Annotated in this window: 62 protein-coding genes (2 of these 62 only partly in view); 3 read left to right on the forward strand and 59 right to left on the reverse strand. The window is 34.7% G+C overall.

Annotated features, from left to right (window positions below; genetic code table 11):
• Both recU and C794_RS09355 read left to right on the forward strand, forming a co-directional pair.
• Positions 1-306, forward strand: partial view of a Holliday junction resolvase RecU gene (gene recU, locus C794_RS09350; protein ID WP_017796873.1) — the 3' portion only. It extends 285 nt beyond the left edge of the window; only the last 306 of its 591 coding nucleotides appear in the window; its start codon lies beyond the left edge, outside the window; its stop codon occupies positions 304-306.
• Positions 307-324: 18 nt separating this feature from the next.
• A complete protein-coding gene (locus tag C794_RS09355) occupies positions 325-3,099 on the forward strand; it encodes a transglycosylase domain-containing protein (RefSeq protein WP_017796874.1) in 2,775 nt (924 codons plus the stop codon).
• A gap of 60 nt (positions 3,100-3,159) precedes the next feature.
• Here C794_RS09355 and nth read toward each other — a convergent pair whose 3' ends face one another.
• The 13 genes from nth to C794_RS09420 all read right to left on the reverse strand — a co-directional run bounded on the left by nth (position 3,160) and on the right by C794_RS09420 (position 16,222).
• A complete protein-coding gene (gene nth / locus C794_RS09360; protein ID WP_017796875.1) occupies positions 3,160-3,810 on the reverse strand; it encodes an endonuclease III in 651 nt (216 codons plus the stop codon).
• 3 nt (positions 3,811-3,813) lie between these two features.
• Positions 3,814-4,491, reverse strand: coding sequence for a DnaD domain-containing protein (locus C794_RS09365; protein WP_017796876.1), 678 nt, complete (start codon positions 4,489-4,491; stop codon positions 3,814-3,816).
• Positions 4,492-4,581: 90 nt separating this feature from the next.
• On the reverse strand, positions 4,582-5,874 hold the full coding sequence (gene asnS, locus C794_RS09370; protein ID WP_017796877.1) for an asparagine--tRNA ligase: 1,293 nt from the start codon (positions 5,872-5,874) through the stop codon (positions 4,582-4,584).
• Between the two features lie 13 nt (positions 5,875-5,887).
• Entirely contained in the window at positions 5,888-7,072 is a 1,185-nt protein-coding gene (locus tag C794_RS09375; RefSeq protein WP_017796878.1) for a pyridoxal phosphate-dependent aminotransferase, read from the reverse strand.
• Positions 7,073-7,089: 17 nt separating this feature from the next.
• The gene (locus C794_RS09380; protein WP_017796879.1) at positions 7,090-7,605 is read right to left on the reverse strand and encodes a hypothetical protein; all 516 of its coding nucleotides are present in this window, start codon (positions 7,603-7,605) and stop codon (positions 7,090-7,092) included.
• 191 nt (positions 7,606-7,796) lie between these two features.
• Positions 7,797-10,616, reverse strand: a complete 2,820-nt coding sequence (gene dinG, locus C794_RS09385) for an ATP-dependent DNA helicase DinG (RefSeq protein ID WP_017796880.1) — start codon at positions 10,614-10,616, stop codon at positions 7,797-7,799.
• Positions 10,617-10,682: 66 nt separating this feature from the next.
• Positions 10,683-11,066 carry an aspartate 1-decarboxylase gene (gene panD, locus C794_RS09390; RefSeq protein ID WP_017796881.1) on the reverse strand — a complete coding sequence of 128 codons (384 nt, stop codon included), beginning with the start codon at positions 11,064-11,066 and terminating at the stop codon, positions 10,683-10,685.
• 260 nt (positions 11,067-11,326) lie between these two features.
• Positions 11,327-12,313 (reverse strand): biotin--[acetyl-CoA-carboxylase] ligase, encoded by a 987-nt coding sequence (locus tag C794_RS09395; RefSeq protein WP_017796882.1) that lies wholly within the window; start codon positions 12,311-12,313, stop codon positions 11,327-11,329.
• The gene (locus C794_RS09400) at positions 12,289-13,491 is read right to left on the reverse strand and encodes a CCA tRNA nucleotidyltransferase (protein WP_017796883.1); all 1,203 of its coding nucleotides are present in this window, start codon (positions 13,489-13,491) and stop codon (positions 12,289-12,291) included. The genes C794_RS09395 and C794_RS09400 overlap by 25 nt, the downstream gene beginning before the upstream one ends.
• Positions 13,492-13,506: 15 nt before the next feature.
• Positions 13,507-14,637, reverse strand: coding sequence for an N-acetyl-alpha-D-glucosaminyl L-malate synthase BshA (gene bshA, locus C794_RS09405; protein ID WP_017796884.1), 1,131 nt, complete (start codon positions 14,635-14,637; stop codon positions 13,507-13,509).
• A complete protein-coding gene (mgsA, locus tag C794_RS09410; RefSeq protein WP_017796885.1) occupies positions 14,634-15,056 on the reverse strand; it encodes a methylglyoxal synthase in 423 nt (140 codons plus the stop codon). Before mgsA ends, bshA begins: the two co-directional genes overlap by 4 nt.
• Before the next feature lie 23 nt (positions 15,057-15,079).
• Entirely contained in the window at positions 15,080-15,877 is a 798-nt protein-coding gene (gene dapB / locus C794_RS09415) for a 4-hydroxy-tetrahydrodipicolinate reductase (protein WP_017796886.1), read from the reverse strand.
• Positions 15,878-15,880: 3 nt separating this feature from the next.
• On the reverse strand, positions 15,881-16,222 hold the full coding sequence (locus C794_RS09420) for a nucleotide pyrophosphohydrolase (RefSeq protein WP_017796887.1): 342 nt from the start codon (positions 16,220-16,222) through the stop codon (positions 15,881-15,883).
• Between the two features lie 164 nt (positions 16,223-16,386).
• Between C794_RS09420 and C794_RS09425 the strand changes: the two genes are divergently transcribed.
• The gene (locus tag C794_RS09425) at positions 16,387-17,256 is read left to right on the forward strand and encodes a YitT family protein (RefSeq protein WP_017796888.1); all 870 of its coding nucleotides are present in this window, start codon (positions 16,387-16,389) and stop codon (positions 17,254-17,256) included.
• 50 nt (positions 17,257-17,306) lie between these two features.
• On the opposite strand, the gene C794_RS09430 is transcribed toward C794_RS09425, so the two are convergent.
• The 46 genes from C794_RS09430 to C794_RS09650 all read right to left on the reverse strand — a co-directional run.
• Positions 17,307-17,987, reverse strand: coding sequence for a zinc metallopeptidase (locus C794_RS09430; RefSeq protein WP_017796889.1), 681 nt, complete (start codon positions 17,985-17,987; stop codon positions 17,307-17,309).
• Between the two features lie 55 nt (positions 17,988-18,042).
• Entirely contained in the window at positions 18,043-18,309 is a 267-nt protein-coding gene (locus tag C794_RS09435) for a sporulation protein YpjB (RefSeq protein ID WP_017796890.1), read from the reverse strand.
• 61 nt (positions 18,310-18,370) lie between these two features.
• Positions 18,371-18,946 (reverse strand): lipoprotein heptaprenylglyceryl N-acetyltransferase LhaT, encoded by a 576-nt coding sequence (gene lhaT / locus C794_RS09440; RefSeq protein WP_017796891.1) that lies wholly within the window; start codon positions 18,944-18,946, stop codon positions 18,371-18,373.
• Between the two features lie 69 nt (positions 18,947-19,015).
• Positions 19,016-19,789, reverse strand: a complete 774-nt coding sequence (locus tag C794_RS09445) for a menaquinol-cytochrome c reductase cytochrome b/c subunit (protein ID WP_017796892.1) — start codon at positions 19,787-19,789, stop codon at positions 19,016-19,018.
• Positions 19,790-19,804: 15 nt separating this feature from the next.
• Entirely contained in the window at positions 19,805-20,479 is a 675-nt protein-coding gene (qcrB, locus tag C794_RS09450) for a menaquinol-cytochrome c reductase cytochrome b subunit (protein ID WP_017796893.1), read from the reverse strand.
• A 6-nt stretch (positions 20,480-20,485) separates the two neighbouring features.
• A complete protein-coding gene (locus C794_RS09455) occupies positions 20,486-20,998 on the reverse strand; it encodes a QcrA and Rieske domain-containing protein (RefSeq protein WP_017796894.1) in 513 nt (170 codons plus the stop codon).
• 156 nt (positions 20,999-21,154) lie between these two features.
• Positions 21,155-21,613: a YpiF family protein gene (locus C794_RS09460; RefSeq protein ID WP_017796895.1), complete on the reverse strand. Its 459-nt coding sequence runs from the start codon at positions 21,611-21,613 to the stop codon at positions 21,155-21,157.
• A gap of 144 nt (positions 21,614-21,757) precedes the next feature.
• Positions 21,758-22,312, reverse strand: a complete 555-nt coding sequence (locus C794_RS09465) for a ReoY family proteolytic degradation factor (RefSeq protein ID WP_017796896.1) — start codon at positions 22,310-22,312, stop codon at positions 21,758-21,760.
• Between the two features lie 372 nt (positions 22,313-22,684).
• A complete protein-coding gene (locus C794_RS09470; protein ID WP_026133773.1) occupies positions 22,685-23,947 on the reverse strand; it encodes a tetratricopeptide repeat protein in 1,263 nt (420 codons plus the stop codon).
• Positions 23,948-24,259: 312 nt separating this feature from the next.
• Positions 24,260-25,549 (reverse strand): 3-phosphoshikimate 1-carboxyvinyltransferase, encoded by a 1,290-nt coding sequence (gene aroA / locus C794_RS09475; RefSeq protein WP_017796898.1) that lies wholly within the window; start codon positions 25,547-25,549, stop codon positions 24,260-24,262.
• Positions 25,550-25,568: 19 nt separating this feature from the next.
• Positions 25,569-26,672 carry a prephenate dehydrogenase gene (locus C794_RS09480; RefSeq protein ID WP_017796899.1) on the reverse strand — a complete coding sequence of 368 codons (1,104 nt, stop codon included), beginning with the start codon at positions 26,670-26,672 and terminating at the stop codon, positions 25,569-25,571.
• A gap of 8 nt (positions 26,673-26,680) precedes the next feature.
• On the reverse strand, positions 26,681-27,775 hold the full coding sequence (hisC, locus tag C794_RS09485) for a histidinol-phosphate transaminase (RefSeq protein ID WP_017796900.1): 1,095 nt from the start codon (positions 27,773-27,775) through the stop codon (positions 26,681-26,683).
• Between the two features lie 2 nt (positions 27,776-27,777).
• The gene (gene aroH / locus C794_RS09490) at positions 27,778-28,155 is read right to left on the reverse strand and encodes a chorismate mutase (RefSeq protein WP_017796901.1); all 378 of its coding nucleotides are present in this window, start codon (positions 28,153-28,155) and stop codon (positions 27,778-27,780) included.
• Positions 28,152-29,231 (reverse strand): 3-dehydroquinate synthase, encoded by a 1,080-nt coding sequence (aroB, locus tag C794_RS09495; RefSeq protein ID WP_017796902.1) that lies wholly within the window; start codon positions 29,229-29,231, stop codon positions 28,152-28,154. Before aroB ends, aroH begins: the two co-directional genes overlap by 4 nt.
• A 2-nt stretch (positions 29,232-29,233) precedes the next feature.
• Positions 29,234-30,403, reverse strand: a complete 1,170-nt coding sequence (gene aroC / locus C794_RS09500; protein WP_017796903.1) for a chorismate synthase — start codon at positions 30,401-30,403, stop codon at positions 29,234-29,236.
• A 97-nt stretch (positions 30,404-30,500) separates the two neighbouring features.
• A complete protein-coding gene (locus C794_RS09505; protein ID WP_017796904.1) occupies positions 30,501-31,286 on the reverse strand; it encodes a CheR family methyltransferase in 786 nt (261 codons plus the stop codon).
• 100 nt (positions 31,287-31,386) lie between these two features.
• On the reverse strand, positions 31,387-31,833 hold the full coding sequence (gene ndk, locus C794_RS09510) for a nucleoside-diphosphate kinase (RefSeq protein ID WP_017796905.1): 447 nt from the start codon (positions 31,831-31,833) through the stop codon (positions 31,387-31,389).
• A 77-nt stretch (positions 31,834-31,910) separates the two neighbouring features.
• Positions 31,911-32,882: a heptaprenyl diphosphate synthase component II gene (hepT, locus tag C794_RS09515; protein WP_017796906.1), complete on the reverse strand. Its 972-nt coding sequence runs from the start codon at positions 32,880-32,882 to the stop codon at positions 31,911-31,913.
• 37 nt (positions 32,883-32,919) lie between these two features.
• A complete protein-coding gene (gene menG, locus C794_RS09520; RefSeq protein ID WP_017796907.1) occupies positions 32,920-33,636 on the reverse strand; it encodes a demethylmenaquinone methyltransferase in 717 nt (238 codons plus the stop codon).
• A 14-nt stretch (positions 33,637-33,650) separates the two neighbouring features.
• Positions 33,651-34,367, reverse strand: coding sequence for a heptaprenyl diphosphate synthase component 1 (locus C794_RS09525; RefSeq protein WP_017796908.1), 717 nt, complete (start codon positions 34,365-34,367; stop codon positions 33,651-33,653).
• 112 nt (positions 34,368-34,479) lie between these two features.
• Positions 34,480-34,704 carry a trp RNA-binding attenuation protein MtrB gene (gene mtrB / locus C794_RS09530; protein ID WP_017796909.1) on the reverse strand — a complete coding sequence of 75 codons (225 nt, stop codon included), beginning with the start codon at positions 34,702-34,704 and terminating at the stop codon, positions 34,480-34,482.
• Between the two features lie 100 nt (positions 34,705-34,804).
• Positions 34,805-35,077 carry an HU family DNA-binding protein gene (locus C794_RS09535; protein ID WP_010650679.1) on the reverse strand — a complete coding sequence of 91 codons (273 nt, stop codon included), beginning with the start codon at positions 35,075-35,077 and terminating at the stop codon, positions 34,805-34,807.
• A 357-nt stretch (positions 35,078-35,434) separates the two neighbouring features.
• The gene (gene spoIVA, locus C794_RS09540) at positions 35,435-36,913 is read right to left on the reverse strand and encodes a stage IV sporulation protein A (RefSeq protein WP_017796910.1); all 1,479 of its coding nucleotides are present in this window, start codon (positions 36,911-36,913) and stop codon (positions 35,435-35,437) included.
• A 183-nt stretch (positions 36,914-37,096) separates the two neighbouring features.
• Positions 37,097-37,825, reverse strand: coding sequence for a hypothetical protein (locus C794_RS09545; RefSeq protein ID WP_017796911.1), 729 nt, complete (start codon positions 37,823-37,825; stop codon positions 37,097-37,099).
• Positions 37,826-37,844: 19 nt separating this feature from the next.
• Complete coding sequence (locus tag C794_RS20440; protein WP_077596477.1) at positions 37,845-38,042, reverse strand: DUF2768 domain-containing protein; 198 nt, start codon at positions 38,040-38,042, stop codon at positions 37,845-37,847.
• Between the two features lie 248 nt (positions 38,043-38,290).
• The gene (locus C794_RS09550) at positions 38,291-38,551 is read right to left on the reverse strand and encodes a stage VI sporulation protein F (protein WP_017796912.1); all 261 of its coding nucleotides are present in this window, start codon (positions 38,549-38,551) and stop codon (positions 38,291-38,293) included.
• A 58-nt stretch (positions 38,552-38,609) separates the two neighbouring features.
• Entirely contained in the window at positions 38,610-39,644 is a 1,035-nt protein-coding gene (locus C794_RS09555) for an NAD(P)H-dependent glycerol-3-phosphate dehydrogenase (protein WP_017796913.1), read from the reverse strand.
• 19 nt (positions 39,645-39,663) lie between these two features.
• Complete coding sequence (gene der, locus C794_RS09560) at positions 39,664-40,974, reverse strand: ribosome biogenesis GTPase Der (RefSeq protein ID WP_017796914.1); 1,311 nt, start codon at positions 40,972-40,974, stop codon at positions 39,664-39,666.
• Positions 40,975-41,059: 85 nt separating this feature from the next.
• Positions 41,060-41,251: a capping complex subunit for YIEGIA gene (locus C794_RS09565; protein ID WP_017796915.1), complete on the reverse strand. Its 192-nt coding sequence runs from the start codon at positions 41,249-41,251 to the stop codon at positions 41,060-41,062.
• On the reverse strand, positions 41,248-42,144 hold the full coding sequence (locus tag C794_RS09570) for a YIEGIA family protein (protein WP_017796916.1): 897 nt from the start codon (positions 42,142-42,144) through the stop codon (positions 41,248-41,250). Before C794_RS09570 ends, C794_RS09565 begins: the two co-directional genes overlap by 4 nt.
• A gap of 162 nt (positions 42,145-42,306) precedes the next feature.
• Entirely contained in the window at positions 42,307-43,437 is a 1,131-nt protein-coding gene (gene rpsA / locus C794_RS09575; RefSeq protein ID WP_017796917.1) for a 30S ribosomal protein S1, read from the reverse strand.
• A gap of 118 nt (positions 43,438-43,555) precedes the next feature.
• Positions 43,556-44,137, reverse strand: a complete 582-nt coding sequence (locus tag C794_RS09580; RefSeq protein WP_017796918.1) for a lysophospholipid acyltransferase family protein — start codon at positions 44,135-44,137, stop codon at positions 43,556-43,558.
• 12 nt (positions 44,138-44,149) lie between these two features.
• Positions 44,150-44,842, reverse strand: coding sequence for a (d)CMP kinase (gene cmk / locus C794_RS09585; protein WP_017796919.1), 693 nt, complete (start codon positions 44,840-44,842; stop codon positions 44,150-44,152).
• Between the two features lie 91 nt (positions 44,843-44,933).
• The gene (locus C794_RS09590) at positions 44,934-45,599 is read right to left on the reverse strand and encodes a flagellar brake protein (protein ID WP_017796920.1); all 666 of its coding nucleotides are present in this window, start codon (positions 45,597-45,599) and stop codon (positions 44,934-44,936) included.
• 350 nt (positions 45,600-45,949) lie between these two features.
• Complete coding sequence (ypeB, locus tag C794_RS09595; protein WP_017796921.1) at positions 45,950-47,293, reverse strand: germination protein YpeB; 1,344 nt, start codon at positions 47,291-47,293, stop codon at positions 45,950-45,952.
• Between the two features lie 15 nt (positions 47,294-47,308).
• Positions 47,309-48,133: a spore cortex-lytic enzyme gene (gene sleB / locus C794_RS09600; RefSeq protein ID WP_017796922.1), complete on the reverse strand. Its 825-nt coding sequence runs from the start codon at positions 48,131-48,133 to the stop codon at positions 47,309-47,311.
• 130 nt (positions 48,134-48,263) lie between these two features.
• Complete coding sequence (gene prsW, locus C794_RS09605) at positions 48,264-48,911, reverse strand: glutamic-type intramembrane protease PrsW (RefSeq protein WP_017796923.1); 648 nt, start codon at positions 48,909-48,911, stop codon at positions 48,264-48,266.
• Positions 48,912-49,196: 285 nt separating this feature from the next.
• Positions 49,197-50,168 (reverse strand): asparaginase, encoded by a 972-nt coding sequence (locus tag C794_RS09610; protein WP_017796924.1) that lies wholly within the window; start codon positions 50,166-50,168, stop codon positions 49,197-49,199.
• Between the two features lie 180 nt (positions 50,169-50,348).
• On the reverse strand, positions 50,349-51,341 hold the full coding sequence (locus C794_RS09615; protein WP_017796925.1) for a YpdA family putative bacillithiol disulfide reductase: 993 nt from the start codon (positions 51,339-51,341) through the stop codon (positions 50,349-50,351).
• A 249-nt stretch (positions 51,342-51,590) separates the two neighbouring features.
• Positions 51,591-52,871, reverse strand: a complete 1,281-nt coding sequence (locus C794_RS09620) for a Glu/Leu/Phe/Val family dehydrogenase (protein ID WP_017796926.1) — start codon at positions 52,869-52,871, stop codon at positions 51,591-51,593.
• A 177-nt stretch (positions 52,872-53,048) separates the two neighbouring features.
• Positions 53,049-53,627, reverse strand: coding sequence for a genetic competence negative regulator (locus C794_RS09625; RefSeq protein ID WP_017796927.1), 579 nt, complete (start codon positions 53,625-53,627; stop codon positions 53,049-53,051).
• Positions 53,628-53,755: 128 nt separating this feature from the next.
• Entirely contained in the window at positions 53,756-54,061 is a 306-nt protein-coding gene (locus C794_RS09630; RefSeq protein ID WP_017796928.1) for a hypothetical protein, read from the reverse strand.
• A 10-nt stretch (positions 54,062-54,071) separates the two neighbouring features.
• Positions 54,072-54,638, reverse strand: coding sequence for a CPBP family intramembrane glutamic endopeptidase (locus C794_RS09635; RefSeq protein WP_017796929.1), 567 nt, complete (start codon positions 54,636-54,638; stop codon positions 54,072-54,074).
• On the reverse strand, positions 54,625-56,178 hold the full coding sequence (locus C794_RS09640; protein WP_017796930.1) for a RecQ family ATP-dependent DNA helicase: 1,554 nt from the start codon (positions 56,176-56,178) through the stop codon (positions 54,625-54,627). Before C794_RS09640 ends, C794_RS09635 begins: the two co-directional genes overlap by 14 nt.
• Positions 56,159-57,232 carry a YpbB family protein gene (locus tag C794_RS09645; RefSeq protein ID WP_017796931.1) on the reverse strand — a complete coding sequence of 358 codons (1,074 nt, stop codon included), beginning with the start codon at positions 57,230-57,232 and terminating at the stop codon, positions 56,159-56,161. Before C794_RS09645 ends, C794_RS09640 begins: the two co-directional genes overlap by 20 nt.
• Before the next feature lie 293 nt (positions 57,233-57,525).
• On the reverse strand, positions 57,526-57,671 hold the 3' end of the coding sequence (locus C794_RS09650; RefSeq protein WP_017796932.1) for an ECF transporter S component. It continues 364 nt past the right edge of the window; 146 of the gene's 510 nt are visible here — the last part of the coding sequence; the start codon falls outside the window, past its right edge; it ends in the stop codon at positions 57,526-57,528.

Raw genomic sequence — 57,671 nt, forward strand, 5'->3', positions numbered from 1 at the left:
TTTGAAGCAAAAGAAACAAAGAATAAAACATCATTTCCATTAGCTAATATACATGAACATCAAATCAATCATATGCAAAAAGTTATTGATCAACAGGGTATTTGTTTTATGTTAATACGATTTACAGCTCATGATGAGACATACTTATTGGATGCTAGAGTACTTTTAACATTTTGGAATCTAAAGCAAAGTGGCGGAAAAAAATCAATTCCTTATGATATGATTAAAAATCAAAGTCAGCTTATTCCATTCCATTATCAGAAAAGAGTAGATTATTTAACTGCTGTAGATAAGCTTTATTTTTAATTACGGAGGTAGAAACTAATGGCAGAGAATAAAGGCCAAAGTAGAACAGCAAGAAGACAACAACAGAAGAAATCAAAGAAATCAAGAAAATCAAATAAGCCAACTTGGAAAAAGGTATTAAAAATATTTTTATTCATTATGTTAGCAATGTTTGTAATTGGTATGGGGGTTGGTGCATATTGGATTGCTACAGCTCCGGACATTGACGAAGAAAAACTTACCGTTCCATTCTCTTCTACTTTACTAGATAAGAATGGTGAACAATTTGCAGAATTAAGTGCAGAAGAACGTAGAACACAAGTATCTTATGAAGATCTTCCAGATGTGCTAATTGATGCAGTAACAGCTACGGAAGATGCAAGATTTTTTGATCATGCTGGTGTCGATCCACGAAGGGTTGGCGGTGCAATACTAGCCAACGTTACCGATGGGTTCGGTTCTCAAGGTGCAAGTACGATCACTCAACAGGTTGTTGAACGAGCATTCTTAACACCTGAAAAGAAAGTAAGTATAAAAGTACAAGAAATGTGGTTAGCTCTTAAGTTAGAGCGCGAATATACAAAAGAAGAAATTATGGAAATGTACTTAAATAGTATATTCTATGGCTCACAAGCTTATGGTGTTGCGAACGCAGCGGAAACATACTTTGGTAAAACGGATCTTAACGATTTAACATTACCTGAAGCTGCAATACTAGCAGGATTACCACAACGCCCGTCAGCTTATAATCCGTTCGAAAATCCGGAACTAACTGAAGAGCGAATGAATACCGTACTTACTCTAATGGTTCGTCACGGAAAAATTACCGAGGAGGAAGCTGAAGAAGCAAGACAAGTGGAAGTTACTTCCCTATTAAATGAATCAAAACCAGATCCGACGCCTTATGAGGCATTTATTCAACAAGTAAGAAAAGAAGTAGAAGAAAAAGTAGAAGACGCAAATATTGATACTGATGGCTTAACAATTCATACAACAATTGATCCAGATGCTCAAGAGCATGTTGAATCTCTCTTAGCGAATGATGGAAATTCGATTAATTATCCAGAAGATACACAAGGCGCTATCGTAGTGCTTGATACACAATCTGGTGCAATTGAAGCAATTGGTGGAAGAGTGGATACTGGAGATGTTAGTGGCTTTAACTATGCAACCCAAGGAAAAATGCAAATTGGTTCTGTAGCTAAACCACTTCTAGCTTATGGACCGGCGATTGAATATAATCAAATGTCTACTTACCATCAAATTAATGATGACGGACCCTTTGAAATAGCTGGCTCTACTCCTATTCAAAACTATGGTCAATATCATGGTTGGGTATCAGCAAGGTATGCCGTACAAATGTCTCTAAATGTTCCAGCTGCTAAAACAATCGAATCTGTTGGATATGAAAATGCGCAAAACTTTGCGGAGAATTTAGGTCAGACCTTTGAAAACAATTTAGATGTAAGAGATGTAATCGGAGGAACAGGAAATAGTTCTAATCCAATGAAGATGGCTGGTGCGTACCGCGCATTTGGTAATGAAGGAATTTACAATGAACCTTATGCAGTAACGAAAGTAGAGTTTCCGGATGGTCGTACCATCGATTTGACACCTGAAGCTGAACCGGTCATGGAAGATTCCACAGCATATATGGTTACTGATATGATGCGTTCGGTAGTAGAAGATGGAACTGGGTCTTCTGTTCAAATCCCTGGACTTGATATAGCTGGTAAAACAGGAACAACCACATTAGATGGCGCTGATGGAAGTCCAGATGCTTGGTTTGTTGGTTATACTACAGACTACACGATTGCTGCTTGGACGGGAGGTCAACGTGTAAATGAAGACGGAGGCGTAAGCCGAGTAGCCTTAACAGACACGAGTTTATCTCGAGAAATGTTCCGCCAAACGATGGCACATATCTCAGAAGGTAACGATACTGCCAACTTTGAGAAACCAGATTCCGTTGTCGAAGTAAAAGTGGAAAAAGGTTCTAATCCCCCTGCTCTTGCTAGTGATTATACACCTAGTGAGCAGACGCTAACGGAATTATTTGTAAAAGGAACAGAACCAACAAGTGTATCAGAGAAATTTGATCAATTGGATGCGGTAAGTGGGTTAAATGCTACTTACAACGAAGATTCAAACACGATTGATGTAACTTGGGATTATGATTCTGATGAGGATGTTAGCTTCGATGTTCGTGCAAGTTTAGATGGTGGAGATATGCAAAACCTTTCCTCTACTGAGGATACATCAATGGAAATCTCTGAAGTTGAAGCTGGTGCTGAGTACGTTATTGAAGTAACAGCATCTAAAGATAATATGACAAGTGAACCGGCTACAACTTCCCTTACGGTTCCCGGTGATGATGAAGAAGAAATTGATGAACTCCCATCAGTTAGTGGATTATCTGCTCAATATGTAGGAGATGGAGTGATCGATGTAAGTTGGAGCTATGATGGACCATCAGCATCATTTGAAGTGAGTGTAAATGGTCAGACACAAACTGTTCAATCTCAAGGATTAGAAGTAACGGGTGCGAGTCCTGGAGAGTATACCATTGAAGTGACACCAGTTAGTACCGAAGATAGTGGAATAACTGGACCTCCTCAATCTACTTCCGCTACTGTACCAGATGAATCTGGAGGTAATGAAGGAGATAATGGAAGTGACGAAGGTAATGGTAATGATGAAGGTAATGGTAATGATGAGGGAAATGAAGATGAAGGTAACCCTGATCAAGGTGAAGGAAATCGTGAGGACGAAGATGGTGAACCTGATGATGAAGACCCGGGAGATCAAAATTAAATAATATAAAAAAGACGCAGCATTAATATTCGCTGCGTCTTTTTATATTATTAATCATTCTCATGCTAGTTTCTTCATTCTTTTCTTTCCTTCTCTACATAATTCAAGAAGCGGGCATTCTGGGCATTGCGGATTCCTTGCTTTGCAATGATATCTGCCAAAAAATATCATTCGATGATGTGTCACGCTCCATTCATCTCGTGGAACTTTTCTCATTAAAGTATTTTCTACTTCAAGAACGCTATCTTTCCATTTACATATACCAAGGCGTTTGGATACACGCTCTACATGTGTATCTACTGCTATAGATGGCTCATTAAATGCAATCGATGCAACGACATTTGCTGTCTTTCTACCAACGCCTGCTAATTTAACAAGATCCTCTTTTGATGAAGGAACTTCTCCATTATATTCATCTAATAACATTTGACAAAGCTTTTGAATATTTTTTGCTTTAGAACGATATAGTCCAATGGAACGAATATCATTCTCTAACTCACTTAATTCTACAGATAAATAATCTTCCGGTGTTTTATATTTTTGGAAAAGATCCGCAGTTACTTTATTAACTAGTTTATCCGTACATTGAGCAGACAAAAGAACAGCAATTACCAGTTCAAATGGGTTAGAATGTTCCAGTTCACCTTTAGCATCAGGGAACATCTCCGCCATAACATCTAGACATTGTCGTATTTGTTTTTGATTTAGCACAGCTTATTCCCCCTCTAGCCAATTATAATAAAACGATGTATCTCTTTTTTGATTGGGTGTTGACGATTGTTGATTTTGGTGAAATGGTTGACTTGCTTTTCGTGCATCCTGTACAGAATGAATCCCTTTTCTCTTCCACTCTCTTAAGATCCGGTCTATATATTTAAAATTAAGTTTCCCCATTAATACGGATTCTCTTAATCCAGCTTTAATTAATGATGGTTCTATATCATCATCATCTATCCAAGTGTTAATAGTCTCAATTTCAAATGGAGATAACGGTCTACCAAATTCTTGTTCAAAAAGAATAAAAATGGTACCAATCGGATCTTCTGATTCACTATTTTCTTGCTTTGTTGTGTATAACTTTTCCCATAAGGGTTCTAGAGAATAAGATTCGCTATAAGGTTCGACTTGTTCATTTTTCTCTATCGTTAATAAACCTTGTTGAAGTAATTTACGTAAAATTTGAGCACATTGTTTTTCATCAAAACTAACGAAATGTGCCAATTCTGACGGGGTTGGAAAATCATTATTTTTTTCTGAAAATCGTAGTAATTGTAAAATCAACATTACTTCTGCTTCGTGAAGACCTAATAGATGATAGTCGGTAAGAAGTTTCGCAGGAATACTAAGTTGATTTTTTACAATCTCATGTAATTGTAAATTTCTCTTTTTCATTAGTAAGCACCTCAATAATAGTATAGCATGTACACATAGTTTAGAAAGAAAAATCCCTAGCGAAAAATGCAAGGGATCGGTTCCTTTATATTAAGGATATAGACGATTTAGTAGACGTGGGAATGGGATTGTTTCACGAACATGTTCCACTCCAGATAACCATGCTACTGTACGCTCTAATCCTAATCCAAATCCAGAGTGTGGTACACTTCCATACTTACGTAGTTCTAAGTACCACTGATAAGCGGGTCCAGTTAATCCATGTTCTTCGTAACGCTGTTCCATTAGTTCTAAATCATCAATTCGTTGAGATCCACCTATAATTTCACCGTAACCTTCTGGGGCAATTAGATCAGCACATAAAACAACATCTGATCGATTAGGATCTGGTTTCATATAAAAAGCTTTGATATCTTTCGGGTAATTAGTTATAAATACTGGCATATCATAGCTTTCCGCAATTGCAGTTTCATGCGGTGCGCCAAAGTCCTCTCCCCATTCAATATCATCAAAGCCTTTTTCTTTTAACATATCAATTGCTTCATCATATGAAATTCTAGGAAATGGAGCTTTTATCTTCTCTAATTTAGATAGATCTCTTTCAAGAACAGATAGCTCCAATTTGCAATTTGTTAATACAGATTGAACAATATGGCTAACATAGTTTTCTTGTATTTTTAAGCTATCTTCATGTTCAACAAATGCCATCTCAGGTTCAATCATCCAAAATTCGATAAGATGTCTTCTAGTTTTTGATTTTTCTGCTCGGAAAGTTGGTCCGAATGAAAATACTTTTCCTAACGCCATTGCAGCTGCTTCCATGTACAGTTGCCCACTTTGTGAAAGGTATGCTTCTTCATCAAAGTACTTTGTATGAAATAACTCTGTAGTTCCCTCTGCAGAAGATCCAGTAAGAATCGGTGGATCTACTTTTACAAATCCTTCTTCATTAAAATACTCATACGTAGAACGAATAATTTCATTTCTAATTTTCATTACAGCATGTTGTTTTTTGGAACGTAGCCATAGGTGGCGATGATCCATTAAAAATTCCGTTCCATGTTCTTTAGGCGTGATTGGATAGTCATTAGCTTCATGAATCAATTCAACATTAGAAACTTGCATTTCATATCCAAAGTCAGATCGTGTATCTTCAACAATCTTACCAGTCACGTAAAGAGATGATTCTTGTGTAATGTTTTTTGATGTTGAAAATACATCTTCAGGTACATCACTTTTTACTACCACTCCTTGCATAAATCCTGTTCCATCACGTAATTGTAAAAAAGCAATTTTTCCGCTAGATCGTTTGTTAGATAACCATGCACCAATGGTTACCTCTTTTTCTACATATTGTGGTGCCTGTGCTATTGTAATTTTCATGGTAAGTCCTCCGTTATTTATGATTTAGAACGAATCGATGAATTCGATTAGCTGCTTCTGTAAGTTCTTCAATAGATAATGCATAGGATAAACGTACATTATCTGGTGATCCAAATCCAGAACCCGGTACTAATGCAACTTTTTCTTCTTCTAAGAGTGCAGCTACCCATTCATCTACAGTTGCAAAACCATTCATTTCAGCTGCTTTTTTTGCATTAGGAAACAGATAGAATGCGCCTTCTGGTTTGATGCATTCCATTCCAGGAATATCTTGGATTAATTTATAAAAAGCATCTAATCGTTCAGCGAATATTTTCTTATATTCTAACGATATATTACCTGGATCTTTCGTATAAGCCGCTAATGCTCCATATTGTGCAATCGATGTAGGATTTGATGTTGAATGGGAAGCAAGATTGGTCATTGCTTTGATAATTGTTTCATTACCTGCAGCATATCCAATTCTCCAACCAGTCATTGCATGTGATTTAGAAACACCATTTATAATAATGGTTTGATTATATAATTCATCAGATATAGAAGCTATAGATACATGTTCTTTTGATGTATAAATCAACTTCTCATAAATTTCGTCTGAAACAATAATGATATTATGTTTAAGGCATACTTCACCGAGCGCTTCTAATTCTCCTTTTGAATACATTAATCCCGTTGGGTTAGATGGTGAATTAATAATTACTGCTTTGGTTTTTGAAGTAATAGCCTCTTCTAATTGCTTTGGTGTTATTTTAAAATCATTGTTCTCATCAGCAGGTAAAATTACTGGGTTTCCCTCAGCGAGTTTTACTTGTTCAGGATAACTAACCCAATATGGTGATGGTATAATCACTTCGTCTTCCTTATTTAAAATCACTTGAAAAAGTGTATATAAAGCATGTTTTGCCCCATTGGTTACGATAATTTGCTTATCATTATAAGTAAGGCCGTTATCTTGTTGAAACTTGTCAATGATTGCTAGTTTTAACTCTGCAATACCCCCAGCAGGAGTATACTTTGTTAGACCATTGTTCATTGCTTGCTGAGCACCATCTATAATATATGCTGGTGTATTAAAATCTGGCTCACCTGCTCCTAAGCCAATTACATCAAATCCTTGTTTTTTTAAATCTTTTGCTTTAGCAGTTATCGCTAATGTAGATGATGGTGTTAATGTTTGAACTCTTTGTGCTAATTCCATATTTTTTTCTCCTCTCACTAATAAAACATCTTCGGATATTTAAATTGTTCCTGTAAAGATCCATCTGTAATGGAATGATAATTCATCACATAATTATTTTCATTATCATGATATGTAATTTCCCAGTAAGCTTCTCCCTCCACTAATGCAGGAGTTACATTTACTAACTTACAAGAACCACATGAAGACTGCCAGGTCTCAATTAATGTATTTTTAGATAGCATATCTTCCATATCAAAAACGGTTAATTGTCGTTGCTCACCTTCTAATGGATAAAAGACCAGTTTATCTTCACCTGCTTCATTCATTGCTTCTAAAACATGATAACTGTTCGTTCCATGAAAAGATTCAATGGAATGGATATCCACATAAGAAGTTTGTTCTAATAGCTGTGTTTTTGTTGTATCCATTTCTGATGTTCTACTATCATTAATGACTTGATATAAATATATACAATAGGCAAGTAATGAAATTAGAATAATACCTATACCAACAAGCGAATATATAAACCATTTACGTTTTGTATTCGTCATAAATTTCCATCCGATCCCATTCTAATTGAAGTATTTTTAAAATATACTAAGAGTATATTTCTTTTTTTTACTATACATAGCAAAAAATCATCTGTAAATAATAATAACACGTCAAAAAGGTGATTGCTGATTTGATGTAAAAATTTTACCGACCAATTCGATTGTTCTTTAATTATTGTGCTGATGCCTTGTTATAAGGCATCATTTTTTTTAAACCATTGCTCCGCTTTATCGATTAGTTTTTGTGTAGAATCATAATGCATTGGTACTTTGGGTATTGACTCTGTAAAATATTTTCCGTATCTTGCATTAACAATTCGAGCATCGCAAACAAAGACAATCCCCCTATCGGATGAGGAACGTATTAATCTGCCAAATCCCTGTTTAAATTTAATAACTGCATTTGGCAGAGAGAGTTCCATAAACGGATTTTGTTGCTGCTTCTTCAAAATAGCTGATTTTGCTTCAACTACGGGATGGTTTGGTGGTTGAAAAGGCAATCTAACAATTACTAAAGATGATAAATCATCCCCTGGTATATCTACACCTTCCCAAAAAGAACTTGTGCCTAAAAGAATCGCTTGGTCAAAGGATTGGAAGTTTTTCTTTAAGCGTGCTCTACTACCACTAGTAATTCCTTGCCCAATCAACATATATTTGTCCGTCTCCATCGTTTCTTTTAAAACATAATACGCTTTTCTTAACATCTCATATGAAGTAAACAATACAAGCATTCGACCAGATGTTATCTCAGCTAAAGAAATAATTGCTTCTGCTGTCGCATAGACAAAATCATCTATATTTCCGTACTTGATGTTCGGGAAATCATTTGGCACAAACATTTGAACTTGTTGATCATAAGCAAATGGTGATTTAATTTGTTCTGTCATGCATGAATGTAATGATAGACCTAATCGTTTCTGCATAAACGAGAATGATTGATTCATCGTTAGTGTGGCGCTAGTCATCACAACACTTTCTTTTTCATGGAAAAATTCGTTTTCTAAAAGTTCGGCAACATTAGCTGGTTCGCTATACAAAAATACAGAGTGATTTTGACCTTTTTTATCTATTTCAATCCATTTAATTTGTTCCACTTCTCCATCTGAAAAAAACATTAGCTCTAATCCATCTATATACCTCTGTAACCATTCGACCATTTGTAATAATTCTTCTCGGTGATTTTTTTCAGATTGATCTTCTTGGCTAATTCTTTCTTCAACCATAAAAAGAATATGAATTAGATCTCGAAAGTATAAACTTAATCGAGATGACATATCTAATATTACTTGCCACGATTCACCAGTTTCCTTCTCCATATCCATCCGATACTGTATCCTACCTACATCACTTAAAGCTTGGTTACTCAAATGTTGTTGAGAAACATAATGATATATAGCTTGGAAAAGATCTTCAATCTCTTGTTTTGCATTTTTTAACGTTTCATTCCATTCATGTAATGGAATATCACCATTAGATAATTGATAAGCTTGTACATAATTACCAAAAAGCTTATCTTCCTCGGAGGAGCCCATTTGATTACATGTAAATTGCATACTCATGTAGTCCATTTTTAAACCATAATGATGTGCTGCTTGTTCTTCAAAATGATGTGCTTCGTCAATGATTACTCGTTCATAAGAAGGAAGAAAAGCATAATCATTAAACATATCGGTACATAATAAAGCATGGTTTGTAATTATTATATTTGCTCGTTGAGCTTTTCTTCTTGCTTGTTGGTAATAAGAATATTGGAACCAAGGAGACTGAGGGTTAATCGACTTTTCTGTATCCGCGGATATTTTTCTGAAGAATATATATCCACTAGTCGGTAATTGTACTTCATCTATATCACCGGTTCCCGTCTCCGTAATCCATATTAATAACATTGCTTTTGTAAGTGCTACATCATAATTGTCTTGACCTTGCTCATAAAGCTCAATAGAGAATTTTTCCAAACTAATATAATGGTTTTTCCCTTTTAATAGTGTTGCCTGAAATGGAATATCGCTTATTGCATGTATGAGCGGAATCTCCTCGTCTAACAGCTGGGATTGCAGCTGGGTAGTATGAGTACTAATAATTACCTTTTGTTTTTGTTTTACAGCATAGTATACAGCTGGTAAAAGATATGCTAATGATTTTCCAGTACCTGTTCCTGCCTCAATTAGTGCATGTCTTTTGGAGGTAAATGCATCATAAATGGTTTCTGACATTTCTTGTTGACCAGACCGTTTTTCATACATTGGGAGATGCTGGGATAGTTTACCACCATCTTCATAAATTGTATCTAAGTATGTACCAAAGGAAGTTTGGACATTATGTACTTGTTTTACATCAACATCTTTCATATGAAACGCTAAACCTTGAAAAGTTTGAATAGATGGATGATTATCAGTAGAAAAAGCTAATTCGTCCAACCTGTTCAGTAAAATTTCTTTGATATCAGAAATGAAAGCACCTTCTAATTTTAGCCACTGTTCAATTGTTTCATATGGTAATTGATTTATTTTATCAATAAGCTTTTGAAATAATTTCGCCGTTACATATGCATCAGACAACGCTCTGTGTGGATCATCATGCTGTAAGTTAAAATGATCCGATAATTGACTCAATTTATATCCAGGGGCTGTCGGGAATAAAATTCTTGATAATTCAACTGTATCTAATACTTGATTATGCAGACGATCCATTCCATTTTCTTTAAGTTCAGCATTTAGGAAACCTAAATCGAAATTTACGTTATGTGCAATGATGTAACTATCTTCCAGTAGCGATTTTATTGTCGAAGCTTTTTCCTTAAATACAGGAGCATCGACAACATCTTCATCAGAAATACCTGTCAAATTAGTAATAAATGGTGGAATTGGCTGATCTGGATTAAAGAAAGTTGTTTCAGTATCAATAATTTCATTGTCTTCAATAATTACCATACCTATTTCAATGATCTTGTCATTTTTTGATGGGGCGTGTCCAGTTGTTTCTAGATCGATTACTACAAAACGATTCATATACATTTCACCTCCCTTTCTTCCACAGAATTAAAAATAGGAAAACGGATAAGTGTCTCTATGACATTACAGTACCGTCATTGGAGGTTCTTGTTCTATCATTTGCTTCACACGGTTTGTCTCGTCCATAATTGCAACTTTCGGATGAAAAGTTTTAAGTTCTTCTTGTGATAAAAGTGCATATGCAATGATAATTACAGTGTCTCCCGGTTGGACAAGTCTTGCAGCTGCTCCATTTAGACAGATCGTTCCACTATTTTTTTCTCCAGCTATAACATAAGTCTCTAATCGGGCACCATTATTATTATTTACGATTTGTACCTTTTCATTAGGTAGAATATCAACTTGTTGTAGGATAGCTTCATCAATTGTGATACTACCTACATAATTTAGGTTTGCTTCTGTTACAACTGCTCGATGAATCTTACTTTTCATCATCGTACGATACATGATTCCATCTCCTGTTCTAAACCTTCAAAATCTTTACCTATTTTCAACCATTTTCCAAATAATAATATTTAACTAGAATTACTTTCAATAATCCTGGTAAAATATAAAATCGAGTTATCATGAGAATTGTATTATGTTCAAGCACATTTTCCTCTTTTTCAATGATAGCAGGATTTCTATCACCGTCAATAACAAGTTGTGTTACTATTTTTAAACAACAGAGACTTCATGACCTCATAGTTAAGAATTCATGAATCTGATTAGTTTGATCGTGAAAACCATTTGATGTCAGCAGAATATAACTTTATTGGGCTCCCTTCTGAAGACTCTACTAATAGAGCACCTTCATCTGAAATTCCTAGAAACTTACCTACCCATTGTTCATGAAATGTAGTGATTTCGATTTCTGAGCCAATCTTAAAAGCATGTTTTTCCCACTGCTGTTTAATATAATGAAATCCATGTTTTACATAATTGTTATACGTACGTTCAAATTTTAATAAAATCTGCTGTAAAAGTGTATGTTTTTCAAAGGTGTGTCCCGTCTCTTGGAATAAAGACGTGGCTATATTTTGTAATTGTTTATCCCAATGTTGCCTTGACTGATTCACATTTAATCCAATCCCAATAAGAATATATTGAACCTGATCTTGTTCAGCTTGCATTTCTGTTAATATTCCACATAATTTTTTCTGATTAATTAAAATATCGTTCGGCCATTTAATTAATGGATCGATATTTGTCATTTGCTGAATTGCATTTGTAATAGCCACTGCAGTGAGTAACGTCAATTCTGACGCACGATTTGGAGGGATGTTTGGGCGCAGAACTATTGTCATCCATAGTCCGTCTCCATTAGAGTCCCAATTTTTTTGAACCCTACCTCTTCCAGCTGTTTGTTGATCAGCTATTATAATCGTTCCGTGTGATGCTCCATTCTGTGCTGCTTCGTGACCGACAAGTTGTGTAGAACCTACAGATGTTTTATGGATGATTTCTTTACCTAACCAATCTGTTTCTAAGCCCCATCGTATCGTATTTGTACTGATTTTATTGGGGGATTGGATAATGCGATAACCTTTTCTCGGCTTAGCTTCAATCATATATCCATCTTTTTCCAATTCTTTCATATGTTTCCAAACAGCGTTGCGTGATATATTTAGTAGTTCAGAAAGGCGTTGCCCAGATGCATAAACTTCATGATTATTAGATAGTATCTCTATTAATTTGGCTCTTGTCGATTGCATAATACCCATTCCTTTATTAATTTTTTCTCATTAACTAATTGCATCGTTACTACTAAATATTCGACCTCTTCTAATATATTTTTTATCCACTTCCCTTTTGCGCGATGTGGAAACCAATCCATTAGATCATTTCCATCTAAATCCAATTGTGATCGCTGCTGGATAGGAAGTGATGCGCTTATTTCTTGTAATAATTCGTGTTGAATAGTAGTGTTATCTATAACGAAGACCGTACGCATCCATCCAGCCCATAGTTTCTTTGGAAGAATATAGAGAAGCCAATTGTTTAATCCATTAGACTGATAAAAATGATAAGCGTTAATTAGTTTCAAGGCATCATTCTTAATATTGTTGGAGCACTTATAATTCCTTGTCCAATCATGAATTTTTATCGTTGGTTCTAATAGATGGAATATTGCAATCACTTCTGCAAATGATTGAAGCGGAATGATTTTATCTTTCATATCTTTAAAAATATTACTATACCCTGCTTGAAATATCGGAAGCTGCTCATCCAGACGTAAATCTATAATATATTGAATTGCCTTAGCAACATGTTGTCCTTGAAATAACTTTGTAAGCTCTACGGTTATCCTTTCTATTGCAAGATGTTGAATTTGTGACCGTATTGCATACATCGCTTCTAAAGTATCCTTTTGTATCGTACAACCCAACTGACTTGAAAAACGAACCGCACGAAGAATTCGTAATGCATCTTCTTGAAATCGCTCTTCTGGATTTCCGACAGTACGAATTAACTTCTTTTCTAAATCTTCTTGACCATGAAATAAATCCGTTATACGCCCTTTTCTATCCATTGCCAATGCATTTATGGTAAAATCACGTCGACGTAAATCCTCCGCTAAATTCGTAACAAAACGCACGTCATTTGGTCGACGATGATCGGTATATTCCCCATCTTGTCTATAAGTTGTGACTTCATACGATTCTCCTTCATGTCGAACAATGACTGTACCATGTTCGATACCGACTGGTATGACCTTATTAAAAAGTTGCATAACTTCATTAGGAGTAGCAGAAGTAGCAATATCAATATCATGAATTTCTTTTTGTAAAAGTAGATCGCGAACGCATCCACCTACAAAATATCCTTCATGGCCATTTGAAACTAATGTTGATAATATTGGTGAAGCTTTTAGGAAAGGTTCTGATATCATATTTCCACCTCTGCCTTATTTGTTTTCTTGTAAAAGTGTATCATATAAGGCTTCATATTGATTTACAATCGTCTCTGATGCAAAGTATTTTTTTACATGTTGTAATGCATTTTCTGAGAATACATTCCACTTATTATTATCCATTAATAGGTCTGTTGCATATTTTGCAGCACTTTTACTATCTCCTAAATCAACTATGAATCCAGTTTCTTCATGAGTAAGTACTTCTGGTATTCCACCAATGTTTGTTCCAATACTTGGAACTCCGCATGCCATTGCTTCTAATAACACTAAACCAAAGCTTTCTTTTTCAGACATTAACAACATAAGGTCTGCCATGGACAATATATCACTGATATTATTCTGTTTCCCTAAAAATTGTACTTTATCTTGAAGACCAAGTTCATTTACTAAACGGACCATATCTCCATATTCAGGTCCATCTCCGATAAGTAGTAATTGGCTGTTAATGTTTTTTTGAACTTTTTCGTACGTATAAATTACATCTTGTACTCGTTTTACTTTACGAAAATTAGAAATATGAATGAGTACTTTTGTATCCTCTTCTATTCCAAATTGATACTTTAAATTTTGCATGTTTTTTGGATGATACTGCTGCTCATTTATAAAATTATGAATAACTTCTATGGATTTATCTATATCTAACATCTCATTCGTTTGTTGAACTAAGCTATGAGATACTGCAGTAACAGCGTCTGAATGTTCAATTCCATGACGAATAATTGATGTAAATGCGTTATCGATTGCTAATACAGTTATATCCGTACCATGGAGAGTCGTTACTATTTTGACAGGGTGTTTCGCTATATCTTTAGCTAAGATGGCACAAATAGCATGAGGCATCGCATAATGTACATGCAAAATATCAAGTTTTTCACGGTCGATAACTTCTGCCATTTTAGCAGCAAGTGTAAGATCATATGGTGGGTATTGAAAAACTGGATAGTGGCTCATTTCTACTTGATGATAATATACTTTTGGGTATACTTTATCTAATCGAAAAGGAACACTTGAAGTAATAAAATGTATCTCATGCCCTTTTTCAGCTAATAGCTTTCCTAGTTCTGTAGCAATTACACCTGACCCACCGACAGTTGGATAACAAGTGATGCCTATCTTCTTCACAGTGTCCCTTCTTTCTCTTGTCTCTCTTTGATGATCTCTCTCCATTTCAAATCGCCTCTGCTGAGACCATGAATAAAGATCTCTGCACCTGCAATATTCGTTACTAATGGTATCTGATGTACATCACATAAACGCATTAATGCACTTACATCAGGTTCATGCGGTTGTGCAGTAAGTGGATCGCGGAAAAAGATAATCATATCCATCTTTCCGTTAGCAATCATAGCTCCAATTTGCTGGTCTCCACCAAGTGGTCCAGATTGAAAACGGTGGATCTTTAAACCTGTAGCATTTGATATTTTTAAGCCAGTTGTACCAGTAGCATATAAGCTATGTTTTGATAACACATGCGTGTATGCAGTAGTAAATTGAATCATGTCTTCTTTCTTTTCATCATGTGCAATTAAAGCTATATTCATGCCTTATCCCCCTCGTTATAAGCTTACAATAAGTTCTCCAAACCATATACAAGTTCTTCTAAATCCATAACTTGATTGACACATTCCTTTATACCATCCATAAACGAAGCACGATTCATGGAGTCATGACTGATTGTTAATGTTTGACCAGCACCACCAAAAATAACTTCTTGATGTGCTACTAATCCCGGTAGACGCATACTATGAATACGCATGCCGTTCATATCCGCACCTCGAGCACCTGGTAATGTCTCTTCTTCATTTGGATGACCTTGTTTTTTACTTTCTCGTACGTCTTGAATTAATTCTGCTGTTTTTTTAGCAGTACCTGATGGTGCATCTAATTTTTGATCATGATGTTTTTCTATTATTTCTACATCTGGGAAGTATTTCGCTGCCATTTTAGAAAATTTCATCATTAATATAGCTCCTATTGCAAAATTCGGAGCAATGATACACCCTCGTTTCTGTTCTTTAGCAAGTTCTTTAAGCTCAGATAATTGTTCATCCGTAAAGCCTGTTGTACCTACTACTGGTCGTACTTTATATTGTAGTGCTGTTTTGGTATGTTTATAACCTACTTCAGGGATTGTTAAATCAACAAAAACATCTGCTTGATGCTGCTTTAAGCACGTATCAAAATCTGTGTAAATAGGAACTTGAAGATCATCTCGGAATTGTTCTAGCTCACCTACAGTTAATCCATCATGTTTATGATCTAAACAAGCGACTAGCCGAAAAGATTCCTCATTTGTAATCATTTGTACAGCTTCATATCCCATTCTTCCTCTAGGTCCAGCTAAGATTATATTAATTGCCATGTTTTATTCTCCTTCTTCTTTTCTCGTCCAACGATTTTTATCTCGAGTTTCAAATTTTTCTATGGATTGTTGAAATGCATCCGATAATTGAAAATCAAGTGAATTTGCGAAGCAAGCGAGTACAAATAGAATATCACCGACTTCTTCTTCTACGGTTTTTACATTTTCCGTATGTTTTTTGGGTTTTTCACCGTAATAATGATTAATTTCTCTCGCAAGTTCTCCAGTTTCTTCACTTAGCCTAGCCATTAATGCTAATGGTGAAAAATAGCCTTCTTTAAATTGAGATATATACTCGTCGGTAAGTGATTGAATGTCTTCAACTTTATGTACGCGTTTTGTCATTAAAAACTCGCCTCCATCTTCCATACTACCCTTTAATGGTAGCTAAAAGACACCGTTTTGACAAATAATAGGGTTTTAAGATTTGATTGTTTGTTGTCTAGAATTTGTCTATAATTAAGAATGGTTTTGTATTTTTCGAAAAATCAGCTTAAGGAGGATAGGTTATGTTCGGATTGAAATTTAAAAATATAGGTTTTATATTACTCGGTGCAGCAATATTCTCATTTGGAGTTGTACATTTTAATATGCAACACAATCTTGGTGAAGGTGGTTTTACAGGTATTACGTTGCTTTTATATTTCTTGTGGGAGATAGATCCAGCTATTAGTAATTTAGTACTCAATATCCCAGTGTTTTTTATTGGGTGGAAATTATTAGGGAGAAATACATTTATGTATACTGTCATTGGTACATTTGCTGTTTCTTTCTTTCTTTGGCTATTTCAATTAAATCCCTTTCCAATTTATTTGGAAAATGACATGACGTTAGTAGCTTTATTCGCTGGAGTATTTATTGGTATTGGGCTTGGAGTTATTTTTCGGTATGGTGGTACTACAGGTGGAGTAGATATTATTGCTCGAATTGTAAATAAATATATAGGCTGGAGTATCGGTAAAGCAATGTTTGTCTTTGACTTCGTTGTCATTGTTACATCGATTTTTGTTATTCTTGATCTAGCTCAAGGAATGTACACGCTTGTAGCCGTCTATATCGGAGCAAGAGTAATTGACTTTATTCAGGAAGGTGCTTATTCTGCACGAGGTGCGATGATTATATCGAATCATAATCAAGTGATAGCTAAAGAAATCATGGAGAAAATGGATCGAGGAGTTACGATTTTAAACGGTCAAGGAAGTTTTTCTAAAGAAAAAAGAAATGTACTTTACTGTGTTGTAGCCCGAAATGAAATCGTTCGCTTAAAATCAATTATTGAACAAGCTGATCCACATGCGTTCGTATCACTGACTACTGTTCATGATGTGATGGGTGAAGGGTTTACGTTAGACGAAAACAAAAAACCAATTGAAATCTAAATTAACAACAAAACACCCATCGGATATGCCGATGGGTGTTTAAAACATTACTATTCACGATTTGCCGCATAGATAAGAATAAATCTGACTAATTCTGCTACAGCTACAAGTGCAGCTGCTACATAAGTCATTGCTGCAGCATTTAATACCTTCTTCGTTTCACGTTCTTCATCGTTACGGATAACGCCAGCTGAAATCATTTGGGTCATTGCTCGATTAGATGCGTCAAACTCTACAGGTAAAGTTACTAGTTGGAATAATACTGCTGCTGCAAAGAAAATAATTCCAAATAGTAATAAATTAGTCGCACTAAATATGATACCTGCGATAATTAAAAACATGGAAATATTTGACCCGAAGTTCGCTACAGGTACTAATGCACTTCTAAACTTTAAAAATGCATATTCTTGTTGATCCTGAATAGCGTGTCCAACCTCATGTGCTGCTACAGCCGAAGATGCCATTGAACGACCACTGTAAATTCCTTCAGATAAATTAACGATTTTCTTACGTGGATCATAATGGTCCGTTAACGTACCTTTTACTCTGCCAATTTGTACATCATATAGTCCATTATCATCTAAAATCTTACGAGCAACATCTGCTCCGGTCATACCAGAGGATGTTGGTTTCTTCGAATATTTTGTATAAGTGCTTTTAACCTTCGCTTGGGCAAGCATTGGTATGATCATTAACAAAGCAATGTAAATTAAATATGCTCCTAATCCCATGTTTCATTCCTCCATATATTATCTCTTAAGGTCAATTTTAGTCAGGTTCCTTTCGTTAGTCAACTGATTTGTCGTTTTTACGAGCTTTCTTTGAGGCTTTTACTTCCGCTTTATATTTTCTCCAACTTACATAAGATAATGTACCAATAATACATCCTCCAACAATTAGAACCCCTAAAGTAAACGGGGAAAGTAATATCCCATTCGATATAATTGAATTTGAAGATAAACTACTTGCTGCAACAGAGTGAACATCAAAAAAGAAAATCCCTATGAACACTGTAGTCATCAATCGGATAAGTCGTCGCTTTCTGTCCCCCATAGAGATCACCTCATCCATTTTTCTTGTTATTCCAGTGTATGATGAGATGATGGTTCATATGTCAGTTCTTCTGTCTTTGATAAATAGTTAACCAATAGGTGATCCCAATGGTAAAAATGCTTAGCCAAAACGTAAAATAGCCTATTTCATTAGAATACGATAAGAGGCTACCATACATTGGCATGTGACCAAATACGTAGTCAATAATATCGTTATGCAATACTACAATACTTGCTAATGCAAGGTGTTTCAGTTTTATTTTATAAAAAGGTGCATACAACAGCCCTTGAATTGCCATACCTAAATGAGATGCCATTAGCATATATCCTGAAGGATGTAAATATCCATCAACATAAAGTGTGAGAAGATTCATCACCACTGCCCAAATACCGTATTTAAATAACGATGTAATAGCTAAAGCCTCAATATAAGGAATATTTCTCCCCACTAAGAAGAAAAGAAGAAATACCGTGAAAAATAAACTTGCGGTTGGGCTATCTGGTACGAATGGAATAAAAATAGGCGGTGTCATTTCTAGTTGCCAGCCATACCAATAATAACCATAAATGGTTCCGAATAAATTGATAATAAGCAATATAGTTATAAATTTTTTGTCTTGTAGTATGTATCGAATCATGATAATAATGCCTCTCTTTTATGTGAAAAACACCTTTACCCATGGAAGGCAAAGGTGTTTTTCTATAATTTATTCTGCTTCTTCATTTACTGAAATAATAAATTCAGCTAATTGATCCAACTCTTCTTCAGAGCCCTGGAACTGATCAGCAGGCATTGATCCAATACCATCAGTAGCGATTGTCATAATCTCTTCTTTAGAATAGTCAATACCAACTAACGCTGGTCCTGCACCACCTTCAAGTTCTCCTCCATGACAAGACAAACAGCTATTTTCATATGCGGCATAGCCAGGATGTTCCGTATCAATGGAAACTTCAGATTCTGGAACAGGTTTGTTTGCTTCAGCACGACCTTCCCAATCAACTACAGCAGCAGAAGTATACGTTAACCAAATAACAGAAGCTAATGCTAAAAGCATCATACCAACTGCAATTGGTCGTTGGTGTGGGCGTCTTCCTGGTCCTTTATCAAGAAATGGAGCAAGTAATAATGCACCAAACGCGATACCAGGTAAAACAATAATACCCATTAACGTCCAATCTCCACTAGCAAATTCATATTTCAGTAACTCGTACAAGAATAAAAAGTACCAATCTGGTAGAGGTATATATGCAGCATCAGTCGGATCAGCCACTCCTTCTAAAGGAGATGGATGTGCAAGTGTTAAACACAAGAAACCAACTAGAAATACTGCTCCAGCCAACCATTCTTTTAATAAAAAGTTGGGCCAAAACGCTTCAGTTCTACCAGGATACTCCGAATAATCTTTCGGTACATTTGGTTTTCTTTCCGCGGAAATACGAGAATCTCCAACGAATTTCATACCTTTACCCTTATGCATTGGTTGCCCTCCTTTTTATAGTGGTCCGGAAATACCTTGTCTACGGATGAGAATAAAGTGAACTGCCAATAGTGCAAATAATGCACCTGGTAAGAAGAACACGTGAATCGCAAAGAATCTTGTTAATGTTTGCGCTCCTACAATTGTTGCATCTCCAGCTAGCAATGTTTTTAATTGTTCTCCAATAAACGGTACTTGTTCTGCAATTTCTAGACCAACTTGAGTTGCGAAGTATGCTTTGTTATCCCATGGTAATAAGTAACCTGTAAACCCTAAACCTAACATTATAAAGAATATAAGCACTCCGACTATCCAGTTAAGTTCACGTGGCTTTTTGTACGCACCTTGGAAAAACACACGTAAAGTATGTAGTAATAGCATTACGATAACAACACTGGCACCCCAATGGTGCATTCCGCGAACAATTTGTCCATGTGCAACTTCTGTTTGCAAGTAATAAACAGATTTCCATGCATTCTCAATATCTGGAACATAATACATTGTAAGGAACATACCAGATAAAATTTGAATGACTACAACGAAAAATGTTAATCCACCGAAACAATAGACAAATGCGGAAAAATGATGTGCAGGATTAACATGCTCTGGCACTTCGTGATCTGCAATATCGCGCCATATTGGCGTAATATCAATGCGATCGTCGATCCAATCATAAATCTTTTGTAACATTGTTCATTACGCCTCCCCGTATGCTTTTACTTCGCCTAGGAATAACATTCCATCCCTTACTTCCTGCTCATAAACATCTAAAGGTTGTAACGGTGGTGTACCAGGAACGTTTGTCCCATCTTTGTAATAACGACCGTTGTGGCAAGGACAGAAGAATTCGTTTGGATAACTTTCACTACCTTCCCAGGAAACAACACAACCTAAATGTTTACAAACTGGGGAAAAGGCAACAATTTCATCATTTTCATTTCGATAAACCCATGCTGAGCGATTGACTTCTGATTCATACCAACCGTCTACTTGATCAACAGTCCAGTCAATCCGTTGCGGATCTTCTGTGATATCATCGACAGCTAAACCAACGTTTGCCATGTCTCCGCCTTCAGTACTTTTTAAGACGGGATCAATTGCCATTCTTACTGGAGATATAAGCAACCCAGCTGCCATAAAACCCCCTACACCAGTAAGTGTATAGTTTAAAAACTGTCTACGGGATACTTGCTGTTTTTCATCACTCATGTTTTTCCCCCCTCTTTACAATAATCACGGACATCATAGATTAATTCAGATTACTAGGACAATACCAATGATAGCGCAATCTTATAATCCGGTCAATATATAATCGAAGGCATATGCAACAATTCGTTTAATATTGTGATATTTTTTGACAACCGGTTACCAGAATGATCTTATCAGTTCTACAGTTTGCCCGACTTGCTCTCGAATTATGCGCTGTATTTCATTTGAATTAGAAGAATCTAGTTGAATAGCAGGTAACCATACTACCTCTCCATCTAAATTCTGTGATTCTTTTCTCCAACTGGGATCAAAAGTTATAAATATGACATGTTCGAATGGTAATTCCTTCACATGGCTTGTCCATTCATTAATACGTTGTACTTCTGCTTTTTTATCAGTTGTTTTTAAATAGGTATAGTTTGGAGTTAATAATACTCTTCCCATTAATTCTTTTTCCAGTTCCTTTACTAATATATTCATCTCTTCATATTGACTAGAAAGTTTTTTTGATTCAGATGTGTTCACTATCTGGAATGGGCTTAACGGAATTATCAACGTATCGACAAACTCTTTCGCACCATCATATGTATTAATATCTTCTTTCGTCCATTTCATGTACTGTCCACTCCCCTTACTGCTTCTACGTAGTATTGTATCATTTTTCAATGGAAATTGTTATCGTTTTGCAATTGTTTAAAAGAGTAAAGAACCATTAAAAAGCCGAACAAAAAATAAATTTCGTTCGGCAAATTCTCTATGTTACTTTTGACGATTTGATGACAATTTTTCTAATTTTTTGGAGAGTTTATTAAATAGTTCTTTATCGCCGTTGTCTAATGCTTTATCAATATCAAAAATAATTTTGTTTCTCTTCTGTTCGAATAATAAGTGATCAAGTAAATTATTTGCGGTTTCTTTGTCATCTGTTGTTAAGTAATAATCCTCGGGAATAAAAGGATTTTCTTCTAACACAGAAGCATAGTATGAGTGTTGATTTGATTTTCGAAAGTTCAGCTGTACATAGAGTGGTTCATTTTGATTTAAACGAATATCGTGAAACGATTTCTCTGCATCCGTTGTCACTAAGTGATTCTTATAAAAACGAAATGGTACCTCATCCGAACAATGACTGGTCATCATAATACCTCTTGGACAATATTTCACATCTCTAACAAAATGAACATTCGCCAATAAATCACTATGGTTAACTAAGTAATTTAAAATCCACACACTTTCTCGTTTCTTTAACCGGTAATGATTAAGAAACCACTGAATAAAACTCTTCTTATCCTTGGCAGTAACTGGCGACAGCATTCCCTCTCCCCTCTCCACATTTAAATAAAGTAACGAGGTTTGGACAAAAGTATTAATCAAAATAACTACGAATGAATGGGTTTAGAAAAATCACTGCAGAAATAAAAATATACTCCACTTACCCAACGTGCCTGGTGTACCTCCAGTTACTCACATCGAGGACTCACCTAAGTCGCTATCACGAATCTCCATATATTTTCCTCTACGCTTATTCTAAACTTCACCCGTCTTTTGACTATTACTTTTTGTTGCCCTTACATCGTTTCGATGAACTAGTCAGGGTATTATCGTCTCTAATCTCTTACCACAATGTTGTTGCACATGTGTTCTGTGAGGTTGGAGTCCTATAGACGATTGTTCCGTGAAAAAAGCTCATTGTTCTACATCAAGTTTTAGACGCTCTACATAAGAAACAACATCTTCATCCATTGGTTCTTCCGCAATATAATTCTCAAATATGCGAATTGCTTCTTGTATACGCCCTTCTTCTGTTAAGAAATAACCATATTCTTTTAAAAAGTCGCTATCTTGTTGTAAGCTATTATATGCTTCTTGATAGCTGTTTAATGCATCTTCAAACAATTCTAATTCAACATTTGCTTTGGCAAGTTCCCATTCATAGAGTGGATCATCAGCCCCTGCTTGTTTAATGGATGTAATTAATTCAACAATATCTTCATACGCTTCTCGTGATTTCAATAGTTCAATCATAAATAAAATAGCTTCTTTATAGTCGGGTTCTAAAGCTATAGCTTGTCTTATATAATTTTCACTTTCATTGTTATAGCCAAGCTGATGGGCAATATCACCTGCTGTAAAGAATAATTCTTTTTGATATTCGTCTCTTTCAATACCCTTTTTCACCATCTTATATGCTTCCTCTAACATGCCCTCTTCCACATACACGTTAGCGAGTTGTTCGTATACGGTATGATAGTCACTATCGATTTCAATTACATGCTCCCAAGCTTTCATAGCAATATCATTTCTATCTGCTTGATGGGCAGTTATGCCATGTTTAAATAGTTTATCTGGATCTGGGTTTTCTTCCTCTTTAAAATAAGTTAAAGCTTTTTCATATTCACCTACTGCTGCCAGTGCCTCGCCTAATCGATCTTCAATATTAACGTGCCCAACACTGGTTTGTTTTTGAACTACTTTCTCATAATACGTAATTGCTTTTAGATATTCTCCTATTGAGAAAAATAACTCTCCCAAGGCAAAATCAATAATCAATTCGTTTGGAGCTAGTTGTTTTGCTTCAAATAATTTTTGCTCAGATACTTCAAATAGGCCCTGTGCTTGATATAAATCGGCTAATTGTACTAAAGCTTGAATATATCCAGGGTCATCGTTATCAATCTCATTCAAAATCGTAATTGCTAACTCATCTTCTTGCGATTCAATAAATATATCTGATAAAGATAATTTTAAATCTGTTTCTTCTGGATATTTTTCTAATAATTTCTCTAGGATAATTCTAGCTTCTATTAAAAATCCCCACTGTAAATACAATTCTGATATTGTATAGAGTTCATCATCACTGGCAATCTTTTCATATTCTTTTAACCTTGCAATTGCTTGTTCGGTCTCGTTGTTCTCTGCTAACTTCATTGCCTCTTGAATGGTATTCATTGGAACACCCTTTCTATCTTCATTCATATCTATCAAGTTTAATCATACAGAAAACAATCTCATCCTTCAAATCACGCGCTTATATAAGAAAAACCCAGCTGAAAAAGATAAAACATCTCTTCATGGCAGGGTTAATCAACTTGAAGTGAAAATTATATCAGCGAGCCTTTTCGTACACCCACTGAATATTAATTGAACAAAATCGGAAATATAAAGATGATAAATTCTTAATTTATTTTGTTTGGCTTAGCTTAACCTCATCGACTTATAGTACGGGTAATACATTGATCGTTACATGAAGGTTAATAAAGCTTACTTTGATATAGACTGTAAATCATTGACAAAATTAGGGTAAGAAATATTGATACAATCAATATTATCTACGACTACGGTTTCTTCTGTAACTAATGATGCGATAATTCCCATCATGGCGATTCGATGATCGTCATAGGATTTGAAACTTCCACCTTTTAGTTTTGTATTTCCTTTAATAATCATCCCATCTTCAGTAGGCGTAACATCCGCTCCAAGTTTGGAAAGATTCTCAGAAACTGCAAGCAATCGATCTGTTTCTTTCACTTTTAACTCTTGTGCATCTTTAATAATTGTTGTCCCATCTGCTTGAGTTGCTAATAATGCTAGAATTGGTATTTCATCAATAAGGCGAGGAATCGTGTCCCCTTCAATAGTAACCCCACTTAATTGTGAACCGTTTATAAGAATATCACCTATTTTTTCGCCTCCAACAATACGCTCATTCTGAATGGTCAGCTTAGCTCCCATTTGAAGAACAACGTCGATGATTCCAGTTCTAGTTTCATTAAGTCCAACATCTTTTAATATTATTTCACTTCTAGGTACCATACACGCTGCAACAATGAAAAATGCAGCAGAAGAAATATCACCAGGTACTTCTACATGACAACCTTGAAGATCAGTAGTTTTAGAAATAGATATTGTATGACCACCTGTCTTTATATTTGCTCCAAATGCTTGTAACATTGTTTCCGTATGATTTCGAGTTGGTGATTTTTCTCGAACTACTGTTTTATTCTCTGAATGTAATCCAGCTAAAAGTAATGCCGACTTTACTTGAGCACTTTTTACAGGTAAATCATACTCAATAGATTTTAATGTTGTACCTTTTATCGTTAGAGGTAAATAATTTCCTTGCTGTACACCATCAATCCTCGCTCCCATTAAGCGTAATGGATCAACAACCCGACTCATCGGTCTTTTAGAAAGTGATGCATCACCATATATTGTAGTTTTAAACGGAAGTCCAGCTAGTAACCCTAACATTAATCGAGTCGTTGTCCCTGAGTTTCCAAAGTCTAATTTCTTTTTTGGTTCTATTAGTCCACTTAAACCAGTACCTTCGATCGTAATGTTTGAACCATTTTTTTGAATTGTTACACCCATTTCTTTAAACGCATTAATTGTCCGCATACAATCTTCCCCGTCTAGAAAATTGGTTACAGTTGTTGTTCCTGTTGCAATAGAACCAAAAATGATCGAACGATGAGATATCGATTTATCCCCAGGTACTTTTATTAATCCATGAAGAGAACCAGAGATTGGTTGTAATGTTAGTGGGTTCATCTCGACAACTCCTTTTTTCCTAATTTTGTATCATTGTCTCGTATCCTAATGAAGTGAGCTTTTTAGAACTTTCTATTTGTTCTTTTTGGGTATGAAAACTTAGCCTTAACACTCCTGTTATTCCTTCACGTACTTCTAAAATTTCGATGTTTTTTATGCTGAAATTCTCATCCGCTAATATTTGTACAACTTTAGCAATAGCACCTGATTGGTCGTGAATATCTACATATACATCGTAAAAAGATGGAATAGCGCCTTGTTCTTTTTTGGACAGGCCATCTCGATATTTTTTTGCACTATCTAAATAATTCAGTATTTCATTTTTCTCATTTGTCTCTATTAATAATTTCAAATGACTCATCTCTTCAATCCAGTCTTCTAGAAAGTAGGACATTTTCGATTGATTATGGTGAAAGATATCCTGCCACATCTGAGGATTACTGGACGCAATTCTAGTTATATCTCGAAATCCCCCTGCGGCAAGATTTGGTAAGTAGGCATGCGTTCGTTCCCACTTTTTTGCTTGGTGTACAAGTGAAGATGCAATTAGATGCGGGAAATGAGAAATAACTCCTGTCATTTCGTCATGCTCTTCTGGTTTTAAAACTAAGAATTTGCATTTAGTTGTTGCGAGTACCGATTTAATTACTTCTATTTGTTCTTCCGCTTCATAATCTAGAGGGGACAATACATAAATAGCATTTTCAAAAAGATGAGCTTTAGAAGCTTCAACTCCCCGTTTGTGGGAACCAGCCATCGGATGTCCACCAATAAATGTAATGTTTGGGTTATTGATTTGTTGTGCTGCAGTTAAAATTGCCCCTTTTACAGAAGCGGTGTCTGTCACAATTACTTGTTTTGGAAATTCGACTTGATCTAGTTTTTGAATCATGTTAATTGTTTCTGTTATTGGTGCGGCTAAAATTATTATATCTGCCCTTTGGGCAACATGTTGCAAGTTAGTATCGTAATAAGAAATGATTCCAGTTTCTTTAGCATATTTTAAAGTTGATTCATCCACATCAAAACCAATTAATTTATGGTCTGAAAAGTTTCTGATTGCTCTTGCTATAGAGCCTCCAATTAAACCTAATCCTGCTATCAATATCGTTTGTTGTTTCATGCATACACCTATCCTAGTTCATGATCAAATTGTTCTAACACTTTTTGTAATTTTTTCATATCTTTTTCTTTACCAATCGTTACTCGAATGGTTTTTGGTATACCTAATAGTTCTCCTGGTCGGACGATAAAACCAAATCGAATTAAATATTCATAGACTTTCACCCCACTAGTCGGTGTTTTAACTAATAGGAAGTTTGCTTCGGAATCGTAATAACCCCACCCTAATTTTTCTAAAAAACGTTGGAATTCTATTAGGTTTTTATAATTTTCTTGATTTGTATGTTGAATGAATTTTTGGTCTTCTAGTGCATATGAAGCGGCTTTCTGTGCTACTGCATTTGTGTTAAAAGGACCGCGAACCTTATCTAAAGTTTCAATAATGCTTGCATTAGCTATACCGTAACCAATACGCAATCCAGCTAATCCATATGCTTTTGAAAACGTGCGGAGTACAATCACATTACTATAGGTATTACGCAATTGTAATGCATTTAATTCTTTATCGGGTTGTAAATATTCATAGTATGCTTCATCTAAGACGACAAGCACTTCTTTTGGGCATTGATCTAAGAAGGAAGTAAACGCATCTTTTGAGAACGCAGCTCCTGTCGGATTATTGGGTGTACATAGCCAAACAATTGCAGTGTGATCATCTATCGTAGCTAGCATCTTATCCAACTGATGATAACCTTCCTCGTCTGTTGGGATTTCTTTAATTTCTGCACCCTCAATAAGCGAGTAATGTTTATACTGTGGAAATGTTGGAGTAGCCATGACCACATTCGATCCAGGAACAATAAAGGAGCGACATAATAATTGAATAATTTCTTCAGAACCACTACCAAAGATAATTTCTGTTTCATCAATGTTTAATTTTCTAGTTAACGCAGTACGTAAATCAGAGGTGTAACCATCAGGATAAATATGAAAATCGAAATTTTCTGCTTTTAACGCTTCAGAAACCTGTTTAGAATATCCATATGGATTTTCGTTCGATGCCAATTTAACAATATAATCAAGTTGATAGTCTATTTGAATATCTTTTGTTTGTTTACCTTGCTTGTAAGGGCTCAACTGTTTTAAGATGTCTTTACCTTGCATATCTATTCGCCTTCCTTTTGTAGCAAATCTGGTCGAAGTTTCACAGCATTATTATGAAACACATGATGGATTTTTTGTTGAGGTGTATCCGTTCGAATTACCATCATCACTCTAATACATTTTGTTAAACTATTTGGAACATCGATCTCGGTCATACACATTACAGGTACATATTTCCAACTGTCGTCTATTTGCCTTAATGCTTTTGCAGGAAATCCAGCTGTTACATCTTTTGTCACAGAAATAAACACATGTGACACATCATTAGATCTAATATTATTCTGGTCTACCATATCTTTAACAAGATTTTTTGTTTGTAAGACGATTTCTTCTGCATTATTTTCTTGTATTGTTGTTGCTCCTCGTACACCTCTCGTCACAGTTTCTCCATCCTTTCTAAATAGGTCTGTATATAGTGTTTCATCAATGTATTTTCTATTGACACAGTTACGGGATTTTCCACTTCTTTTAAAAGTACCATCTGTATTTTGCCGCCAATTGATTTTTTATCATTTTTCATAAGCTCCATTAACTCTATGATTTCTTCTTTAGAAATGGAAAGAATAGGGTAATTATTATCTTTCAACCATTGATACAATTGGTAAAAAGGTAGCTGTACTTGAAATTCTAGTTCACTGACATGAAGTGCAAATAATAAACCATTTGCTACTGCTTCACCATGAGTAATTTTTCCATAACCGTGTATAGTTTCTAATGCATGACCTAGTGTATGTCCTAGATTGAGAAACTTTCTTATATTCGCTTCTTTCTCATCTTGTTCTACAATTCTTGCTTTTACTTGAATTCCTGCTTTCAAATATATTTCAAGCTGTTGTGGTTTAATTGATGCTAATGAATGATCTAACAGAGATAAAAACATTTTTTGGTTTGCAATTAAGCCTTCTTTTATAATTTCAGCATAACCACTTCTAATTTCATGAAGTGGTAGTGTTGACAAAGTTTCCACATCATAAATTACGGCAACAGGTGAGAAAAAACTTCCGATTAAGTTTTTTCCAAAATGATGATTAATTGCGACTTTTCCTCCTACACTGCTATCATGTGCGAGAATTGTAGTAGGAACTTGAATATAATCAATGCCACGCATAAACGTTGCAGCAACAAAACCAGCTAGGTCACCTACAACTCCTCCACCTAAAGCAATGATTAATGACTGACGGTCTAGCCCATTCTTGAGGGCTTCTGTTTGCAAACTATAAAACTTCTCGATACTTTTTGAATTTTCTCCAGAAGGAATGGTGAAATGACAGATGTTTTCTTCAGTTGGAAATCCGTGTAGGACATCTTCAAGATAGCGACTTCCTACTTGGTCATCCGTAATAATAAATATATTTGTATAATTTTTATTTATATATGCTCTTATTTGATATCGTAGTCCTTGACCAATATAGATTGGATATGAGGAATGGTTTGATTTCACTGTCATTTCTTCCATTTTTAGAAACACCTAATTTCTTCTCTGTAATCATCAATTGCTTTTTTTAATTGTGGAAAACGATCGCTAGAAAATTGTTCGGTAAGAGCTTTTGCTAATTCAAATGCTACTACATGTTCCATAACTACTGATGCTGCAGGAACAGCACATGCATCCGATCGCTCTACAGTAGCTTTAAAAGGTTCTTTTGTTTCAATATCAACACTAGTTAGTGGCCTCTTCATTAATGTTGGGATTGGTTTCATTACCCCTCGAACAACAATTGGCATTCCAGTAGTCATACCACCTTCAAAGCCACCTAATCGATTCGTAGTACGGTAGTATCCAAGTGCTTCATCCCATGCTATTTCATCATGAACTTCACTTCCATTTCGTTTCGCCGCCTCAAATCCGATTCCGAATTCGACACCTTTAAACGCATTAATGCTTACGACACTTCCTGCTAATCTACTATCTAACTTTCGATCATAATGAACGTAGGATCCAACTCCTGCTGGCATCCCTTCTACATATACTTCACAGACACCACCAATGGAATCTCCTTCTTTTTTAGCTTGATCGATTGCACTTGTCATTTGTTCCTCAACAGCAGCATCAAGAACCATTACTGGTGAACGATTTGCCTTATCTGCACGCTCCTGTGCATTTAAATCTCGTAGATCACTAGCTTCAATTCCTGCTATCTCTTTAACATAACCGGCAACTTCAATTCCTAGCTCTTTTAATAGTGTTTTGGCAACAGCACCAGCAGCAACACGGGCAGCTGTTTCCCTTGCAGAAGAACGTTCTAATACATTCCTCATATCTCTATGTCCATATTTAAGTGCACCGTTTAAATCTGCATGTCCAGGTCTTGGTTTAGTAACTACACGACGCATCTTTGACGGATCTTCCATGGGTTCTTCGCCCATAATATCAGTCCAATGTTTAAAATCATCATTGCGTATTACTAGTGATAGTGGAGATCCTAAAGTATAACCATGACGCACACCACTTACAATATCTACAGTATCTTTTTCTATTTGCATACGCTTCCCTCTACCGTGTCCACCCTGCCTTCGACGTAGAGAAGCATTAATATCTTCTGCAGTAATCGGTAATTGTGAAGGAAGTCCTTCGATAATCGTTGTTAATTGTTTTCCATGAGATTCACCAGACGTTATGTATCGCAATTTACATTCTCCTTCTTAAATAGTTGAAAGTTTTCTAATTACTATATCATAGATAAGTTTATAAAGGGTAGTCTTTGACATCATTTATTTTAATTTCTTATGAGGAGATTGTTTGTTTCTTTTTATAGAAAAATGTCTCTTCTAGTTCAAAACCATACTGTTGAGGGGTGAAAATTTGCTCTGTGCTACCTACAAACAATATTCCATTAGCTGACAGAGAATTACTAAATCCTTGATAAATGCTGTTCTTCGCTTTATCAGTAAAATATATTAATACATTCCTGCAAACAATAAGGTCGACATTTTGTGGGTACGCGTCGGCTAATAAATTATGTCTTTTAAAAGTAATATGTTGTTTTATTTCTGGGTTAATCGAATATATTGTACCTGTTCTTTCAAAGTACTTATTTTTAAGTCTATCAGGTAACTCTTTCAGAGACTGTTTTTGATACATTCCTTGTTTTGCGCTTTTTAGAACATTTTCATCAATATCCGTGGCAATTATTTCAAAGTCTTGTTTGGGAAAATGTTCAAGCAGTAGAATTGCTAAACTATAAGGCTCTTCACCTGTTGAGCAAGCGGCACTCCAAATTTTTATTTTTGGTTTTTGGGATATCAATTTAGGAAAGATATTTTGCTGTAATACTTCCCAACGTTTAGGATTACGGTAAAACTCAGAGACATTGATTGTTAAACGATCCGTAAATTCTTTTAGTAGTGTTTCGTCTTTCAAACAAGCTTGCAAATATTGAATGTAACTGGTAAATCCTCGTTTGTCTCTTAAGGTTGTTATCCTCCGTTTCATCTGTGTTTCTTTATATAAAGCTAGGTCTAAACCTAGAGTTTGGTGAACTTTTTCTAAAAAATTTTTATAATCATCCATTCATTTCACTCCGAATCAACAAAATGTATATAAAAACCTCCGTTTATTTTAACGGAGGTCATAAACCAAGTGAAAACAGCAATTGTTTCCGCTTTCACTATTAATAAATCCAATTATTTGCTTGTTTTTCGTAGGAAACGATTTCATTTTCTGAGAAGAAAAGAGATATTTCTCTCTCAGCGCTTTCTGAAGAATCAGAGCCATGAATAATATTCTTTCCTACACTGATCCCGAAATCACCACGAATAGTACTCGGGTCTGCTTCTAACGGGTTAGTTTTACCCATTATTTTTCGAGCTGTTGCGATTACATTTTCACCTTCCCAAACCATAGCAAATACTGGTCCAGAAGTAATGAAATCAACTAATTCACCAAAGAAAGGACGATCTTTGTGTTCATTGTAATGTGTTTCAGCTAATTGATTAGACACCTGCATTAATTTTGCGCCAGCAAGCTTGTACCCCTTTGTTTCAAACCTTTTTACAATTTCACCAATTAAGTTCCGTTGAACTCCATCTGGTTTTACCATTAAAAATGTTTTCTCCATAAAAATCACCCCAACTTATGTATTTAAAATAAGCAACCTATAAAATAATATCAAATTTTCTTAAAAATAACAATTACTTAAGATCTTCTTTTTCCAATATAAGTAGCAATATCTTGGAGTGTTTTCTTTGCACGGGAAGATGGTAATTCATCTAATGCTGTTAATGCTTTAGATAAATACATATCACTTACAGCATAACTTCTTTTAATTGCATCCGTACGTTTTAATTGTTGAATTAGCATCTTCATTTCATTCGTTGTAACATGACCATCTTTTGTAAACACATCAAAAAGTGATTGTTTGAAGGTCTTATCTTCCATAGCATATAAAACTGGAAGTGTTATATTTCCTTGTAGTAAATCATTACCAGCAGGCTTACCTAGCTCTTTTGAAGTAGATGTGAAATCTAAAATATCATCTATAATTTGATAAGACATTCCTATGTAATAGCCATATTGGTAAAGCTTATTAGCTTGATAATCATTTAAACCTCCGACAATAGCTCCTAACTTACAACTACTAGCTATTAATAGAGCAGTTTTCCTTTTTATACGTCGTAGATAATCACGCAAGTTTTGTTCCCAATTAAATTTATATTCAATTTGTTCAATCTCACCTATAGAAACTTCTACTAACGTTTTGGATAATAATTGATGTACACGCGAGTCTGGAATATCCGTTATTTCTTCTAATGCTCTTGCAAGAATATAGTCCCCAGTATACATAGCGACTCGATTACCATATATAGAAGCTGTTGTCGGTTTCCCTCTTCTTAGTTCTGCTTCATCGATCACATCATCATGGACGAGAGTAGCCATATGTATTAGTTCTAATGTAACTGCAACCTTGCTAATCTTAGAAAGGTCATAATTCCCTAATTGAGAAGATAACAAAACAAAAACAGGACGAATTCGCTTTCCTCCTGCATGTAATAATTCAGTTGATGCATCACGTAACACGGGATGATTTGCCTGTATACTATCCTGCAATGCAGATTCTATACTTTCCATATCCTTCTTTAAAAAGCCATAAATTTTTGGTAGTTTCATGTAAGTCACCTTATTTTACCTTTAACAATTCTACGTACTATTGAGCTGCTTTAAAGCCCATATGCATTGCAGCAACTCCACCTGTATAACTTTTCACTTCTACTCTTTCAAAACCAGCATTTAAAAACATTTCTTTTAATTTCTTTTTACCAGGGAAATCTTTTGCTGATTCTTGTAACCAAGAATATTCTTTATAACTTTTGGCAATTAATTTACCCAATATCGGCATGATAAATTTGAAATAAAAGTAATATGCTTGTCGATAACCAATTAAGGTAGGTTGAGAAGTTTCAATACATACCACTTTACCACCAGGTTTAACAACTCGATACATTTCTTTTAAAACAGTCATATAATCTGGTACATTGCGTAGTCCAAATCCAATTGTAACATAATCAAAACTATTTTCTTCATATGGTAATTCCATCGCATTACCATGAATAAGTTCTAACTGATTTAATTGCATGTCTTGTTTTTTTTGTTTTGCAATTGAAAGCATGTTTTGACTAAAATCAAGGCCAATTACTTCACCTGTTTGTCCAACCGCTTCTGCAAGCGAAACAGTCCAATCTCCTGTACCACAACATACATCTAGAGCAGTTTCTCCTGCTTGAACATTCATTCGTTTCATTGTATCTTTACGCCAAGCTTTGTGGCGTTGAAAAGATATTATCGAATTCATTGAATCATAGTTGGAATATATATTTTCAAAAACATGATGTACACGCTCTTCTTTTGATGATGGTTTCCCCATAAAACACACTTCCTCTAAATTCTAGTCGAAATATTCACATTATCGTTTTGTTGATCTTGAATATAATGAGTGATAAATGCAGTTTGATTTGATAATGTTTGAACAAGATTACTTACATTTTTTTTATAATTATTTATCGTTGTTTCCCCTATTACTGAATTATTATATTCTTTTTCTAATTCTAGTCTTTGTATGATAAGCCAATCTGTAATTAATTCATTTGCCGTATCATCATATAAAAATTGCGTTACATGAACAATTAACATCGAATTTATCTTTTTGGTTAAATCAATCCATTCATGCAAGGTAGGAGAATCCTTGTAATATAATGCCATTTTTAATTCATTAATCTCGCGTATTGCATTTGCTAATGTCTGAATAAACTCTATTTCTCCTACTTCTGACAATAGAAAATAATATAATCCGCTATAATAATCACCAGAAAGCACTTGTAATTGCTTCGACAGTGTTTCCTGTTCTGTTTCAGCAACTTTTTTTATAGGAACAAGGTCATGGGTGTCCAAGGCGATCTGTACGAGCATCGTAGTAATAAGATATCTCTCGCGTTGCATCGGAGTCAATGATCTATCTTGTTCAACGAGGAACTGCAGTAACCCCCATTTTGCTTCATCAATAAGTGGTTGTTGTATATGTTTATGAATATATCCATATTTTAATTTTTCATCTAGAAGCTCTCTATAGCTCTGATTTCTTGTAATAAATGTAGTCAAGAATATCACCTGGACCCTTTCAGCCATTCAATTGCTTTAGCTATTATAGCACATTTCTACATTTATAAAAACGATTGAATATATGTAGCTTCTAAATTCCAACAATTAGAAATTATTCATTTGTCATCTCACCATGACTGGTTTGTATTAATGCTTTACCTCTTACTTTGATAGCTGATGTATGTTCAGTAAATTGAGCAATCATTACTTCTCCTTGATCCAGTTTTTCTGTATGGTGAAAACGAGTATCATGTCCTCTTGTTAAACCAATAACATTTACTCCATTCTCAAGGGCTTTTATGATAAAATATTCAGCCTTATCCGTACGGTCTGCCATTATAAATCTCCTTTAGTATTTTTTAATAAAACATTCATGAAAATAAATAAAAGGGGTACGCTAAAAACGTACCCCTTTGTAGTCACCCTATGTAAAATTATTATTTTACACTGTCTTTAAGGGCTTTACCTGGTTTGAAAGCTGGAACTTTGCTTGCAGGAATTTCGATTTCTTCTCCTGTTTGCGGATTACGTCCTTTACGAGCAGAACGTTCGCGTACTTCAAAGTTACCAAAACCAATTAACTGTACTTTTTCACCGTTTTTCAGTGAATCCATGACAGATTCAAATACTGCATCTACAGCTTTTGTTGCGTCTTTTTTAGAAAGCTCACTTTTTTCAGCAACAGCATTCACTAAGTCTGTTTTGTTCATGACATTCACCTCCTCCCAGGATGTTCATTTCGACAAATCGACATATTAATATGTCGGATTCATTGTCTGCTTACAAGTAAGTCATCCCTAACAAGTGATGACAAGGCTTATATTAACTGAGTTTGGAATAAAATTCAACAAAAAGTATCGATTTCTTCAATATTTATTGGGATTTTTACCTATTTTTACCTATATACGTATGAAATATAGTATTGTTTTGGAAAATCCCTCCAACCCAGTATACACAAAGCATTGTCATATTTCACTATACATATACGACAAAAATAAAATATTTCCTGCCGTTTTTCTATTTTTTATTAAAAAACACAAAAAAATATAGCAGCTATGTGTAAGCTGCTATAAAATAATGGCGATTAATCCACCAGAACCTTCGTTTATGATTCTTTCTAACGTATCTTTTAATTTATATCTTGCATTTTCAGGCATTAGAGAGATTTTAGCTTGAATTCCTTCTCTTACTATTGAACTTAATGACCTTCCAAAAATATCCGACTCCCAAATTGATAGTGGATCTTCTTCGAAATCTTGCATTAAATATCTGACAAGTTCTTCGCTTTGTTTTTCTGTCCCAATAATCGGAGCGAATTCTGATTCTACTTCTACACGAATCATATGGATTGACGGTGCTACTGCTTTTAGACGCACCCCAAACCTTGATCCTTGTCTAATGATTTCAGGCTCATCTAATTGCATATCCTCTAATGTTGGGGCTGCAATTCCATATCCAGTTTGCTTCACCATTTGCAATGCTCCTGCTACTTGATCATATTCTCTTTTCGCATAAGCAAAATCCTGCATAAGTTCCAGCAAATGATCTTTTCCCCGAATCTCTTCTCCCACAATTTCTTTTAATACTTCGTCGTATAAATAATCTGGAGCATGAAGGTCAATTTCTGCGATACCTTCACCCATTTCCATACCTGCTAGACTTGCCTGTTCTATATAGTCATAATCTGTGAAGTTACCAACGATATGGTCTACATCTCTTAATCGTTTAATATCCTTCACAGTCGTTTGAATAGCATCTTGATAATTTTGACGCAACCAGTGACGTTCATTTAACACCATTACCCAGCTAGGTAAATTAACATTCACTTCAAGTACTGGGAATTCAAATAGTGCTTCTCTGAGCACATTGTATACATCATGCTCAGTCATCGATTCAATACTCATTGCCAATACGGGTATATCATGTTTTTCAACTAACTCTTGTCTTAATAACTCTGTATCTTGACTTCGAGGTTGAGTAGAGTTGACCACCATGATAAATGGTTTTCCGACTTCTTTTAATTCTTCTACTACTCTTGTTTCAGCGTCTTCATAGTCATGTCTTTCAATTTCACCAATTGTTCCATCAGTTGTAACAACAACTCCGATAGTGGAGTGTTCTTGAATTACTTTTCGCGTACCGATTTCTGCTGCATCATGAAAAGGTATTGGATCTTCGTACCATGGCGTATGAATCATTCTCGGACCATTCTCATCTTCAAATCCTTTTGCACCTTCTACTGCGTATCCTACACAGTCAACAAGCCTTACATTTACATCCAGACCTTCGTCTACTTTTACTTGCACAGCTTGGTTCGGTATAAATTTCGGTTCAGTGGTCATAATGGTTTTTCCTGCTGCGCTTTGTGGTAGTTCATCATGCGCTCGTGCACGATCACTTTCACTTTCAATATTAGGTAATACTACGAGCTCCATAAACTTTTTAATAAAAGTTGACTTACCTGTACGGACTGCTCCAACTATTCCTAAATAGATATCACCGTTAGTCCGTTTTGAAATGTCTTTGAAAATATCCGTTTTTTCCAAAAGATCCCCTCCCGATCTCCGTACTTTAATATAAACCACCCGCAATATATTGACATTATGATTCTATGATGTTGTCCTATTAAAATATGCCTTGATTGGCAATATTTTTAATATATTTTTCCATACAGGTACATCATCGTTAAAAAAACCCTTGCAACAATATATATTGCTACAAGGGTTTTTTTATTCCATCTCTTCTGAAAAAATAACTTGATTATCTTTTATGGTATACGGAACAGAATATGCAGGAACAAATGGAGAGTGATCGGTTAGTAAGTACCGAATATCATCACCTTCGGAATATGCATGATTATATTCTTGAATAGCGTTGTTTAAGTCATAAGAATAATCAACAAAAAGATTCCCATCTAAATCCATAATAATTGGTAACTCTTCTTGCGAAAAAGGACTAGTAACTGTTGGTGCTTCTTCAAGACCTAATTTATTATAATCAATGGTGTAAAACTTGTCCGTAATTTTTTTCCCAAAAGCTGGATAGTAATTTTCCTGTCTATAAAAGTCCAATTGAACATTAACACGGCGTATTTCTTCTGTAATTCGTAAATCAATTAACTTTACTGTTGGATCATCTTCGGGATTTAATAAGGTATATTGATATACTCCTCCCTTTTCAAAAGAATTTCCAGGAGGCTCTGACAGATATCCCTTTTCACGAAGTTGACTAAAATCAATTAAATATTTTTCAAATTCTGGAGTATCATTATCCTTTGTTTGAATTGGAACAAGACCATTTTCACCTTCTTTATAACTATTTACGGATTGTTGAACGGTCTGTAATTGCTCTTCATATGGTATTTGGTTCTCGGACTTCTCACTTTGCGGATAAAGACAACCAGTAAGTAAGAAAGTAAGTAAAATAATTGGTATTAACAAATATGTACGTTTTTCCATAATTTAAAACTCCTTATCATTATCGTGTAGGTCCACTAAATACGACATACAGGATAATAAATCCCCCACAAATTAGACAGAGGTAAGCAAGTAATGATACTACCACCTGTACCCAGCCACGAAGTTTACTTCTGCTCCACACAATCAGTCCCATTGCGAGAATTAATAAAAACATTCCTGCAAATGAAACATACATCATAAACATTGAAATTGACAACGATTTCACCTCGACTAACTATAAATATCCTTTACATAGGTGTCATTATAACATAATCATCCGTTAGAACGAGTGAATTTTACTAATATTATGTGACGGAATTAAACATAAGGAATCCCGTGATAAAGGGGGTGACTCTACCACGGGATGACTAAATAAGTTTCCTTAGCAACTCTATCCTTGAATGCTTGTGCGATTTATCTTATGCATATAAATGTGATTTCGTATACTCAATTGCCTATGCCTTGCTATTTTTTGAAAAGTTTATTTAAACTATTCATATCACTTGGCATATTATTATTCACAATGGATTGCACAATTTTATCTTCTCTTTCTTTTGAGAGGGGTTTATTTGCCATTTGAGATAGCTGTTTTACTAAATTACGTACAGTTTGTTCATCTTTAAAATTAGCATGCTTTACAGAGTCTGCAACTTTATAAACATCTTCAGGGTTAATGTTTGCATTCTTCTGTAATTTATCAAATAAGCCTTTTTGAAAATTATTCACATTTTTTCCTCCTTGCGATTTCATTCATCATATTATATGCAAGGAGGTAAATTACGTGTTATTCGGAATATCTTTCCTTTAGTAGTACTGCTAAATCATCCATTTCGTCTCGTTTCCCTCTGTTCATCAGTTGTTCAACCACATCTTTTGGATCTTTATTTTCAAATATAACCTGATGAATACCACTTGTAATTGGCATTTCAACATTTTGATCTTTCGCAAATTGATGAGCAGCTTTAACAGTACGTACACCTTCAACTACCATGCCCATCTGCTCAAGTACTTCATCAAGCTGGTTTCCTTTGCCCAATAGATTTCCTGCACGCCAATTACGACTGTGCACACTAGTACAAGTAACTATTAGATCTCCAACGCCGGATAACCCTAGGAAACTTAACGGATTTGCCCCTAATGATGTACCCAACCGAGCAATTTCAGCCAGTCCTCTTGTAATTAGAGCTGCTTTCGCGTTATCACCATAACCTAAGCCATCAGATATTCCTGCACCTAGTGCAATAATGTTCTTTAGTGCGCCACCTAATTCTATACCTAGAATATCATCGCTTGTATAAACACGGAATGAATCACTTGAGAAGAGATCTTGTGCGTGTTTCGCTTTTTCTAGATTAATAGATGAAGTAGTAACTGTAGTTGGATGTCTTAATGCGACTTCTTCAGCATGACTTGGACCAGATAATACAACAACATCTTCATAATGTATATCCATCTCTTCCTCTATCATCTGAGAGACCCTTTTTAAACTAACAGGTTCTATACCTTTTGTCGCATGAATAACCGTTGTTTTTGGATCAATCCATTTATTCAATTCACTACATACTTCTCGAATCGCTTTCGTTGGGACAACAATTACAACTGCATCTACTCCAGAAACGGTTTGATGCATATCGCTAAAAGCGGTAATCTCCTTTGGAATATCCACATCTAGATATTTATTATTTCGATGAGTGTCATTAATTGTTTCGGCATGTTCTTTCCGATGTGCCCATAATCGAACTTCATGGCCATTGTCAGCCAATACGATTGCAAGTGCGGTTCCCCAACTTCCAGCACCTAGTACAGCAACTTTTTTCATGTGCTCATCTCTCCCTAATTTATTGGCGTCTTCTTGCGAATAATTTAATAGGTGTACCCACAAATCCAAATGCATCACGAATTTTATTCTCTAAAAATCTTTCGTATGAAAAGTGCATTAATTCTGGATCGTTTACAAAAACAACAAAACTTGGAGGTTGTACAGCAACCTGTGTTGCATAGAGTACCTTCAAGCGTTTTCCTTTTAGTGTAGGAGTAGGATTCATAGCTATAGCATCCATGATCACATCATTTAATACATTGGTTGGAATACGTTTCGTATGGCTTTCGCTAGCTACCTTAATTGCTGGAATTAATGTATGCATACGCTTTTTGGTTTTCGCTGATAAAAATACAACTGGAGCATAATCTAAATATTGAAAATGTGCTCGAATATTTTTTTCAAATTCTTTCATTGCTTTTTCATTTGATTCTACCGTATCCCATTTATTAACAACGATTACAATTGCTCTACCCGCATCATGTGCATATCCAGCTATACGTTTATCTTGTTCTCGTATACCTGTCTCGGCATCAATTAATACTAAAACAACATCAGATCGTTCAATAGCACGTAAGGCACGTAATACACTATATTTTTCTGTAGATTCATACACTTTCCCGCGTTTACGCATACCTGCCGTATCGATAATTACAAAATCTTGATCATCTCGATGTAACTTGGTATCTATGGCATCACGAGTTGTTCCCTCTATTTCGCTGACAATCACTCGATCTTCATTTAGTAATGCATTTACAAGAGAAGATTTACCTACATTTGGTCTTCCGATTAAACTAAAGTATATCGTATCCTCATCTTTTTCTTCTTCTGCTTCATTTGGAAAATGACCAACAACTTCATCAAGCAAGTCACCTAACCCAAGGCCATGTGTTCCTGAAATTGGAAACGGTTGTCCAAATCCCAATGAATAATATTCATAAATTGTTTCATGCATTTGTGGATTATCCATTTTGTTTACGCCTACCACAATAGGTTTATTAGATTTAAACAATAATTTAGCTACTTCATCGTCTGCAGCTGTAATACCTTCTTTTCCATTTAGTAAAAATACAATAACATCTGCTTCATCAATTGCAATTTCAGCTTGCTGTCTCATTTGCACAAGTAATGGTTCATCCCCTATTTCAATACCACCAGTATCAATGATATTAAAGGTATGATTAAGCCATTCTGCATTCGCATATATTCGATCCCTTGTTACACCAGGGATATCTTCTACAATTGAAATTCTTTCTCCTACTAAGCGATTAAAGATGGTTGACTTTCCTACGTTTGGTCTACCAACAATCGCGACTACAGATTTCCTCATCTTTAAGGAACATCCTCTCTCTTTTGTCTATTTGCCTTTATACATTCTAGCAAAATAAGGTAAGATAAACAATTAAATTCTATATTTAGTGTTTTACAATAATATAGACTTCATCACTTAATCGATGTGCTATTCCGTCAATTATCGCCTCTAAATTAGCTGCAAACAATTCTAGTTCCTCCCCTCTTTCACATATAAATATCGGTGCACCGCCTGCTACTTTAGATTGATTAGACGTAATTACTGCTAAGACAGTTTTTTCTAATTCCATATTCATGTTTTATTCCTCCTTATTGGTTTTGATTCAGAAGGCATTCGAACGGCACTCTCTAATACAGGTACTGCGCCTATTACTTTTTTCGCCTTTTCTGCATCTTTTACAAGCGGAAGAATAAATACTCCTAAACGGCCATCAGCTAAATCTCGTTTTATGAGTGGAGTTAATGCAGGAGTGCCTGAATCACGAAACACACCTAATGAAACAGATACATCATGTAATATTGCTTGACGTTGACCAAGATTAGCAATAGTAGTAATAATATTTATGTTTTTTGGTTTTAAGATAAATCCCATTCCGTGTTCTAATATTTCTTCCTGTCTTTCTGGTAGACCAATATTCATAATATAAATATTGTCTACGTATAAACCAGCACCATCAAAAGATATCTCCGATTGTTCAATATCTACTATATCTTTTAAAGTTGATCCACTCATGAGACTTAGTCCGACAATAAACGATAATATTGCTACAACGGATGCAGGAAACCATCCCCAAGCAATATATGCGAGGGTAGTAAAGAAAGCTGTAAACATAACTAGATAATTTCTGCTTTCAAATGAAATTGCTATCCCTTCAATATATGTATTGCCTCTTGATACCAATTCAAATCCATCTAATTCCGTAAGCGTATTTCTTTCCATGTTACGAACGTCTCTGAATTGTGTAGCTGCAACAGTCAAAAATGTCACGGCAGTAAATTGCATTTCCAGTAAAGCTGGAATTGCTAGAGCTCCTAAAGAAGCAGCTATAAATCCAAGCGATAAGTGGATAATGCGACCGTGTAAGTATGTGGGATATTGACGGTAATCCGAACGTAAAGTAAGTAACCTTGCGACAGTACCAGTTACGACTCCGAAAAGTATTGCATTTAAATATGCATCGATTTCCATGAAAGCCACCTCATCTTTAAAAACTGTATCTTTTAGTATGGCTCACTTTATAAATCTTAGTACATGGAAACAAAACTTAAAATGACACGATGATAGTGTGTGTAAACAAATAAAATGCCAAGGAATATAATTTCTTCCTTAGCATTTTATAGGTAAGATGATTTATTTATATTTATCGAGCTTATCGCCAATAAAATCTCCTAGTTGAAAACCAGATTGATCGTCATCTTTCTCATATTGCTTGAATTCTTTAGCTTCTTGTTCTTCTTCTAATTCTTTTATGCTTAAGCTAATTCGTTGATCTTCTTCACTAACATCCAATACTTTTACTTGAACTGTTTGTCCAATTTCAAGAACTTCTTGTGGTGTTCCGATATGACGGTTGGCGATTTGAGAAATGTGTACTAATCCTTCTACGCCAGGAAGTAACTCAACAAACGCACCAAAACTTACTAAGCGTTTCACTGTACCTTCAATTGTAGATCCTGCTTTAATTTGTTTCTCTACATTAGCCCATGGTCCCGGTAATGTGTTTTTATGAGATAAAGAGATTCGTTCATTATCTAGATCAACTGACAATACTTCTACTTTAATTTTGTCCCCTTCAGAAACAACATCAGAAGTCTTTTCTACATGTTCATGTGCAAGTTGAGAAATATGAACCAATCCGTCTACTCCACCAAGGTCAACAAACGCACCGAAGTTTGTAATACGTTGTACCGTCCCTTCAATAACTTGTCCAGGCTCAAGTGATTGTAGAACATCATTCTTTCTTGATTTTTCTTCCTCTTCCACAATGGCACGGTGGGATAAAATCACCCGATTTTGTGAACGATCTAAGTCTGCGATTTTTACTTTCAATGACTTATTTAGATAGTCACTAAAATCTTCAACATAATAAGTTTCTACTAAAGAAGCAGGTATAAAGCCGCGAACACCTACATCAACAACTAATCCGCCTTTTACAACTTCTTTTACAGTAGTCTCGAATGCTTCACCTGAGTTATATTTTTGTTCTAAATCTTCCCAGGCCGTTTCAGAATCTACTGCTCTTTTTGATAGAATGATTTCATCATCATCTATCTTTTTCACTTTTAATGAAACCGTATCCCCTTCTGAAAGTACATCTGTTGTTGCTTCAACGTGCATACTAGACAGTTCGCCAATCGGTAGAATTCCTTCTGTTTTATAACCGATATCTACAAGAACTTGTTTATCTTCTAATTTTACGACAGTTCCTGTTACGGTACTTCCTACTTCAAATGTTTGTAGATTTTTACTTTCTTCACTCATTTCCATAGCCTCCTAGGTACACTTCAACTATCCATCTATAAGGGAATAGTAAGAAAGATAAATTCTAGTTTCTATTTATAACTTCTAATAATTACAATTATTTGTCAAGTAAAGACAATTAATTTTTGTGAATATCATACAAATTTCTGATTTCTTCCATAATTGCCTCTGACATGTCTTTTGCAGAGGCTTTTTGTTCACGGTAGGTATTTACATCCATTGGTTCTCCGTAGGCTACTGTTGTTTTAGAAAATGGTTTGTATTTACCAATTATTACACAAGGAACGACGACAGCCTCTGAACGTAAAGCAAAAAATCCAACACCTGAAAGTGGTTTTCCTAATTCTCCAGTTTTACTTCTAGTACCTTCTGGAAAGAGACCAAGTGTATGCCCTTCTTCAAGGATTTTAAGTCCGTTACGCAATGCGTTACGATCTGCTAGTCCTCTACGAACTGGAAAAGCCTTTATCCCTAGTAACAGTTTTCCTAAGAAAGGTTTATCGAAGAGCTCTCCTTTTGCCATAAACGATATATCACGGCTGGAGGTGATACCAACAACAGGTGGGTCAAAATTAGAAATGTGATTTGAACAAATAATAACAGGACCAGACTTAGGGATGTTCTCCTTGCCAATCACTTTAATACGATAAAGCGGGTAAAAAATGATTGCTATAATAGATCTAGCAAATTTATAAAGCATCTTTCTCCCCCTCTATATACCCTTACTATTTTTAGTATTGTATTTAGAAATCTCTTGTAAGATTTGATCTTTTACTTCTGTAATCGAAAGTGAAGTTGTGTCGACTTCTATTGCATCTTTAGCTTTGATTAATGGTGATACTTCACGATTTGAATCTATTTGATCTCGATCACTAATTTCTTTTTTTAATGACTGAATATCTGAGGGGATACCCTTTTTAATATTTTCTTCATGACGTCTCTTTGCTCTTTCTTCCACAGATGCAACTAAAAAGATTTTAACTTCTGCATCTGGTAATACATGTGTACCTATATCTCTTCCATCCATTACTACACTGCGGTTATTTGCGAGTTTTTGTTGTCGAGATACCATCTCTTTACGGATAGATGGATGCTGCGCCACAAAAGATACTTGTGAAGTTACATCTGGATAACGAATTTCTTCAGAGACATCTTTGTTATTTACAAACACTCGTTGTCCATTTTCAGTCTGTTTTAATTCTATAATAGAATTCATTAATATAGTTAATACTCTCTCTTCATTTTTGGGATCTACACCCTCCTGTAAAGACTGATAGGTTAAAGCACGATACATGGCACCCGTGTCAACATAAATAAATCCTAATTGATTTGCGATCATTTTTGCCACAGTACTTTTTCCTGCTGCTGCGGGTCCGTCAATAGCAACTGTAATTATTTGTTCCAATCTTGTTCAACTCCTACAATAAAAAACTTGGCTTTTGCCAAGTTATCTTTCTTCATGATAATCATAACATATTCTATTTTTTGTGGTCGAATTAATTTCTCTCTTTCAACCTTTTTTCACGTTCTTTATCAAAACAATAACGAATTATCTCTTGTCGATCTTTTTGGGTGATGGAATGAAAATGTAATGATACGACATTCATTCTGATATTAAGTTCACGGATGGTAACAATTTCTGCTTGAGCGTACGCATAGTGGATCTTATTTTGATATTTCCTTTCAAGAGGCATCCATATATCGACCATTTCACTTAGTACAAGTTCTACTTCTTTCGGAGCTAGGATAGCCACACCGCCGCCACTAATATCTAATGTTGTTGTTGTAAATGGCTCAAATTGCTGAAGAACACTATGGACTGCAATATCGATGGTAGCATCTACACGCACATATTCACGTCGTTGAATTCTACTCCATTGTTCTTCATTAGGTTTTGTTATATATAATGATGGGATTTTCGCCTTTTTTCTAGATGTGATTTTTGTTGGAAATCGATAAATTGCATCATCCTCACCCACATAGACAGCAGAAAAATAAGTACCCACGTTAAAGAATGTGGTTTTCAAAGTTTCTTTATGTACAGGATAATTTATAATATAGCTTTCTTCCGTTTCATCAATGATTGTACACAGATAGATATCTGTTTTGTTTCTATTACTATTTTTAATTTCTAATTGAATTTTCTGCCCTATTTGTAGCATAAAGTACCCCCGATATGAGATTAAAATAATACTTTATACTTATTATGACAAAATAGGAACAAAGGCGCAAGCGCCCGTTTGGCACAGTAACGAATGCGCCTCTGTTTTTAAGAGTGGTTCGACAATGGTCGAGATTCCATTTCCATTGAGATAAAGGAATAACGGTGAGGTGAGGAGCCCATGATGACCTTCACCACAAGGGTATAAGCGCGACAAGCCTTATAAAGACAATCGGCAAGTCTTCTTTATCGTAGGTTATTTAGTTTAATTCGTTATTCTCAGGCACATCATTTTATGATTTCATAGATATTAAAAAAGGGGAAGGTTTTTTAAACCTTCCCTTATAAAACTTATAAAACTGAGTTATAATTTACTTCCTTACCGTCTAATTTTTCCACTAGTTCTTCTTGACCATTTTCTGCATTTATGAAAATTCGATAAGTCTCATCGTCCATGACACCGAGAAATTCATAAGTTAATATCTCCTCACCAGCATCATTATCAATAACTGCTAAGTGACTTTCTTGAATATCTACGGTACTATTCACATCATCTCTTGCTTCATCTTCTGAAATTTTTGGTTCGGGTATTTCTCTATCGGTGTGATTCATAAAATAACTATTAGTAGTCAGTCCTAGTAAGTCTCCGTTATCTAATCCGATTTTTACCTCAACAGCATCAGAATATACTCGAACACCATTATCGTTATATAAGAATGAATACACACCAATATGGTCATATTCACTACTTTGGAATAAAGTCATGTTCTCAAGTCCAAACGACTTTAAATATTCCTTTGCTTTTTCTGATCCTTCATTTAAACTGACTTGTTTTTCTCCCATTTCACGACTAACTAATAAATTTAGCGGATGCCCACCTTTTATTGCCATGTCCATATATCCATGTTCTTCCTCTGTATTATAGGAAATACTATAAAATGGTGTATCAGCACCATCACCGCTTTCAGAAATCGCAAGTAATTCTTTATCTTCAATTTCAAATATTTCCATAGCTCTTTGTAATGCTTCATTTTCTGTGACTTCAGGTCCTGTCAAATTTTTATAAGCATGATCTTGCGTTTTCGTACTTATCGTTGAATTTTCTGGAGCACCCTGTCCAAACCCTTCAACCGATTTTTCTACAGTTTGAAATCCATTAACAATTGTATTATCTTGTTGTGCGTTCTCATCTGATAACGCGAGTTCAACGTCCATCCAACTTAACCCTTCATCTAAAGCAGCATGTTGAACTTGTCTTAATTCGTCTTTAATTTGTCCAGACTGAGCGTAATAGTCTTTTAATTTCTGGGTTTCTTCTTCCGTTAATGGATTATCATCTAAATTTCGAACTGCAGTTTGATAAGTGAATTCACCTATATCTGATAAAAATTGTTCAGTTTTATGAAAAGGTAATAACCCTAAGGGTAATTGACCTACATTCGAATGTGCTTGTGATGTTAATCTCCAAATATCCACGAATTGAGGCGATAAACGTTCTTTCGAATTCATCGCTAGTGCAGTTCCAATCTCATCGTTTAATAAATCCATATGATAGGTTAACTCATGAAATGAACGTTGGTATTCATTTTCCGCTTGTATTTTTATTTCATTTTTTTCACTATATTCGTTATACCCCCATACCGCTGTTCCAATTACTGCTACACTAAGAACACCTATTGCGATCCAGCGAAACATAATTCTCACACCTTCCTATTTACAAAATATATGTTTTCCAATTTGTTTAATCTGTGGTCTCGTCCATATCCAGCCAGAAGTTGCAGTATCAGGATTAAAATAGTAAAGGGCATTTCCAGATGGATCCCAACCATTAATAGCGTCTAGAACGGCTTCTTTAGCTCTTTCATTCGGCTCTAACCAAATCTGGCCATCGGCTACTGCCGTAAAAGCACGAGGTTCAAAGATAACACCTGACACTGTATCTGGAAATAACGCACTATTTAACCGGTTAAGGATAACAGCTGCTACAGCCACTTGACCTTCATAAGGTTCACCTCTTGCTTCACCATATACTGCATTTGCCATTAGTTGAATATCATTTTGAGAATAACCCTGCGGAACATTTACAGCGGTAGTTCCACCATTGCCTTCGCTTGTATTTCCACCACCAGGATTACTTTGATCATCTGTGTTCCTATCTCCTCCACCATAGTGTGTAAACTGATTTCCTTTGTTTATTTGCTCATTTACATATTCTTTATCATAATTACTTGCTTGCACCAATTTATCCTTCGTTGTTTGCCCTGCCATACCATCTATTTCCATTCCAAATTCATATTGGAAATTTCGTAAGGCCCAATACGTACCCCAACCAAAGACACCATCAATATTACCGTTATAAAAACCTAAATACTGTAGTCTAGCTTGTAGCTCAATAACATCTTCACCAACCGCACCTTGTTGGATTACTTGATTACTAAATGCATATGTTTTTGTATTGTCTGTCTGCACAAAATACAAAGTGAGACTACTACAAACAACAAGTATTAACATGATCGCCTTATATGTTTGATGCATTTTTATTTCCTCCGTTCCTTGTTATAGGATGCACCACTATTTTTTGTGTTATTTCCTTTTTTATTCATTCAGAATAGAAATAATAAAAAACTACCTAACAATCAACGAAATGATTGTTAGGTAGTTTATTCTAATTAGTTAATGTATTTTCATTAGCTCGTTTTAACCTGTATAACGCAAATATCCAACATATAACCATAAAAGGAGTCAAAATTAATATAAAACTACTGAATCCTTTTAAAATAAAATTATATGCTCCATGCAGAAGAAATGGTATTAAAAATGCGAGAGTGAGATTTCTATTTTTGTTATCTGGATGTGTCTTGGCTTTCCCTAAATAATATCCCATAATAATCCCAAATAACGCATGAGAAGACACTGGGAAAATGGCGCGCATAAATGCATACTCTATTCCATTGGTAATTAAATAAAGAATATTCTCGATAGAAGCAAACCCTAAACTAAGTGAACTGGCATAAACAATACCATCATAATGATTATCAAATTCTTCATGTTGATACATTACAAACATAAATACAAACCATTTAAAAAACTCTTCAAGTAAAGCAATTTGAAAAAAAGCCTCGACAAAAATAGAATTGTAATTAAATTCACTAGATATTGCATATTGGATAAACATAATTGGTAGAACGAGTAAAGCACCTAATATAAACATCCGTATAATTAACCGGATGGGTTCAGTTATTTTATCCTTCAAATAAATATACGATAGCAAAGCTATTGCAGGAGCTATACCAACTGATAATATAGACAACATAAATATACCTCTTCTCTAAACCCAATTCGTTCACCTTAGTATCTAGTAATTATAATTACATGAATGAATTCCATAATTGCATTTTAGACAATGCATTTTTAATAATAGTTAGATATTAATGTTTGGAATAGAAGAACAACTTGAATTTGATTGGAATGGAAGACGACGACTCCTGCTCCGTATGGAGCTTGAAGATCCACTTAGAAATTGTGGGCTTATTTTTCAAGTTAGCTTAATCAGGTGCATTCTAAAAGCAATCGTCTGCTATGGAGATTAAACACTTACTTAAAATGGATGAAAAAGTGTATGTAAGGGTACTTCACTAGCAAGTCCTACCATGAGCTTGATTCGCGCTTTTTTACTATCATAATCTTTTCCTAAAATAACACCATTCTGTAATAAATCATACGTACTTCCTGGATAGTCGTAAGTTGGATAAACTTCTCCCTCTACTGCTGTTGTTGTGATAACCACTGCAATACCTTCTTCAATACATTGTCTAATTTCCTGCATCATCGTTGGGGATACTTGTCCTCTTCCAACGCCTTCAATTACAATTCCATCAACTTGATTTTCTCTAGCTGCTTTAATATATTTACCATCAGCATTCATATACACTTTGATAATATCTACTTCAGGTAAGTCCTTTCGTAGTTGATAATTATCTTTGAAAGTAGGCTTTTGAAATACGCGTACTTGATTATTATCAATAATTCCTAAATAGCCATATCCAAATGCATTAAATCCCTGAATATTTGAAGCGTGTTCCTTACGAACATAACGTGAATGAAAAATACGCTCATTAAATACTACTGTGACCCCAACTTCATTTAATTCTTCACTACAAGCAGTTAGAACTGCATTTTTTATATTAATATAAGAATCTGTACCTATTTCTAACGGAGAGCGCTGTGAACCTGTAAAAACAATTGGAATATGATAATCTGTGATTAGATTCATAAAGTAAGAAGATTCTTCTAATGTGTCAGTTCCTTGTGTAATGACTATTCCATCAAAGCTATTGTTTAATAAAAGTTCATCCATTTTTGATTTTAATACAAGTAAATCTTGAAATGTTAAGTGTATGCTTGCTTTTTGAAATATAGAATGGACGACTACCTCGATTCCATTAGGAATATCGCATTTCTCTAGTAATTCTTCCCCGGTTAGTACTCCTGATTCTAATTTATCACTGTTTGGTTTTTTTTCGCTTGCTATGGTACCACCAGTAGCTAATAGTAAGATTTTTTTAGTCATTGCTAACCCTTCTTTTTATGTAATTATTTCTTACTATATTATCCTTTGCCAAAGAAAATCTTTCAAGTATATTTTATCTTATAAGTATAAATGCTGAATAGAATCATTTTTTTAATATAAGTTATATAGAAAGCTAACTGTAAAAAATCCACAAAGTAAAGAGTCTTCGTGGATTTGTTTTCATATATTCTTTTTTTTATATAAAATTGATTTTGTTATTGGAATTCCATGAAAGCGACCATTTTCAATAAAGACCTTATTATTGTCATATCCTGCAGCAATTACTCCAGCAATATACAAATTTTCCATATTTGTTTCCAAGGTATTTTCATCAAATTGAGGCTTCCCTGTTTCCTTGTTTATTTCCACTCCCGCTTGTCTTAATAAGGAATAGTTTGGTTGATATCCCGTCATAGCAAATACAAAATCATTATCAATTGTATATGTATTCCCATGGACTTCGTACGTTAATGTATGGTCACTAATTTTTGTCACCGTAGCTTCAAATATCATATCTACTTTACCATTACGAACTAAAGACTCAAATTCAGGCAATATCCATGGTTTAATACTTTTAGAGTAATGGTTACCTCGATATAAGACTGTCACATGAGCGCCAGCTTTATGTAACTCAATTGTGGCATCTACGGAGGAATTTTTACCTCCAATAACAACTACGTTTTGATCAAAGTAAGGATGCGCTTCTTTAAAATAATGCGTAACTTTTGGCTTGGATTCTCCAGGAACCTCTAAAAAATTTGGTTGATCATAATAACCCGTTGCTAATATGACATAGGATGCGTAATATACGTTTAGTTCTTCGTGTATATTTGATGTTGTAATAGTATAACCTGTGCCATTTTTATCTTTAAGCAGTTCTATTACTTTCTCATATGGTCGTATACGTAGATTTTTTCTTTGTGCAACTTCTCTATAATATACCATTGCTTGATTTCTTACTGGTTTTTTATTTTCTGTAATAAAAGGAACATCACCAATCTCAAGTCTGTCGCTTGAACTAAAAAAAGTCTGATGTGTAGGATAATTACTTATGGTTTGGACAACATTTCCTTTTTCTAATAGTAATGGTTCTATTCCTTCTTTTTGTAATTCTAGAGCAGTAGCCATACCACATGGACCTGCACCAATTATAATTACTTCCTCCTGTTGCATGAATTGCCCTTCTTTCCCTGCCAGATTTAAAATGACGCCTGACATAAAAGAAATTATTCAAAGAAAACAACTGGATGGATGAAATTCCCTCGTGCAATTGTTTGAGTCAACCTCTCGATCTGCTTTCTTCTGCAGACACTATATATGGTTTCAAAGTTTTACGTGCTCTGAATTGTTCAGTATTTGAATTTTTTCTATTTATTATGTCTAGCGTCATTCATACTTACTTATTTATTATAAACAATACATTTACACCCAACCACGGAAACGAGATGCTTCTGCCATCTTTCTTACACCAACCATATAAGCAGCTAACCTCATATCAATTCTTCGTGTTCTAGACATGTTATAAATGTTGTTAAATGATTTTATCATTATTTCGTGTAATTTGTTATCGATTTCTTCTTCTGACCAATAGAATCCTTGGTTATTTTGTACCCATTCAAAGTAGGATACAGTAACTCCACCTGCAGAAGCTAAAACATCCGGTACAATCAATATATCACGTTCAGTTAGGATTTTAGTTGCTTCCATTGTTGTAGGTCCATTAGCTGCTTCAACTACTATCGAAGCTTTAATATTATGTGCATTTTCACGGGTAATCTGATTCTCAACAGCAGCCGGAACAATAATATCACAGTCTAATTCAAATAATGCATCATTGGAAATAGTATTATTAAATAATTTCGTAACAGTACCAAAACTGTCTCTACGATCTAATAAATAATCGATATCTAATCCTTCTGGATCGTACAAGGCCCCATAAGCATCAGAAATTGCGACAACTTTCGCACCTGCATCGTGTAAAAACTTTGCTAAGAAGCTTCCAGCATTTCCAAAACCTTGGATAACAACACGGGCTCCTTTAATATCTATCCCTTTCTTTTTAGCTGCTTCATTTAATACAATCGTTACACCTTTTGCTGTAGCAGATTCTCTTCCATGTGATCCACCAAGAACAATTGGTTTACCAGTAATAAACCCTGGATTGTTAAATTCATCAATTTTACTATACTCATCCATCATCCACGCCATAATTTGTGAGTTAGTAAACACATCAGGTGCTGGAATATCTTTTGTCGGTCCTACAATTTGACTAACCGCACGCACATAACCACGGCTCAATGCTTCTAATTCACGGAAAGACATTTCACGAGGATCGCAAATAATTCCACCTTTAGCTCCACCATAAGGAAGATCAACAATCCCCGATTTTAAACTCATCCAAATAGAAAGCGCCTTTACTTCTGTCTCTGTAACATCAGGATGAAAACGTATACCACCTTTGGTAGGGCCAACTGCATCATTATGTTGAGCACGATAACCTGTAAATACTTTTACATTTCCGTCATCCATTCTTACTGGAATACGGACTGTTAGAATCCGCATTGGTTCTTTCAATAGTTCAAATACTTCTTCGGGGTAACCAAGTTTATCCAATGCACTCTTAATAATAGTTTGTGTTGTATTTAAAACATCCATATTTTCTTGATTCACATTTGAAGAATCTGCTGCTTTATCGGCTACCATGAATTAACCTCCTACAATATATATCCTTGTTTTGCCCACTCAAAAATTAGTATACACTTTCAAACAGAATATGCAATAACATAAATCAAATCTGACCCCTATTATCAGATGTTCTTATAATGGAATTATTCTAAATAATCTCGCTTATTTATAATCAATTCTATTCGAATCGTATTATTAGTAAAAGAAACGCTTAATTTGTTGAACAGTATTCTCTTTCATAATTAGTTTCCCATATTCCTCGATTCGGTGAGATGTGACTATACTAGGGTTAGCGTATTCAGACATGACTCCAATTATATCTTCTTTATCGACAAGTGATAATTCAATGTGATCTAAAATCATATAATATCTATCATCCATATGATAAAGTCTTATGTTTTCCAATCCCATAGGATCTAGATAAGATATAACAGAAATTATATCTTCAAAGTCAATAAAGGAGAAAATTAACTCTTTACTCTCATCCAATGTAACCTTCATTTCAATATAATCCTCATCTTCATTATTATCTTCATATTGTTGAGTTACAAATATATGCATTCCTTGAGCTTGCATTAAATGAACTTGAACTAATAGCATTCCCTCTAATTCAATACCAAGTTCACTACTTGCTTCATACATCATATCACTGAATAAGCTTCGAACATTTGATGCATCATGCCATAAATCTTCTCTTGTAAAACCACGTTCAATGAGATCATCGAACGTTAAAAAAATCTTAAATTGATCTGTAGAAACTCGTTCTATTCGCATCCTGCATCCTCCCCCTTATCGAAGTGCTCATTCTACATTACACTGCACAGAATATAGTGGATGTTTAGAAGCACTTTATATACTATATGCATTTTATCCTAGTGATGAACAGTTCAAACTTGTTTCATTTATTCAATCAAAAAAATATTAAAATCAACTATCCATAAGATACCTGAAACCAGCACGGATAATATGATAATTACCATTATAAGACGAAATAAAGAAAAATTTAATTTCAATCGCATGCGCTTAGAATTATAATGAACATCTTTTCTTGGTGGTAAGTTTAATATATCCATTTCCAACTCTTTATGCTTGGATATTTGTATTGAGTCACTGTTAAATTCTTGATTAGAACTATCATTTAGTTCTTCTACCGCTTTTCTTAAGTCATCAGCTTGATCTTTCTTTACCTCTTCAGTAATATTCGACATGCTAAGCACCTCATTTCTTGAAACGGATAATTAAACCTAATACTAAATCAATGATAAAATGAGCGGTAATTGTAATAAGTAAATTTTCTGTACGTTCAAATATCCAACCAATAAAAAAGCTTACTAAAACTATTGATAAAAATAATACCGTTTTTTTTAAATATCGGATATGTACCAAAGCAAATAAAAGACTTGCAAATACATAACCAAAAGTAGTTTGAATTGTTCCTCGGAATAATAATTCTTCACAAATTGCAACTAACAATGTAAATCCAATAATGAACAAGATAGGTTGCTTTTTAAAAATTCGTTTATTAATTCCACCATCGTCAAAAGATTCATTTGGAAAAACGCTCATCAGTATAATATCAAAAACAATCACAATGAATGCCGAACCAAAGCCGATTAATAATATTTCATTCACGTTAGCATCGAAGTAATCCAACCATACTTTCCAAGAAGGAAATAAAATAAGACTTAACACAATACTTATAACTAAAAATAAAATTTGTGAAAAAACTAATTGATATCGTAATTCTTTATCCGATAATTGCTTAATAATCTCATCTTGTTTCATGTTCTACCTCGGTAATATGAAAAATAGATTGTAATTTACTTTCCCAAGATAAAAACTCAGTAGTTCTATTCTCGGTTGTTTCCGGTAGCCACTCACTCCACTGAAAATAACAATTACTACAACATTGTCCTACACTGGGGCGATAGCTGTCTTGAAAAGGCATGTACAGTTTTTGACGATAGCATTGATCACTATTTACCCAGTTGATCATCTCCGCCAATTTCTTCTCTTTATAGGTTACTCGTTCTTCTATATAATTACTTATCTCTTTTTTTATCATTTCTATATTAACATCTTCTGTAATCAATTGATTTTCCACTATCATATCATGTTTTTCTATCTGTGACCGTATGAACCTCCATTGAACTTCACTAATCTGAAGATGGGAAATTACTTCTTCATCAATAATGGTATGATGACCTTGATTTGATAAGCCCTGTAGCCAATCAACAATTCGGTATACATCTTCTTTTGTTGGCAGTTCTTGTTGAATAATTTGTCTAGGTAATGCCCAGTCACCACTAGCATATAAGATCACTGCCACACTCTCTTTTCCATCTCTCCCTGCTCTTCCAACTTCTTGGATATAAGACTCTATTTGTGAAGGTAAATGATAATGAATAACAAGTCTTATATCAGGTTTATTGATACCCATACCAAAAGCACTTGTACAACAAATCACATCTAGCTGGTTATTCATAAATTGTTGTTGAATATGTATTCGATCGGTCGCTTCCATTCCACCATGATAATACGCAATATTTCTATTTTGTATGGTGGATGATAACCATCTAGAGGTTTCCTCAGCTAAATAACGACTTGTGAAATAAATCAAAGTCGGTACATGGTATTGTTGAATTATTTCCTGAATTCGATCTTTCTTTTCGTTCATACTTTCAATCTTTTCTATACAAAAAGCGATATTATCTCTATCCATTGGAAAGATATGCTTCGTTATACGGGTTCTATTTAAACTATTAATGATATCGTCTTGTACATCTGGCGTAGCGGTCGCACTTAATGCCAAGATAGTAGGATTTTCCAGCTTAGCAATGATGTCATGAAGTTTTAAGTAGTCTGGGCGAAACTCATGTCCCCATTGTGATATACAGTGAGCCTCATCAATTACGAATAATGTGACATTAATTTGCTGCAGTTTATCAATAAAAATAGAATTCTGAGCCCATTCGGGAGAGAGATAAATTAGACGATAATTTCCTAAATTATTTAGAACATTATGCCTTTCCTCTCTAGAGAGAAAACTGTTTAATGCAATAGCGTCCTTAATTCCCTTTGCTTTTAATTCCTTTACCTGGTCTATCATTAAAGATATTAACGGCGATACAACGATTATCACTCCATTTTGTAAAATTGCTGGAAGCTGGTAGCAGATTGACTTGCCAGAACCTGTTGGTAGTACACCGAGCACATCATTACCATTCATTACATCTGTAATAATCTCTTCCTGCCCTTGGCGAAAACTATCATATTGGAAATAATATTTTAGAGCTTCCTGCAAGTTAAATTTGGACTCTATCATTGGTTTCCCCCCTACTCGTTCCTATTAAAGCTAAAGTAAGTCGAATTTCAAAATAACTAACATTAGTATCCAAGCATTGTTTAATTTCTCGAAGACGAAAGGTATTTGACCTCTTCATTGCTTGAAAAATAATTTCTACTGTTTCTTTACTAACAAAATTATAAATAGGAAAATGATGATCCCGGATTGCTATTTCTACAATATGGTCTTGAATTGTATTTATCTTTAAATTTCTAATACGAACGATATCATTAATTTGATGTCCTTTTTTTAATAAGGTATAAGTTTTAGCCGCGCTACTACTTAAGGTTGTATGGTCATCTCGTAAGTCTTCAATTATTGACTGCATTATCGGATACTTATCAAGTTTTTTATGTATATTGTAAAGGAATTGCATGATTACTTTAGAAAGCAATAACTCAATGTTTTCATGATCAAGTTTATATTTCTGAGATAGTTGTTCCATACTCAATCCATAGTAATTGTACCCAGATAGTCGATCTACAAAAATAGAAGCTTCTGTATCACCAAGTAACAAAAGTTGTTGATGCAGCTCTTGATATAATCGAGTTTGAATTATGTCTAAGTGATCTTTATATAAATGAAATTTTCGTTTTACAAAACTTTCAGCAATCCACTTATCTGTGGTTGGTATAAAATTATAATTCCGTTGATATGTATTTGCTATAGTTTGAATTAAAAGTAGTAATCGATCTGTAAATGGCTGTACTAGTTGATGATATTCTATTCCGTGAAATCCTTCTATTTGGGCTGGTTGCATATCTACAAATTCTTTACCTTTTGTTGTTGTTTCAAAATAACTATTATCCATTTGTGTTAAGTAATGATGACGATGTAAATGAACAATCTTCTTATCATATGTTTCTTTTGATAACGAAGGCAAGATACCATAAAAAGAATCAATTCTGTACAAATAAGCATCTTGAACAGTTTGAATTGATTTTTTAGCAGTTAACAAATAATAAATACTTGATGCAGAACGCTCTGCTTGGATTTTCTCAAAACAATATAAAATAATACGTTCAAGAAACATAATGACCTCCTTGTATATAGGGAGACTACCATCAGTGGAGTTCTTTTATTTACACTGAAAGTATATAACTTATTATAACGATTGATCGTTGATTTGAAAATTGATAGAACAATGGATATATTAGGATATGCTCTTCTATCTTTTTATTTACAATTATATCATCGACCAGAAAAATACCCTATAGGTGAGACTAATAGTCTTCTCTATAGGGTATGACTGTTTGTAAAATTTTCCTATGCAAGTAACATTACGTGTGCGGGAATAACGAATCCCCCATAGATTAAAGTTTTACATTATGGTTTTGTTGGGAAGTGATTGTCATTATATTCTTTTAATAATTGCTTTACTATTGGATATAGCAATAAAAGGAATATTCCATTACCTATTGCATGTGCTGTATCAAATGGTAGTCCGGCTATATAATAAGGAATAAAATAAC

This window comes from Oceanobacillus kimchii X50, assembly GCF_000340475.1.
Classification (GTDB): domain Bacteria; phylum Bacillota; class Bacilli; order Bacillales; family Amphibacillaceae; genus Oceanobacillus; species Oceanobacillus kimchii.

What these genes read in the sequence shown, in the direction of transcription:
- rpsA (WP_017796917.1), bottom strand. Translation starts at nt 43,437, where the DNA reads ATGAGTGAAGAAAGTAAAAATCTACAAACATTTGAAGTAGGAAGTACC.
- C794_RS09645 (WP_017796931.1), bottom strand. Translation starts at nt 57,232, where the DNA reads ATGTTTCTTGAACGTATTATTTTATATTGTTTTGAGAAAATCCAAGCA.
- C794_RS09570 (WP_017796916.1), bottom strand. Translation starts at nt 42,144, where the DNA reads ATGGAAATCGATGCATATTTAAATGCAATACTTTTCGGAGTCGTAACT.
- C794_RS09545 (WP_017796911.1), bottom strand. Translation starts at nt 37,825, where the DNA reads ATGGAAAAACGTACATATTTGTTAATACCAATTATTTTACTTACTTTC.
- C794_RS09640 (WP_017796930.1), bottom strand. Translation starts at nt 56,178, where the DNA reads ATGATAGAGTCCAAATTTAACTTGCAGGAAGCTCTAAAATATTATTTC.
- C794_RS09365 (WP_017796876.1), bottom strand. Translation starts at nt 4,491, where the DNA reads ATGAAAAAGAGAAATTTACAATTACATGAGATTGTAAAAAATCAACTT.
- lhaT (WP_017796891.1), bottom strand. Translation starts at nt 18,946, where the DNA reads ATGATTCGATACATACTACAAGACAAAAAATTTATAACTATATTGCTT.
- mgsA (WP_017796885.1), bottom strand. Translation starts at nt 15,056, where the DNA reads ATGAATATAGCTTTAATTGCACATGATGAAAAGAAAGAAGACATGATT.
- C794_RS09380 (WP_017796879.1), bottom strand. Translation starts at nt 7,605, where the DNA reads ATGACGAATACAAAACGTAAATGGTTTATATATTCGCTTGTTGGTATA.
- der (WP_017796914.1), bottom strand. Translation starts at nt 40,974, where the DNA reads ATGAGGAAATCTGTAGTCGCGATTGTTGGTAGACCAAACGTAGGAAAG.
- C794_RS09620 (WP_017796926.1), bottom strand. Translation starts at nt 52,871, where the DNA reads ATGGTAGCCGATAAAGCAGCAGATTCTTCAAATGTGAATCAAGAAAAT.
- C794_RS09470 (WP_026133773.1), bottom strand. Translation starts at nt 23,947, where the DNA reads ATGAATACCATTCAAGAGGCAATGAAGTTAGCAGAGAACAACGAGACC.
- C794_RS09430 (WP_017796889.1), bottom strand. Translation starts at nt 17,987, where the DNA reads ATGGGATTAGGAGCATATTTAATTTACATTGCTTTGTTAATGATCATA.
- asnS (WP_017796877.1), bottom strand. Translation starts at nt 5,874, where the DNA reads ATGAAAATTACAATAGCACAGGCACCACAATATGTAGAAAAAGAGGTA.
- C794_RS09400 (WP_017796883.1), bottom strand. Translation starts at nt 13,491, where the DNA reads ATGATATCAGAACCTTTCCTAAAAGCTTCACCAATATTATCAACATTA.
- C794_RS09455 (WP_017796894.1), bottom strand. Translation starts at nt 20,998, where the DNA reads ATGAGTGATGAAAAACAGCAAGTATCCCGTAGACAGTTTTTAAACTAT.
- hepT (WP_017796906.1), bottom strand. Translation starts at nt 32,882, where the DNA reads ATGAAACTACCAAAAATTTATGGCTTTTTAAAGAAGGATATGGAAAGT.
- C794_RS09590 (WP_017796920.1), bottom strand. Translation starts at nt 45,599, where the DNA reads ATGCTACAAATAGGGCAGAAAATTCAATTAGAAATTAAAAATAGTAAT.
- mtrB (WP_017796909.1), bottom strand. Translation starts at nt 34,704, where the DNA reads ATGGCAGACCGTACGGATAAGGCTGAATATTTTATCATAAAAGCCCTT.
- C794_RS09630 (WP_017796928.1), bottom strand. Translation starts at nt 54,061, where the DNA reads ATGTCGAATATTACTGAAGAGGTAAAGAAAGATCAAGCTGATGACTTA.
- aroA (WP_017796898.1), bottom strand. Translation starts at nt 25,549, where the DNA reads ATGAACCCACTAACATTACAACCAATCTCTGGTTCTCTTCATGGATTA.
- C794_RS09610 (WP_017796924.1), bottom strand. Translation starts at nt 50,168, where the DNA reads ATGACTAAAAAAATCTTACTATTAGCTACTGGTGGTACCATAGCAAGC.
- C794_RS09465 (WP_017796896.1), bottom strand. Translation starts at nt 22,312, where the DNA reads ATGCTGTCGCCAGTTACTGCCAAGGATAAGAAGAGTTTTATTCAGTGG.
- C794_RS09535 (WP_010650679.1), bottom strand. Translation starts at nt 35,077, where the DNA reads ATGAACAAAACAGACTTAGTGAATGCTGTTGCTGAAAAAAGTGAGCTT.
- C794_RS09395 (WP_017796882.1), bottom strand. Translation starts at nt 12,313, where the DNA reads ATGCAATCGACAAGAGCCAAATTAATAGAGATACTATCTAATAATCAT.
- C794_RS09505 (WP_017796904.1), bottom strand. Translation starts at nt 31,286, where the DNA reads ATGGATGATTATAAAAATTTTTTAGAAAAAGTTCACCAAACTCTAGGT.
- C794_RS09555 (WP_017796913.1), bottom strand. Translation starts at nt 39,644, where the DNA reads ATGAAAAAAGTTGCTGTACTAGGTGCTGGAAGTTGGGGAACCGCACTT.
- prsW (WP_017796923.1), bottom strand. Translation starts at nt 48,911, where the DNA reads ATGTTGTCTATATTATCAGTTGGTATAGCTCCTGCAATAGCTTTGCTA.
- C794_RS09625 (WP_017796927.1), bottom strand. Translation starts at nt 53,627, where the DNA reads ATGCGAATAGAACGAGTTTCTACAGATCAATTTAAGATTTTTTTAACG.
- dapB (WP_017796886.1), bottom strand. Translation starts at nt 15,877, where the DNA reads ATGGCAATTAATATAATCTTAGCTGGACCTAGAGGAAGAATGGGATAT.
- C794_RS09480 (WP_017796899.1), bottom strand. Translation starts at nt 26,672, where the DNA reads ATGAAACAACAAACGATATTGATAGCAGGATTAGGTTTAATTGGAGGC.
- C794_RS09420 (WP_017796887.1), bottom strand. Translation starts at nt 16,222, where the DNA reads ATGACAAAACGCGTACATAAAGTTGAAGACATTCAATCACTTACCGAC.
- C794_RS09375 (WP_017796878.1), bottom strand. Translation starts at nt 7,072, where the DNA reads ATGGAATTAGCACAAAGAGTTCAAACATTAACACCATCATCTACATTA.
- aroB (WP_017796902.1), bottom strand. Translation starts at nt 29,231, where the DNA reads ATGGAAGAAATGACAGTGAAATCAAACCATTCCTCATATCCAATCTAT.
- C794_RS09435 (WP_017796890.1), bottom strand. Translation starts at nt 18,309, where the DNA reads ATGGGGGACAGAAAGCGACGACTTATCCGATTGATGACTACAGTGTTC.
- panD (WP_017796881.1), bottom strand. Translation starts at nt 11,066, where the DNA reads ATGTATCGTACGATGATGAAAAGTAAGATTCATCGAGCAGTTGTAACA.
- ndk (WP_017796905.1), bottom strand. Translation starts at nt 31,833, where the DNA reads ATGGAGAAAACATTTTTAATGGTAAAACCAGATGGAGTTCAACGGAAC.
- sleB (WP_017796922.1), bottom strand. Translation starts at nt 48,133, where the DNA reads ATGCATCAAACATATAAGGCGATCATGTTAATACTTGTTGTTTGTAGT.
- menG (WP_017796907.1), bottom strand. Translation starts at nt 33,636, where the DNA reads ATGGGGAAACCATCATCAAAAGAAGAGCGTGTACATCATGTTTTTGAA.
- dinG (WP_017796880.1), bottom strand. Translation starts at nt 10,616, where the DNA reads ATGAATCGTTTTGTAGTAATCGATCTAGAAACAACTGGACACGCCCCA.
- hisC (WP_017796900.1), bottom strand. Translation starts at nt 27,775, where the DNA reads ATGCAAGGTAAAGACATCTTAAAACAGTTGAGCCCTTACAAGCAAGGT.
- ypeB (WP_017796921.1), bottom strand. Translation starts at nt 47,293, where the DNA reads ATGTTTCGCTGGATCGCAATAGGTGTTCTTAGTGTAGCAGTAATTGGA.
- C794_RS09615 (WP_017796925.1), bottom strand. Translation starts at nt 51,341, where the DNA reads ATGCAACAGGAGGAAGTAATTATAATTGGTGCAGGTCCATGTGGTATG.
- C794_RS09635 (WP_017796929.1), bottom strand. Translation starts at nt 54,638, where the DNA reads ATGAAACAAGATGAGATTATTAAGCAATTATCGGATAAAGAATTACGA.
- qcrB (WP_017796893.1), bottom strand. Translation starts at nt 20,479, where the DNA reads ATGTTACAAAAGATTTATGATTGGATCGACGATCGCATTGATATTACG.
- C794_RS09445 (WP_017796892.1), bottom strand. Translation starts at nt 19,789, where the DNA reads ATGCATAAGGGTAAAGGTATGAAATTCGTTGGAGATTCTCGTATTTCC.
- C794_RS09580 (WP_017796918.1), bottom strand. Translation starts at nt 44,137, where the DNA reads ATGCTTTATAAATTTGCTAGATCTATTATAGCAATCATTTTTTACCCG.
- C794_RS09460 (WP_017796895.1), bottom strand. Translation starts at nt 21,613, where the DNA reads ATGAAATGGACGAAAGAAGATATTAATACATATGATGGTGCGAAAGAG.
- C794_RS09355 (WP_017796874.1), top strand. Translation starts at nt 325, where the DNA reads ATGGCAGAGAATAAAGGCCAAAGTAGAACAGCAAGAAGACAACAACAG.
- C794_RS09425 (WP_017796888.1), top strand. Translation starts at nt 16,387, where the DNA reads ATGTTCGGATTGAAATTTAAAAATATAGGTTTTATATTACTCGGTGCA.
- C794_RS09565 (WP_017796915.1), bottom strand. Translation starts at nt 41,251, where the DNA reads ATGAATATGGAATTAGAAAAAACTGTCTTAGCAGTAATTACGTCTAAT.